Genomic DNA, 55,918 nt, shown 5'->3' on the forward strand with positions numbered 1-55,918 from the left:
CGCTCCTGCTCAGCGCCGCCTCTCGCCGCATCCCTGCGGCTCGCCCTGGAATCCCTCACTCGCTCAGCGGGCTGGGATGTCGCCTCAACACCCGCGCTGCAGCATGCATGCGTTTTTCTAAATCACCATCGCGGTAACGCCTGTAGGGTCGCCATTCATGGCGACCAGGTAACCCATGCAGAGCAAGGGCGCTGCTTAACTGACGAGCATTACGCCATTTATGGCGACCGTATCGACCTCAGCTGCGACTGAACACCAACTTCAAACCCGCAACGGTAAAGCAACAGGCCAGCAGCGCATCTAATCCACGGCGGATGCGGCGATAGAAGGCCGCCATCACTGCGGTGGAAAACAGCAGCGCATATCCCCCAAACACCAGCACGCAAATTGCCGCACAGCCAGCGATAATCATCGGTAAGGTTGACCCATCGGCGCCCGGTTTAAGCGCTACCGACATGATGGCTACCCAGGTCAGAATCGCCTTGGGATTGCCGACGTGCATTAAAATCCCCTGACGGAACATTGTGCCAAAACGCGCTTTTTCGTTGCCCGGCGCTAATTCCCCGACATCCGACTTACGCAGTGCCGATTTTCCAGCCTTATAGGCCAGCCACAGCAGATATAAACCACCGCCAATCTTCAGCACAATCAGCAGTTGCGCGAAGGTAGCCAACACGGTGAGTACGCCGCAGGCCGCCAACAGCGCCCACATCATCGAACCGCCAATCACGCCACTGGCTAAGGCTAACGCCGCGCCGCGTCCCTGTTTCATGGCCGTGCCCATAATCGCCATGTTGCTGGGACCCGGACTGGCGGTGGCGACGAAATAAGTGGTGTAGATCAAAATCAATTCATGTGAAAGCGCCATAGGTTCCTCTGCGATGGCTTTGTTAACATTCTGTTATATCGGCCAGACGGCTGCTTTCCTAATGAATATGCTTCATGCCGCCAGAATGTGTTGAATCGCCAGAAACATCGGGATTGCGCCAAATACATTTGGCGGCTCATGCAATGTTACAAACCCCAGACGGGTGTAAAAATTCACGGCTTGCGGTTCGGCATCCAGATAAACGCCTTTTACAGGCAATGCATCATGAATTATTTTGACGTGGTCGAAGAATGCCCCCAACAGATCCTGGCCATAACCTCTCTTTTGTTCACGGATTGCCACTCCCAGCATGACTAAGCGCACAACGCCTACTTCAGCTGGCATTGAACCTGACAACACACCAGTAAGTTTCTGCTTCAATAGGGAATAAGCGCTGAACGTACATATTCCTAACAGCTCGCCTGTGTTAGCGTCGATCAACGCTTTAGCTGCGCAGTTTCCATCTTTTACGCTTTTTTTAAGCGAGTTGCGTACAAAGGAATTAATGATTGCATTGCCGCAATCGAAGTGTTTATTGCCGGGATAGGTGATGTCTGCCTGGTAAGCGCACACCATAACGTCGGTGCTATTTGTCGACTTTTCCATCTGCTCTTTTCCTTCGCATCAACGCTTGTAATGCCAGCGTCGGAGCTGCAGGTTCAGACATGAGCTGATTCACTTGCTGCCAACTCTCTTCAGAAAGCTGACGACGTCGCTGATTATCCAAAACGGTTTCTGCACGCTCAAGCGCCGCATTTAAGATAAAGGCACTCAAATCTAATCCTGCAGCGGTAGCTGCTTCCTTAAGAACTTCTTTAAGATTTGAACTGGTTTTTAATTCGACGCGCGCATCTTTAACAGCGCGCGTATCGGTACTAAGTGCGGGTACTTTTGGCATAGCGAGAGCCTCGTAGAGTAAAAACGCCTCCTGTTGACGTCAGTCCTTAAACTTATGCAGCGTTGCATTATGAGTGATGTCTTTCAATTCAGTTAGCCTTGTACGGCTGATAACCGTATGTGGACAAATTACCCTTACCGCATAATCATGTCAATGCGTACGGCTAATAGCCGTATTAAATTCATCCTCCATTTGGATTTTTGCTGTTTTAACTTCAGTGACCTTGCAACTCCTTACGCAACAGCACTAACTCGCCCGCCAGGTCGCGGCAGAGCATCGCCGTCATTAGATGATCCTGTGCATGCACCATAATCAGCGTGACCGGCACTTTGCCGCTGCCTTCATCGGCGCCAATTAACGCAGTCTGGATCTTATGCGCCGCCTTTGCCGCTTCGTCCGACGCCGCTAACGCGTCATCCGCCCCTTGCCAGTCGCCTTTGCGGGCTTGCTGAATCGCCATCATGGCTTGCGATCTCGCCTCACCGGCATTAATCAGCAACTCCATCATCGTTTGTTCAAAATCCATAGCCGCCTCACTTATTGGTATGCCAAATTAACGTTAACGATGCTACCGGAATACCAAAAAGAGGTTCCGCGAGCAGGATCACAGAAATTAATCACGATAATCGCCATTTTGGTATGCCACGAACCATCAAGCTCACGCATAACACTTAAAACCGCTGAGGGTTGACCAATGTCTCTACAGGAACGTCTTATCGATTCACTGGGTAGCTTTGCCACGCGATTCAACAGCTACCGCTACATCATGGCGATCAAAGCCTCGTTTATTACCTTGATGCCGGTGATTATTGTCGGTGCTTTTTCGGTGCTGATTTCTAACATGGTGCTCGACCCGAAAAATGGCCTCGCCAGTTTCGCGTCACTGTCGTTTCTCGCCGATTTAAAACCGATCACCAGCAGTATTAATTACGCGACGCTGAGCTTTCTGAATATTGGTGCAGTGTTCCTGATTGGTATTGAACTCGGCCGCATCAACGGCATTAAAACGCTGTTTCCGGGCTTATTGGCGATCATCTGTTTTATCTCCGTCACGCCCACCACGCTGCAAATGCTGGTGGACGGGCAGATGCATGTGGTCACCGATGTGTTGGCGAAACAGTTCTCCGATACCAAAAGTCTGTTCCTCGGCATGTTTATTGCCATTCTCTCGGTGGAGATTTATTGCCGGCTGGAGCAGGTTGAGCGGCTGAAAATCAAGATGCCGGATACCGTGCCGCCGAACGTGGCCGCATCATTTTCCGCGCTGATTCCGTCGATCATCACCGTCACGCTGGTGGCTACCTTCGGCTTTATCTTCCATCAGATCACCGGCATGTACCTGTATGACGCCGTATATAAAGTGGTGCAGCAGCCGCTGGAGTCAGTGGTGCAGAGCCTGTGGGGCATTATGCTGTTGATGTTTGTTGCCCAGTTGTTTTGGGTGATTGGTATTCACGGCAACCAAATGGTGAAACCGATTCGCGAGCCGCTGCTGCTGGGGGCAATTCTGGTCAACATGAACGCCTTCGAGCAGGGTAAGGAAGCGCCAAACATCATCACCATGCCGTTCTGGGATGTGTATATGAGCATTGGCGGTTCAGGCCTGACGATTGGTTTGTTAACCGCGGTGATGATTGCTACCAAACGTAAAGAGATGCGTGAAATCGCCAAACTGTCGTTTGGACCGGGCCTGTTTAATATTAATGAGCCGGTGATTTTTGGTATGCCGATCATGCTCAATCCCATTCTTGCCATTCCCTTCATCATTACGCCGCTGGTTACCGGTTCGATTGGCTATTTCGCCACGGTGATGGGCTTTGCCGGTAAAGCGGTGGTGATGGTTCCCTGGACCACGCCGCCGATCATCAACGCGTGGCTCTCTACCGCCGGTTCGATGGGCGCGGTGGTGACACAAATTATCTGCATCGTGGTTTCGGTATTGATTTATCTGCCCTTTGTCAAAGTGGCTGCGCGTCGAGCTGAAGCGGCGGAAGCGAAAAATTTGCAGGCAGAGCTGGCACAAAATTAAGGAGAACCTATGAGTAAGCACACCATTAGGCTGCCGGAAGGCTTTATTCTCGGCGCGGCGGCGTCGGCCTGGCAAACCGAAGGCTGGAGTGGCAAAAAAGCGGGACAGGACTCTTACCTCGATGCCTGGTATCAGCAGGATCGTCATGTCTGGCATAACGGTTACGGACCGGCGGTGGCGACGGATTTTATCAACCGGTTTCGCGAAGATGTGGCGTTAATGAAAGCGGCGGGGCTGACGCACTATCGCACCTCCATCAACTGGTCACGTTTTCTCACCGATTATGAAAACGCGATTGTTGATGAAGAGTACGCGGCCTATTACGACCAGTTGATTGATGAGATGCAGCGCCAGGGCATTGAACTGATGTTATGCCTCGAACATTACGAACTGCCGCTGCAATTGCTGGAGGCGTATGGCGGCTGGCAGTCAAAGCATGTGGTCGAGCTATTTACGCGCTATGTCGAAAAGGTGTTTGCCCGCTACGCCGGAAAAGTGACGCGCTGGTTTGTTTTTAATGAGCCGATTGTGGTGCAGACCCGCGTCTATCTTGATGCGATACGCTGGCCTTATGAGCAGAACACGCATAAGTGGATGCAGTGGAATCACCATAAAAATCTTGCCACGGCGAAGGTGGTGAAACTGTTCCGCCAGCAGGGATACGCCGGCACGATTGGCACCATTCTTAATCCTGAGGTGACTTATCCGCGATCGTCTGCCGCGCACGATGTTCAAGCCGCGCAACGTTACGATCTGTTTTATAACCGGGTATTTCTCGACCCGGCGATCAAAGGCACCTATCCCGCTGAACTGCTGCAGCTGCTGGCTAAACATGACGTGCAGTGGGACGCGACGGAGGAGGAGCTGGCGATCATCGCCGCCAATACCGTCGATGAAGTGGGGCTCAATCTTTACTATCCGCATCGCGTGAAAGCGCCTTCTCGTGCCTGGCATCCGGAGACGCCGTTTCACCCCGCTTTTTATTACGAGCATTTTGAGCTACCGGGCCGCCGCATGAACAGTTCGCGCGGTTGGGAAATTCAGCCGCGCATTATTTTCGACATGGCGCAGCGTATGAAAGAGGAGTACGGCAATCTGCCGTGGTTTGTGGCGGAGAGCGGCATGGGCATCGAAAACGAAGCGCAATTTAAGAATGCGCAGGGGGAAATTCAGGACGACTACCGCATTAACTTTATTGCTGAACATCTTTACCAGGCGGTGCGCGCGCGTGAAGCGGGCAGCAACTGTCTGGGCTATATGCTGTGGGCGTTCACCGACAATGTTTCACCGATGAATGCGTTCAAAAACCGCTACGGACTGATCGAGATTGATCTCGACAATCAACGCCAGCGGCGGATGAAGAAATCGGCGCACTGGTTCCGTCAGTTGCGTGACTCGCAGCAATTGACCCTCAATATTGACGATGAAGCCAAATAAGGACGACCTATGAAACGTATTATTCTTGCCTGCGCGGCCGGCATGTCGACTTCGCTGCTGGTCACCCGCATTGAAAAAGAGGCGATAGCACGTGGCCTTGCGTATCAAATTTATGCCATCCCCGAGCAAAACCTGCGTGAAGAGTTACAAAATTACGGCCAGGAGGTGGTCGTGGTGCTGCTGGGGCCGCAGGTACGCTTTAAGCTGGAGGAGAATAAAAAGTTGACCGATAGCTATCAGCTGCCGATTGCGGTGATTGATAGCGTGGCGTACGGCACGTTGAATGGTGCAAAGGTACTCGATCAGGCGCTGGCTTTGGTACACTAGCGCCCAGATAGCAGTAGGGTTCCGGCTCGCAGAGGATGCGACCGGACCTGGTGCACCATGATGGAAAAGGGTGAGAGCGTGGAAAAAGCCGAAGCGCCACAAGAGAAAAAGCAGTATCAGGAAATTGGTCAACATCTGCGTCAGCAAATCCTTGATGGCCATTATCCCGTTGGCTCACGACTGCCGCCTGAGCGCCAGTTAGCTGAAACCTGGGGCGTGAGCCGCACCATTGTGCGTGAAGCGTTGCTGATGCTGGAGCTGGAAGGCACCGTAGATATTCGCCAGAGCTCCGGTGTTTACGTGATGCGCATTCCTTCCGCCAGTGAAGATGCGGAAGAGGCCTTTTTCCGCAGCGATGTTGGCCCGTTCGAGATGTTGCAGGCGCGTCAGCTGCTGGAGAGCAACATTGCGGCCTTCGCCGCCAAAATGGCCACCAAAGCCGATATCGAAAACCTGCGTCGTACGCTGGAGCAGGAGCAGCGCGCTATCGCACTCAATGACAGCAGCCAGGATAACGACAAGTTATTTCATTTGCTGTTAGCAGGCGCAACGCAAAATCAGATGCTGCTCGACACGGTCACCAGCGTCTGGCGTCATCACGAGGCCAGCCCGCTTTGGCAGCAACTGCGACCGCAGTATGAAACCCGCGCCTATCGCCTGAAGTGGTTGGGCGATCATCAAACGATTCTGGCGGCGCTGCGACGTCGTGATGTGATGGGATCCTGGCAGGCGATGTGGCAGCACCTGGAAAACGTTAAGAACACGCTGCTAGAGTTGTCCGATGCGGATGCACCTGATTTCGACGGTTATCTGTTCGAATCAGTGCCGATTTTCCAGGGAAAGTTGATGTGATGATGGTGAGTTAATCCAGGAAAACCGGCATAGCCATTCGTAGATACCGTACAGGGCAGTCATAAATTCGCGATTTATGGCTATTAAGCAGGCTAATTTCACCGGTAATAAAACGTAATTAATTCAACGGCTGCCAGGTGCCAACCGCCTGGGCATTAATCGGTTTCGGCAGCAGTTTGGCGTTATAAAAGGCATCAGCAATGTTCTGTTGTTCGGCGAGATCGGTTTTTTGTACCGGTTCGATATCGTAGCTGCGCTGCTGGTTGGCTTGCTCGATGGTGGCCAACGGCAAATTCCCCCACAGCGGTGACAGAATTTTCGCCGCGTCGGTGGGGTGGGCTTTCAACCAGGCTGATTCCTGCTCCAGCGCGTGATAGACAATGTTCAGCACCTCGTTATGTTTCTGCGCATACGGCGTCGAAACCAGGTAGTAACGCTGATAGCTGGCCAAACCGTTACCGCTAACTAACACGCGTGAATGCTGTTCGACTTTCGAGCTGGTGACAAAGGGTTCCCAGGTTACCCACGCATCCACGCTGCCATGTTCGAGTGCCGCGCGGCCGTCGGCCGGCGTGAGCCAGGCTGGCGTAATATCGCTGAACTTCAATCCCGCCTTTTGCAGCGCGGCAATCAGTAGATAATGGCTACCGGCCGCTTTGGTGACGGCAATTTTCTTACCCTTTAAATCCTGCAGCGTTTTGATGCTCGAATTAGCCGGCACCAGAATCGCTTGCGCAGCAGGCGATGGCGTTTCACGCGCGTAATAGGTCAAATCGGCACCGGCGGCCTGCGCAAATACCGGGACGGTATCCGCCACATCCGCAGACAAATCCACATTGTTTAAATTCAGCGCCTCCAGCAGCGGCAGACCGCTGGTAAATTCGTGCCAGCTCACTTTAATGCCGCGAGCGGCCAGCGACTTATCCAGTTCACCGCGCTGCTTGATGAGCGTTAATAAGGTGGAGGATTTTTGGTAACCGATACGCAGCGTCTCTTCTGCATGAACCGAGAAAGAGAGTGCAGCAGCAAGAGTGAGTGACGCGATTATTCGCGAGGTCAGCGCGCGCATGGAAAATCCTTGAAAGTTTATGATTTCAAAATCATAAAGCGCGGCTCTGGCTAAACCAAAACGCATGTTTGCATAAGCTATGCGCAATTGCGCATTACAACTTTGCATCGACGCTCACAGAGTTGGCGCAAGGTACGAGAATAGTCTCAATGACTTAAGCGTTTCCTTCTATATTGACTGAGTGACCCGCGTAAACTTTTGCTCATCAATCAACTGATTCGGAGTGGAAATGCCTGCCAATGATGCCTTTATCGTCAGCCGCATGAATAAAATGGTTTTCACCATGGCGATAGCTTTACTGGCAACACTCCCGCTTTGGAGCAGTAAAATTTATTACCGCGATGATCTCTATCGGGTGCTGAATGGCAGTACGGAAACCTGGTTAACCAACGGCAGACCGGCGACCTGGATTATGCAATCCATACTCTCATTCGGGCAGAGCGTCAGTGATATCTCGCCGCTAAACCTTATTATAGGATTGCTGGCGTTAAGTATTGCCAGCGTTGTGTTTACCGAGAGGCTGCAAATTCGGCTCGATGGCTATTGGGCATTAATTCCTCCGCTGTTCATTGTTCTGAATCCTTTTTTAACGCAGGTGATGCTCTACTCTTATGACAGCCTAACGATGCTGGTCTCTATTTCCTGCGCGATGATGGCAAGTCAAATAGAGGGAACCCGCCGCTATAAATCGATTACCTGCTGTGTGCTGTTATTATTGCTGGTTCAAACGCTCTATCAATCCGGCCTGAATATCTATATAGCCTGCATAGCGTTAATTATTTTCTTTCGCGTTTATCACCATCAACCGGTATGGCAATGGCTGATGAGTAAAGTTGCGGCTTTGCTGATTGGGGTCCTGGCCTATAAATTATTTATCAGCTATTTATTACCGGTAAAAATGGATTGGTATACCCTCAAACACTTCAGGTTATTGCCATTAAATCTCGAATCATTGGCGGTGATTCAGACCAGCATAAAACGCTACAGTGAATTCTTTCTTAACGCCTATCCTGCGGCTGCGCTGGTGTTTGTAGTGCTACCGATTGTAATAGCGTTGATCAGTACACTGATTATCAGCTTTAAAATCCGTTCTGAGCAACGTCATGCAAGGTCGGGTAAATGGCTATTGTTGCCTGCGTTTTTTATCGCTGTGTTGGCGGTGCCAGGTTTATCACTGGCGCTAGCGATGCCTCTGTTTGCGCCGCGCATGTTAATGGCGTGGAGTATTACATTATTATTCTGTTTTTATGTGGGCACGCTGGCATTTCCTCGCGGCATAAAACTGTTAGCAGGTTCGAGCCTTATTCTGCTGTGCTACCATTTGGTGTTAATGCTGGTGTGTTTCAATACGGTGGTCAACGACCAGCGATATCAAATGAGTGTGATGAACCAAATTAAAATGGATTTCTCCTCTTTCCCTGCGCAGACCATTGACTCAGTCGCTTTTATTGGACAGTTAAATGATGCACCTGACGTAAGAATTAATATTCGTAATTTCCCGATCATCAACCATATTCGGATGAAAATGCTGGGTGAGTCAGAACCCTGGATTTGGCAGGCAATGATGTGGCAAGTCAACTTATCACTAAAAACCGTGGAGGCCAGCGATGAAATGAGAATGATTAAGCCGCGGGAATACCATTCTCAGGGGCCTGATTATGACGCGTTTAAAGATAATAACGTGCTGGTTATCGATTTCAGAAAATCAGGTGGGGTAGTGACAAAGTATATTCAATAGGCGATCTCATCGGTGATGTACGGATGATGAGAGGACGAGTCAACTCATAGCTTCGCCGTTAAGGCACGGAGAGGCTGGCGCAACACCTCATGCAGCGCGCGGATCGCTGGAGAAAACTGTTTACGGTGTGGGCAGATCAGATGCAGCGGGGTACTTTCACCCGGCATCTCCGGCATGACAATCTCCAACCTTCCTGCCAGTACATCCTCACATACATCAATCCAGGATTTATAGGCGATACCCATGCCCGCCATTGCCCAGCGGCGAGCCACTTCGGCGTCATCACACTGCATGCGGCTTTTCACCGTGATCTGTCGGCGCATGCCCTCCTGCGGAAAGGTCCATTTGTCATAAACATGGCCGCCCATGATGAACAGCAAACAGTGATGGTATTGCGCGATATCTTCCAATTTTTCTGGGCGTCCATGGCGATCGAGATAATCCGGCGATGCCACCATCACGCGGCGATTGTCCTCGGCCAGCGGCAGCGCGACGTAACTGCTGTCCTCCAGCTTGCCGTAGCGAATAGCAATATCCACCGGATCGCGAAACACATCGCTGATTTGGTCGGAGAAAGAGAGACGCACCGCGAGCGCAGGGTGTAGGCGACAAAAGTCGGTGATCAGCGGCAGCAAGATGTTGCGACCAATATCGGATGGCAGGGCGATTTTCAGTTCGCCGCTCAGGGCGTCCTCATCGTTTTGCAGGCTGTCGGCGCCCGCATGCATCAGCGCCAGCATCTCCTGCGCATAGGGCAGGTATTTTTCTCCTTCCGCGGTCAGGCGCAGGCTGCGCGTGGAACGGGCAAACAAGCGACGATCTAACTCCCGCTCCAGGCGCTGAATTGCCGCACTGACCTGTCCGGGTAACAAATTCACCTCACGCGCCGCGCGCGAGAAGCTGCCTAACGCAGCAGAACGCACAAATAGGGTGACATCTTCCAGTCGGATCATCTTCTTTCTAGCCAGGGTAGTCAGCAGGGATTTTCACTCTAAGAGTGAAAGTGTTCACCTGCAACTGGCATTTTTCAATCCGCTGCAGCCCGCTATGCTGAGTTCAATTAACGAAACCTGCTGATGAATAAGGATCTGTCCGATGAAAGCCATCGTCTATAGCCAAAACGGTTTACCGATTTCTGATGAAAATGCGCTGTATGAACTCGATGTAGAGAAGCCGGTACCCGGCGCACGCGATCTGCTGGTAAAAATTCACGCGATTGCGGTGAATCCAGTGGATACCAAAGTGCGCGCCGGTGCGCCCACCGATAAGCCGCGCATTCTGGGCTGGGATGCGGTGGGTGTGGTGGAGGCGATTGGCAGCGACGTCACGCTGTTCCAGTCGGGCGATGCCGTGTTTTACGCTGGTGATATCACGCGCGCGGGCAGCTATGCCGAATATGGGCTGGTGGATGAACGCATCGCCGGGCACAAACCACGTTCGCTGAACGAAGCGGATGCGGCTGCGCTGCCGCTGACCTCGCTTACGGCCTGGGAGTTGCTGTTTGATCGTCTGGAAGTGCAGGCCGAAGACAACGCGGCACTGCTGATTATCGGCGCAGGCGGCGGCGTCGGTTCGATGCTGACTCAGCTCGCCAGCAAACTCACCAAACTGACGGTGATCGGCACCGCCTCGCGCCCGGAAACCGCCGATTGGGTACGTTCACTGGGCGCGCATCATGTGATTGATCATCACCGTCCACTGGGCGAGCAGCTGGCAGCGATTGGCCACCCGGAGGTGCGCTATGTCGCCTCGCTCACCCATACCGACAGCTATTACCCGCAGCTGATTGATGCTATCGCCCCGCAGGGCAAACTGGCGTTAATTGACGATCCAGAAACGCTGGATGCGGTACCGCTGAAGCGTAAAGCCATTTCGCTGCACTGGGAGTTGATGTTTACCCGCTCGCTGTTCCACACCGCCGATATGCAGCGTCAGCATGAAATTCTGCAGCGCATCAGCCAGTTGATTGATGACAAAACCCTGCAAACCACGGCGGGAGAACATCACGGCACGATTAATGCCGCTAATTTGCGTAAAGCCCACGCGCTGATCGAGAGCGGACGCGCGCGCGGCAAGATTGTGCTGAGCGGGTTTTAAGCTTTAACCATGCGCAATAAATTGCGCCGCTACAGATAACTGCACGCTGCTGTAGCGGCGCGATTTATCGCGCAATGTCGACACCAGAATTTTATTGATCCGAAAACAAGGAATCTGACATGACACTCAATGATGCCGTCGCCCGTCGTCACACCGTAAAAGCCTTTGCGGGCGGCAAAAATTTACCGCAGGACGAAATTGATACCTTGCTGAACGTCCTGCGCAACAGCCCGTCTTCGGTAAATTCGCAGCCGTGGCACTTTGTCGTGGCCTCAACGGCTGCTGGTCGCGAGCAGATGGCAAAATCCACTGACGGCGCGTTCGTCTATAACAGCCCGAAAGTGCTGAACGCGTCGCACGTTATCGCGCTGTGCATGCGTACCGATCTGGATGAAGCGCATCTGCAAAATGTGCTGGCGCAGGAAGAGGCTGACGGTCGATTCGCTAAGCCGGAAGGCAAAGCGGGGCAGGATAAGAGCCGCCGCAGCTACGTGGATATGCATCGTTACGAGCAGCGCGATGTGCCGCAGTGGATGGAAAAACAGGTTTACCTGGCGCTGGGTGGTTTGCTGCTGGGCGCGGCGATGTTGGGCATTGATGCCACGCCAATGGAAGGATTTGATCCGCGCGCGTTAGATCAGGCGCTCGGCCTGCGCGAGAAGGGCTTTACCAGCGTGGTGCTGGTGTCGCTGGGTTACCGCAGCGAAGATGATTTCAACGCCGCGTTACCAAAATCACGCTTGCCGCGTGAAGAGATTTTTACCTTTATTTGACGCCGGATTGCCTGTCGTAGGGTGCGCATTACTGCGCCCCCTTTCGATGGTCGCTCTTACGCTAAGGAAATCGCAGCGTAAAGCGGTTCACGCCATGCTCGCTGTGCACCTCGCAGCTTCCCTGATGCAGGCGCATAATGCTGCGCACAATCGATAATCCCAATCCGCTGCTGCCCTGATGACGCGATGTATCGGCACGCCAGAAACGATCAAAGATGCGCGCCTGCTGTTCGGCACTGAGCGCTGGACCGTGATTTTCCACCATCAGGCTGCTGCCGTGATTAAAAATCCGGATGGTGCTATCGCCATCGCCATAGCGCAGCGCGTTGGCCATCAGGTTCGCCAGCGCGCGCTGCAACAGCTGGGGATCGGCGCGCAGTTCGCCGCACAGCGTCATCTCCAGCCGCATTGCCTGCTCTTCCGCCATGCCGTCAAAGTACGCCTGCAACTTCTCACCCAGCAGTGCCAAATCGATGTTTTGCACATCCATCGCCTGGCTGGCATCTTCCGCCTTCGCCAGAAACAGCATGTTGTCGATCATCTTCGCCAGACGTTCCAGCTCCTCATAATTGGAGCCGAGCAGCGCCTGATAGTCGCTGACGCTGCGCGTCTGGCTGAGCGCCACTTCGGTTTGGCCGATCAAGGTGCCGATGGGCGTGCGCAGGTCGTGCGCCATATCCGCTGAGACCTGGCTTAACTGCTGATAGCCGCTTTCGAGGCGGCTAAGCATCTGGTTAAAGGCGGCGACCAACGGCTGCAGTTCTGCAGGCGCCCGCTCGGGCATGCGCTGTGACAAGTGGCGCACATCAATCGCATCCGCCTGCGCCGCCAAACGCCGCAGCGGAATTAGGCCGCGCCGCACCAGCCAAATGCTGATCGCTGCCACCAGCAATGCCGCCAGCGCGGTGGTGAGGATGATTTGATCGCGATAGCTGTTCAGCGTTTGCGTACGATCGCTCATCAGGCGGCCGGTGATGATCTCAATCTCTCCGCTGCCATCGCGCGTGGGCGTTAGCGCCGCAGCCGAGATAAACGGCGTACCGTCAGCGGCGGCGAGATGATGCACCGACGCAAGCGATAAGGGTTGAACGGCCGCTACCGGCGTAATCGAGGGGATCGGGCGTTGGCCGGGATTGACCACGATCAGCGGCGGCTGGCCAGGAAAGCGCAGCACCAATAGCGACTCGGTATTGCCGAGCATGTTGGCAAACAAGCGCGGCTTCTGCTGAATCAGCGTCACGGCATCTTCATCGCGCAGCAGGGTTCGAATCTGATCGATACGATTGAGCAGCGCCGCATCGTCGCGCACGCCAATTTGCGTCGCCAGCGAGTGATAGAGCGCGAGGCCGCTGAGGGAAAAAATCACTATCACCGTCGCACTCAGCAGCAGCGACAGGCGTGCGGCGAGCGAACGTTGCTTCATGATTCGGCTTCGCAGCGATAACCCACGCCGTGCACGGTATGAATCAGCGGCTGAGCAAACGGGCCATCAATTTTCTGCCGCAGGCGTTTCACCGCCACATCCACCACGTTGGTGTCGCTATCAAAATTCATGTCCCACACGCGTGAAGCAATTAAAGTGCGCGTCAGCACTTCGCCTGGATGCAGCATGAACAGGTGCAGCAGGTTGAACTCTTTATTGGTGAGATCGATGCGCTGGCCACCACGCTCGACGCGCCGCTTTAAGAAATCGAGCTGCAAATCGGCAAGCCGCAGAATATCCGGCAGCTTCTGCTGACCGCCGCGCCGCAGCTGCGTGCGCACGCGCGCCAGCAGCTCGGCAAACGAGAAGGGTTTAACCAGATAATCATCCGCGCCCAGCTCCAGCCCTTTGATCCGATCTTCCAGCGTGCTTTTGGCGGTGAGGAAAATCACCGGCGTATGCGTCTGTTTATCCAGCGCCGCCATCACCTGCCAGCCATCCATACCGGGCATCATTACGTCGAGTAAAATCAAATCGTAATGATGCTCCTGCGCATAGAACAAGCCATCCTGACCGTTATCCGCCACATCGACGATAAATCCCGCTTCCGTCAATCCTTTGCGCATGTAATCGCGCGCTTTGGCTTCATCTTCAATCACCAAAATTTTCATGCGCTGCTCCGCGGGACAAAGTTTCAGGGCTGTGCGTGCAGCGCGGCTTGTTCTATCAATTTCGCGACATCATCAGGATGCGATTGATAGACCGAGTGGCTGGCACCGGCAATTTCCACCGTGTGGCTGTGCGCACGTTTGGCGTACATGCGCTCCAGATCGGGACTGATGATTTTGTCAGCTTTCGCCACCATGTACCAGCTAGGCTTGGTCTTCCACGCCGGATCAGGAATGTTGGCGGTGAACACCGCCGCGTTAGTTGGCATCTGTGCGTGGGCTTCAAAATCGGCCTGGGCAGCCGGTAAATCGGCAGCGAAATCGCCGTGGTAATTTTCGGGGGCGATAGTCAGATAACCATCACTCGATTTCGCGAACGGATGCGCACTGTTATGGAATTTTTTGCCATTACTGGCTTCCGTCTCGCCGTTGTCCAGCGCGTGGGCAGCGATATAAACCAGGCCCGCAACTTTATTGTCGTTACCGGCTTCGCTGATGATGGCGCCGCCGTAGCTGTGGCCGACCAAAATCACTGGCCCGTTTTGCTGATCGATAATGCGTCGCGTCGCCGTCACATCTTGCGGAAAGCCCGTCAGCGGCTCCTGCACCAGCGTCACTTTGTAGCCATCATGCGTTAAACGATCGTACACCGGACGCCAGCCGGCACCGCCGACAAACGCGCCGTGCACCAGCACAATGTTGTTCACCGGCTGCGCCTGAGCCTGAGCCGCGCCGCCTGCGATAGCCAGCAGCATGCTCGCTGCGAGAGTCAGTTTGTTCATTTTCATTTGGTTAATCCTGATTGTGAAGGTTGGCCTACAGGATAGGGAACAGGCGCTGACAGCAGGGTGAGCGAGTTATGACAAAAGAATGACATCGACCGAAACGCATGTGTCGATCCCGCGCAATCGATCAAAAATTTCGTGAACATCCTCGCATTTTGAATAGTTCCAGAGCGTCACTGCTTGCCAAAAGACAAACTGAGTGTAATTTATCCCATAACTTCACAAATAATCGTGAAGACGGAAAGTACATTACAACCGTCATCAAGGATCCTTCCTCATGTCCGAATTAAAGTTTGCTACACGTTTGAACTCTTTCGCCTCTGGGGCGCACCTTTACTGGCCAGATCTTCAGGGAAAACCTTCTGTTTTACAGATGATTGCGCGTGCAGGAAAAGTGCAGGGGCTCACGCATTTGGACCTCAACTATCCGCAGCACATCACCACGGATATCCACAACATGCGCCAGGCGATTGACGATGCCGGTTTAGCCGTCAACGGCATGCAGATGCGTTGGGATGCGCCGCAGTTCAAAATCGGTGCCTTTACCAACCCGGATGCGAAGATTCGTCGCGAAGCTATCGAACTGACTAAGCGTGGTATCGACGCCGGTCGCGAATTCGGTTCACGTTTAATGACATTGTGGATGGGGCAGGACGGCTTCGATTACTGCTTCCAGGCTGACTATAAAAAGATGTGGGAAGACGCGGTGAGCGCGGTACGCGAAGTTGCGGAATATGCGCCAGATATCGACGTCAGCATCGAATACAAACCCAACGAACCACGCGCCTACAGCATCTTCCCGAACGCCACTACGTGTCTGCTGGCGGTAGAAGAGGCCGGTTGCGCCAACCTCGGCATTACGCTGGATTTCGCCCACGTGTTGTTTGCTAACGAAATCCCCGCCTTTGCCGCCGCGATGGTTGCGCGCCGTTCGCGCCTGCTGGGTCTGGATCTTAACGACGGCTGGGGCAAACGCGATGACGGTTTGATGGCCGGTTCGGTGAATCCGCGCGCCACGCTGGAATTCCTCTGGCAGATGCAGCGCGACGGTTATCAGGGCGCGTACTACTTCGATACCTTCCCGGATGCCAGCGGTCTGGATCCGATTCGTGAAGCGGAAATCAATATCGCGACGGTGACTCGGCTGCTGAAACTGTGCGAGAAACTCAATAATAATCCGGCGCTGGATGAAGCCATCAGCCGTCAGGATGCGGTGGCATCGCAACAAATTGTCAATGACATCATGCTTGCCCGTTAAGCAAACCAACAACACCAACGTTCCGCGAAAACTATAAAAAGGCTAACACCATGAAAAAACTCTTACTCTCTGCCCTGACCTCAGCGTTGTTGTGCTCCAGCGTTTACGCCGCCACATTAGCGCCGTTGAAATCCGATTCCGAGCCGGATCGCACCGACTGGACGCAACTGGAAAGCAAGTACGGCCCGATGCCTAAAGTCGATGCCAAACTGAAAATTGGTGGCGTGTCGAAAACGTTGACCAACGAATACTGGCGTTCTCTCGGCGAAGGCTATCAAAACGTCGCGAAGAAATATGGTTTCACCGTGGCGTACCAGGCGGCGGCCAATGAGGACGATCAGCTCGGTCAGCTGTCGATTGCCGAAACGCTGATTGCGCAGGGCTTTAATGGCCTGCTGGTCTCGCCGCAAACGGATATCAACCTCGAACCGGCGCTGGAGAGCGCCAGCAGCAAAGGTATTCCGGTGGTGAACGTTAACGATGCGGTGGTACCAAGCGCGCGATATTACGTGGGCAACGTGCAGAAAGATAACGGGGCACGCGTGGCGAAATGGTTTATCCAGCACCATCCGCAAGGCGGCAAAGTGGCGGTGATTGAAGGGCAGCCGGGCGTTTATGCGGCAGGCCAGCGCACCGCCGGTTTCAAAGAAACGCTGCAGGCTAATGGCAAGTTCAACATCGTGGCCAGCGTGCCGGCCAACTGGAGCCGTGAGCAGGCATTCAACGCCGCGTCGACCATTTTGCAGCAGCATCCTGATTTGATCGGTTTCTACGCCAATAACGACACCATGGCGTTGGGCGTAGTTGAAGCGGTGAGCGCGCAGAATAAAGCCAAACAAACTGCGGTATTTGGCACCGACGGTATTTCAGATGCCTATGCCTCAATCAAGCGCGGTGAATTAACCGGTACGGTGGATAGCTTCCCGGTGCTGACTGGGGAAGTGGCGACAGAAGTGATCCTGCGTCTGATCGGTGGCCAGAAACTGTCGCGCGTGGTCACCACGCCGCAGGCGCTGATCACCAAAGATAACGCCGAGGCGTTTTCAACCAAAGACAACAACAAACTGCGTCAGTTGCTGGCACAGCAGTAAAACAGGCGGAGAGCGTATGGAACAGTATCGCTTAATGATGCGCAGCATCACAAAAACCTACGGCAGCGCTGCGGCGCTGCAAGAGGTGGACTTTATGGTGCGGCCAGGTGAAGTACACGCGCTCATCGGTGAGAACGGCGCGGGTAAATCGACGCTGCTGAACATTCTTTCCGGCGTGCGTCCGGCTGACAGCGGTGAGATTTATGTCAACGGTCAGCAGGTGCAGATGAAGAATCCGTTGAGCGCACGCCATGCCGGCATCGCGATGATTCACCAGGAATTACAGCATGTTCCCGAGCTCTCCGTAGCGCAGAATATGTTTCTCGGTCGCCCGCTGACCACCATGAACGGTTTGTTTGTCGATAAGCGCGCACAGCTGGCCCGAGCGGTGCACATTCTTAAGCAGCTTGACCCGAGCATTAATCCGGCCGAGCCGATTAAGAATCTCAAGGTGTCGCAGCAGCAGATCGTCGAAATTGCCCGCGCGCTGCTGGATGAGGCCAAAATCATTGCCATGGATGAGCCCACCTCGAGCCTGACGCCGCGCGAGTTTGACCGTCTGGCTGAACTGATTGCGGATTTGAAATCCACCGGTGTGTCGTTGATTTACGTGTCGCACAAGATGAACGAGATTTTTCAGGTGTGCGATCGCGCCACCATCATGCGTGATGGTCGCCAGGTTGGCGTGGTGAACATCTGCGATGAAACCGAAGAGAGCATCGTCGCCAAAATGGTCGGGCGTAAAATCGAAAAGCTGGAACACCACTCCTGGGCCAGCGATCGTCAGGTGCTGCAGGTGGAAAATGTTGCACGCGGCAACGAGATTAAACCGGCCAGCTTCACTGTTTGCGCGGGAGAAGTGCTGGGCATTGCCGGGTTGGTGGGCGCCGGTCGAACCGAGTTACTGAAGCTGATTGCGGGCATCGACAAACGCAGCGCGGGTGAAGTGCGCGTTAACGGCAAAGCAGTGCGCAATCACAATGTCAGCGCCGCCATTCGTGCCGGTATTGGTTTAGTGCCGGAAGATCGTAAGAAAGAGGGCATCATCAAGGCGCGCGCCGTGAAAATGAACATGGCGCTGCCGTCGATGCGCAACTTCACGCTGGGCGGATTGATCCGTAAAGCCAAACTCAACCAGGTGGCGCAGGAGGTGATGTCAGATCTGAAACTGCGCCCGCTGAATATCGAAAAACCGATCGGCACGCTCAGCGGCGGTAATCAGCAGAAAGTGATTATTGGTCGCTGGGTAGCGGCAGATGCAGACGTATTTTTATTTGATGAACCGACCCGGGGAATTGATATCGGTGCCAAGTCAGAAATTTATAATCTGATTGAGAAACTGGCACAACAAGGCAAAGCTATTGTGGTGGTCTCTTCGGAAATGACGGAAATACTGCGGGTATCCGATCGCGTATTAGTGATGCGCGAAGGAAAAATTACCCGCGAGCTGCAGGGTGCGGAAATTACCGAAGAGAATATCGCGAGCTTTGCGATTAAAGAAATTAAAGAAGCCGTTTAACGCTTATTCTATCAAGGCTAAATTATGATGACGCAAAGTACCACTCAGTCTACGACTGCGCCGTCGGCGCTGCTCAAATTTAATCTGCGCGACGCGGGCACGTTAATCGGTCTGATCATTATCGTCGTAACCTTTTCATTCTTATCGCCGGTATTTTTTACCGTACCAAACCTGCTGAATATTCTGCAGCAGTCATCGATTAACGCCTTAATTGCGTTAGGTATGACGCTGGTGATTATTTCAGGCGGCATTGACCTTTCCGTGGGGCCTACGGCAGCGCTGTCTGCGGTATTAGGTGCCACCATGATGGTAGCGGGCGTACCGGTACCGGTAGCGATTATGGCCACCCTGGGTATTGGCGCACTGTGCGGCGTATTTAGCGGCACATTAATTGCCTACGCGGGATTGCAGCCGTTTATTGTTACGCTCGGCGGTTTATCATTATTCCGTGCCATTGCGCTAATCTATACTGGCGGTAATCCGGTGTTTGGTATTCCGATGGAATTCCGCAGTATTATTAATAGTACGGTATTCGGTGTTCCGACGCCGATTGTGATTGTGGCGGTGATTGCGCTGCTGTTATGGGTAGTAATGAATAAAACCCCGCTGGGCGAATACATTCTTGCGGTGGGCGGTAATGAAGAAGCGGCGCGCGTGGCTGGCGTACCGGTTAAGCGCACTAAAGTCACGGTGTATATTATTTCCGGCACGCTGGCATCTCTGGCATCGTTAATTCTGATTGGTCGCTTAGGGGCAGCTGAACCCACCATCGGTAATTTGTGGGAACTCGATGCCATTGCGGCGGCGGCCATTGGTGGCGCCTCGCTGATGGGCGGCAAAGGCAGCATTATCGGCACGTTAATTGGCGCCATTATTCTCGGTGCCTTGCGTAATGGCTTGACTCTGCTAAATATTCAGGCCTTTTATCAATTGCTTGCTACAGGCCTAATCATTATCATAGCGATGTTGATTGACCGGGCGACAAGAGGCAGGTAATGAAGCAAGATCCGCGAGCCATTGGCGCTCAAATTCGCATGCGCTTACCGCAACTGACGCCGCTAGAAAGACGCGTAGCAGAAGCGATTATTGCCAGAGCCGACATTAATGAACAAACATCGCTGCAAGAGATCGCTGAGGAAAATGGTGTCTCGCAGGCGATGATTGTGAAAATTACCAAGAAGCTTAACTTTACCGGCTTTCGTAATTTTCGTACCGGGCTGATCTATTATAATCAGTCGGAAGTGGCCGGTTTGCATGCGGAAATTGAGCCGGATGATTCGTCGGAACAATTGCTGGCGAAAGTATTCAGAACCTCGATTCAGGCGATAGAAGAGACCTTATCAATTCTGGATATTGCGCAGTTTAACCGCGCGGCAGATATATTATTTAAAGCACGTCATATTGATCTTTATGCTGTGGGTGGCTCTGCCACAGTAGCGCGCGATTTATCGCATAAGCTACTCAAGATTGGTATTAAATCGACGGCTTATGATGATGCCCATATTATGCTGATGTCAGCAGCGGTATTGTCTGATGATGATGTGGTTATTGCCATCAGCCACTCCGGTGCCACACGCGCGGTAAATGATCCTATTAAGCTGGCGGCACGTAACGGCGCAAAAATTATTGCGATTACGAATTATGCCGAGTCGCCTATTGCGCAAATTGCGCATGTGGTTCTTACATCAACTTCTCAGGGATCGCATCTGCTTGGCGAAAATGCCGCTTCACGTATCGCGCAGTTAAATATTCTCGATGCGTTATTCGTCGCGATTGCCAAAAAAGATCTTAAGCTGGCAGAAACTAATCTGATGAAAACCCAGCGTGCGGTTCAGGACCTGCGGGACTTTTAAACCATGAACAAAATCATTGTTGCCGGAAGCTTGCATTACGACATTATGCTGGCGGCTCACCATCGCCCGGAAAAAGGCGAAACGGTTATCGGGAACGGCTGCAGTTATAAATTTGGTGGTAAAGGCGGTAATCAAGCGGTTGCGGCGGCGCGTGCCGGTGTGCCGGTGAGTTTTGTCGGCGCCGTGGGCGATGATACGCAGGGCGAATTTCTCATCAGCGCGCTGCAGGCAGCGGGTGTGGATACCCAGGCGGTGGCGATTTTGGCCGGCACGCCTTCCGGTATGAGCGTGGCAATTAGCGATGCCGAGGGGGATTACGGCGCGGTGGTGGTGTCGAATGCCAATCTGCATATTGATGTCGCGACGTTGAACGCTGAGTTGTGGCGCGATGCCGGTATGCTGGTGCTGCAAAATGAGGTGCCGGCCAGCGTGAATGTGCAACTGGCGCAGCAGGCGCAGCAGCGGGGTATTCCAGTGTGCATCAACGCGGCTCCGGCACGTGACATCGCGCCGGAACTGGCGGAGTGCGTACAGCTGCTGATCGTCAACGCGGTGGAAGCGCGTGATATGTGTCAGATCGCGGTAACCGACCTGGCGTCGGCCTGTGAAGCGGCGCAAGCGTTGGCGCAGCGTTTCCCGCAGGTGATCGTTACGGCGGGGGAACACGGGCTGGCGCTGTGTGAAGCGGGCGGTACGGCGTTTAGCATCGCAGCCATTCCGGTCAAGCTGGTGAGTACGCATGGCGCGGGCGATTGCTTCGTTGGGGTGCTGAGTCAGGCGCTGCTGGCGGGCCTCAGTTTGGCGGATGCAGCAGACAAAGCCAATCAGGCGGCAGCTGAACACGTTTCTCGTCCCGTTGCGGCCTGATGCGCGCTATCTCCGGCATTAAGTTTCTCTTACTGCCGGAGATAAAATCACTTAACTCCTTCTGTTTAATAAGAAATTCATCTGCACACTAACCCTCTTTTTAGTGGTGACATTGTTTCCATCATGTTATTAACTCTGCATGCTGTTGTGAATTTACCTGCCTGCCGGAGATAACAATGAACAAAAAGCTGTCCTTCGCGTTACTGCTTTCCCTGAGCGCTTTCAGCCATGTGGCGTTTGCCGAGCAAACCTTGCGCTTCGGTGTTGATCCCACTTTCCCACCGTTTGAATCCAAAGCCAGCGACGGTTCGCTGCAGGGCTTTGATATCGATCTCGGCAACGCGATTTGCGCCCAGGCCAAGGTAAAATGCCAGTGGGTGCAGATTGGCTTTGATGGCAGCATTCCGGCGCTGCAAGCGAGGAAATTTGATGCCATTCTCTCGGCGATGTCGATGACCGAGAAGCGCCGCGAGCAGGTGGCTTTTAGTGACATGCTCTACATCACGCCGAGTGCGCTGCTGACACCGGCAAAAAGTCCGCTGACTGGCGACATCAAAGCGTTACGCGGTAAAAAGATTGGCGTGGCACAGGGCACCATTCAGGAAACCTATGCTAAAGGGAAGTGGGCGACGCAAGGGGTGAACGTGGTCTCATACCCGAACCAGATGGAGATCTATCCGGACCTGGTCGCCGGTCGTCTTGATGCCAGCCTGGCGAATGCGGTCTCGGCTGAGCAGGGTTTCCTCAGCACGCCGGAAGGCAAAGATTACGTCATCAGCGCCACGCTGGTGGATAAAGAGATCCTCGGCAACGGTGTGGGCATTGGACTACGCAAAGGCGATGAGGCCAACCTTAAATTGATCAATAGCGCATTGGCCGAACTGCACAGCAACGGCACCTACGATCAACTGGCTCAGAAGTATTTTAAATTCAAGGTCTACCCGTAATCAGAAGGCGCGGCCATTGGAACGGTGCGCATTAATGCGCACCCTACAATTCCCGTTGGCTCGCTATTTATGGCGACCTCGCGGCAAACCGCACCATGCTGGTCAGATCAATCCCGGCCGCCATTAATTAGAGCAAGATCAATCATGCCTGACTTACCTCACTACACTACCCAGCGCGCGCGTTTTCTTGCCGCCGTCAGACGCCATAACGGCGCATTAACCTCTTACCCCCATCCATTACCCGGCCCGCAAGGTGAAGAGTTGTTTACCGACGTTGCCGTCATCGGTGCTGCTGACGCTGCAAAGCTGATGCTGGTGATCTCCGGCACCCACGGCGTGGAAGGGTATTACGGCTCCGATTGTCAGATTGCCTGGCTGGATCTGTTCAATCTCACCTTGCTGCCCGCTGATACCGCGATTGTGCTGCTGCATCTGCTGAATCCCTGGGGTGCCGCGCACCTGCGGCGCGTCAATGAAGACAACATCGACCTTAACCGTAACTTCATCGATTTCTTGCATCCTGCGCCGGCGAATCCTGATTACGCTGCGTGGCACGGCATCTATCACGGCGAGCGCAGTCACGCCGATCAACTGCTTGCGGAGACGCTAAACCATGCCGGTTGGCAGGCCGTCAAACGCGTGGTGGAGGCGGGACAATATGTCGCGGCGGACGGCTTCTTTTACGGCGGTCAGCAAGCCAGTTGGTCATACCGCACCCTGCAAAGCATTATCGCTAACCATTTGTCGCAAGCGAAAACCGTTATTAGTTTCGATTTGCACACCGGCGCGGGCGCGTGGGGACATCCGATGCTGCTGTCGATTGCCGAGCAGCGTTTCGCTGCGCACGACTGGGGCAAAGAAATATACGGCGAATGGCTAACGCTGCTGTTTACCGGCGCAGGTCGCGATAGTGAAACCGGCGTGACCGCCACCGCCACCGGTTATCTGTCGCAATTTTTACTCACCGCGTTACCTGAGGTGCAGATTTTGCCGCTGGTGGTGGAGTGCGGAACCTATCCCGGCGAAGAGATGCATCGCCGCGTGCGCGACGATCACTGGCTGCATCTGCAAGGCGATCCCGCCAGCGAGCCAGGGCGGGTGATCAAGCAGGCGTTAGTGGAGGGATTCTGGCCCGCCGATGCCGACTGGCGGGCGCTGGTGGCGTTTCGCACTCAGCAGATCTTTGTGCGCGGCTGGCGTGCGTTGCTGGCGACGTTATAACCGGCCATAAAACGTCATACGTGCGGTTTCCGATAGCGCAATACCCGGCGCGGTGTTATAGGCCAGCACCGCCAACATGCGGGTGATATCACCTTCGGTAGGCGTGACGCGATGCAGTGAATTTCGTCCGCGGAACAGCACCAGATCCCCGGCGTCAATCGCCAGCGCCTCAACCGGATGGCGCTGATCCAGCACCGCCGCCACACCGTCAAAGTTCATCTCACCGGCATCGGCGTTGCGCAAATCCTTCACATACTGGAACACCGCCCCCGCGCGTGGTTTTTGCAGCAGCAGGGTGATGGCGAACGAGGAGTTATCGAAGTGCCAGCCCAGTTCCTGGCCGTCGGGCGCGTAGTGCAGATTGATCGACGAGAGCGGATCGGCATACGGATAAAGCGCCTCTTCACCGAGCACATCGCACAGGAAGCTTTTGAACAAGGCGTCATTGTAGAGCTGACGCAGCGGCGAATCGCTGCCAATCACATCATCGGTGATGCAGCCTTTGGTGCTGATGACATCGCGGTTGCGCGGATGCTCGTCACTGAAGCTTTCATCCTTTTTCAGCAAATAGACGTTGTGTTTGCTGGCGGTGTGATAAGCCAGATGGCGCTGCGCATCGCCTTCGGCAATGATAGTTTGCAGTGCAGCGGGCTGTAAGAACTGGCGCAACACGAGCGCGCCGTGCTGGTTAAGTTGCTCGCGGCAGGTGCGGCGCCAGTCGGCGTCGGCCAGCGGATGCAGATCGAAACGAATCAAGGCAGACATAGCAGCAGTTCTCATTGTTTACGGGTGGGTAATCACTGTAACTCGCTGATATGTTAGTGCGTAACGATAAATATTTAACACCCTGCTAAGGAAACCTTAATGCCTGCGCAATCACCGCGTTTGCCAAAAATCAGCGTCATTCATTCGTTTAAAGTGGCGGCGGAGTTAGGCAGCCTGGCGAAAGCGGCGGCGCAGCTGGCGTTAACGCCTGCCGCCGTCAGCCAGCAGATTCGTCAGTTGGAAGAGCAGTTGGGCAGCGTGCTGTTTGTGCGCACCCAAAGCGGCGTGATGCTGACCGATATCGGCAAAGAGTATTTGCGCTACGTCACCGAGGCGTTCGACATTCTGCATCTCGGCCAGCAAAACCTGCGCCATGCGGCAGCGGCGCCAAAGCTGACGCTCTATTCATTGCCGGCTTTAGCATCGAAATGGTTGCTGCCCAACATTGCCCAGTGGCGCCAGCAGTGCCCCGGGATCGATTTATCCCTGCACGGCACGCATACGCAGGTAGATTTCAACGCCACGCCGGCTGATTTTGTCATCTGTTTTGGGGAAGATCGTTATCCACAACTCGATAAGCAGCGGCTGTTCCGCGACGAGGTCGTGCCGGTCGCCAGTCCGGCGCTGCTGCAACGCTTTGCCGGGCAGGACGTTCTGCAGCAGGCGCCGCTGATTCATCTTGATTGGGGCAACGAAGGGCGTTTCTTGCCTGACTGGCGCAGCTGGTTTCAGGCTAAAGGGATTGACGATCCGCAGCCGCAGCCGTCGTTCAGCTTTAATCTGACTTCGCTGGCGATTGATGCCGCCGTGGCAGGCGCGGGCTTGCTGCTCGGTCAGCGCCGATTAATTTCTGCCGAACTGGCGCGCGGTGATCTGGTGATGGTCGATCCACTCAGCCTGCCGCTCAGCAAACCCTATTTCCTTGCCTGGCCACAGCGCTCGCTCAGCCAGCCCGGCAGCGATGCGCTGATCAACTGGCTCACGGCGCTTTCAAGTTAAAAAACTGTTAACAAATTCATCTTTCTCTGCATAGGTTTGCAGTAAGCTGTTGCGCTTTGCAGTAATGGCTCGAGGAAAGGGAGTTCAGTCGTGACCTCAGATCTCAATTTTTGGCTCACCGCGCTGGTGGTTGCTATCACCATTGTGCTGTGGGCCAGCGCGCGTTTGCCGGAATACGTTACCGCGCTGCTGTTTTTTGCCGCGGCGATGCTGTTAAAACTGGCGCCTGCCAGCAGCGTGTTCAGCGGTTTTGCATCGTCGGCATTTTGGCTGGTACTGAGCGGTTTTGTGCTGGGTGCGGCGATCCGCAAAGTCGGCCTCGCGCAGCGTTGGGCCAACTATTTAGTGGTGCCGTTGAGCCAAAGCTGGCCGCGCATGGTGGCGGGAACGGTACTGCTCACGTATTTACTGGCGTTTGTCATGCCCTCGAATATGGGCCGTATCGCGCTGCTGATGCCGGTGGTACTGGCGATGGGCGAACGCGCGGGGATCAAAGCGGGCAGCCGCGGCAGCATCGGTCTGGCGCTGGCCGTCGGATTTGGCACCTTTCAGCTCTCCGCCAGTATTCTGCCCGCCAACGTGCCGAATCTGGTGCTGAGCGGGGCGGCAGAAAGCGCGTATCAGCTACATCTGCAGTGGTTGCCGTGGTGGCTGCTGCACATGCCGGTGGTCGGCATCGGCAAAGGGTTGATGTTGATTGGCTGCCTGCTGTTGCTGTTTCGTGCCAAACCTCTGGCGGTGCTGCAGCGCGATCGATTAACCGCGTTAAGCCGCAGCGAATGGCGATTAATCGGCCTGCTCACGATCACCTTGTTGCTATGGATGACCGACAGCGTGCACGGCCTGCCAGCCGCCTGGGTCGGATTGGCGGCGGCCTGTATTTGTCTGCTGCCGCGCGTCGGCTTTATCTCCGGCGAGGATTTCGCCAGCGGCGTGAACTTCCGCACCTGTATTTACATCGCCGGGATACTTGGCGTTGCCACGCTGGTAGTGGATTCCGGTTTGGGGCGCATGATTGCCAATGCGTTGCTCAGCGTGCTGCCGTTGCAGGATCACCCCTCGTTGGGCAATTTTGCCGTGCTGAATGCGCTGGTGTCGCTGATGAATTTTGTACTTACCGCCAATGGCGTACCGGCGATGGTGACGCCGATGGCGCAAGAGCTGGCGCATGCATCCGGCTTTCCGCTGCTCACCATCATCATGCTGCAGGTGTTTGCTTACGCCACGCCTTTGCTGCCTTACCAGGCATCGCCGGTGGTGGTGGCGATGGGCTTAGGTAACGTGCCGGCCAAAGCCGGTTTGCAGCTGTGCGCGTTGATCTTCCTGTTCAGCGTGCTGCTGCTGTTACCGCTGGATTACCTGTGGTTTCGGCTGCTAGGCTATGTCTGAACTTTCTCGCTGAGATGCTGTATGCCAGCCAATAACGATTGGGTTGATTTTCGTCGTGACGACGAGACCGGAATTGAGAGCGTGAACGCGCATTTTCGCGGGCATGCTTACGATCCGCACGATCACGATGAACTGCTGGTGGGCGTTACGCAGCAGGGGTTACAACGTTTCAACTGCCACCGCGCGCTGCACACCAGCACGCCGGGCCGGGCGATATTGATTGAGCCGGGCGCGGTGCATGATGGGCACGCGCCGGACGCTGAAGGTTTTACCTATGTAATGCTCTATCTGCCGCAGCGTTGGGTTGCGGAGATGATGCAGCGTCGCGGCTTGGGCGATGTGTCGCAGATTGAAGGCGCTTTCCGCCACACGCTCACCGACGACGCGCTGCTGGCGAGTGCGATTCAGCAAGCGTGGTTTGCGGTGCATCAGGGCGAAGGGCGGCTGGCGCGCGATCAAAGCCTCGATCATCTACTTACCCTGCTGTCGCGCCATCTGGACACCAAGCCCAGCGTGCAGCACAGCGAAGCCATGCGCCAGATGCAGCTGCTTCGCGACTATCTGCACGATTTTATGGCGCAGGATATTGGCCTGGATTATCTCTCGCGCCTCTCCGGCATCGATCGTTTTCGTCTCACACGTCAGTTCAAACAGGCATTTGGCCAATCCCCGCACGCCTATCTGGTACGCCTGCGTTTGCGCAGCGCGCGCGCGTTACTGGCGCAGGGTATTGAACCGGTGCAGGTGGCGGCGCAGGTGGGATTTGCCGATCAAAGCCATCTTGGCCGCTGGTTTCAGCGTGCCTATCGCATGACGCCCGCCGCCTATCAACGCCAGTGCACAAACGTTCTATACGCTTCCCTGCCAGCTCTTAGATGATAAGGTTTTTGTTGTCATCGGAGAGTTGTTACAGATGTTTGATACCAAAATCGCCCTGATCGTACGTGATGATTTAGCCACCTGGCAGCGCCTGAACGTGGTGGCATTTCTCGCCACCGGCGTGGCCTCCGCTGCACCTGAAATGATGGGCGCACCCTATGTTGATGCCAAAGATCGTCAGTACGGCAATATGGCTGGTCAGCCGATGCTGGTGTTTGCCGGTGATTTAGCGGGATTACAGCGCGCGCATCGCCAGGGGCTGGAGCGTGAATTAACCCTCATTCCGTATGTGGAAGCGATGTTTTCCACCGGGCACGACGCGGCCAACCGCGCAGTGTTTAAGGCGGAGGACGCCGATAATCTGAATCTGGTGGGTATCGCACTACGCGGCCCGAAGAAGGCGGTGGATAAGGCGATTAAAGGACTAGCGTTGCACGGTTAGTGCGGGGTTTCCCTCACCCTAACCCTCTCCCGCAGGCGGGAGAGGGAATCGCAAGTGCGGTTTTAACGTTCATCACTCGCTCCACCTAATTATTCCCTCTCCCACTTGTGGGAGAGGGCTAAGGTGAGGGCGCTTTCTACCTTCTCCGCCGCGCTGAGCAACAAATCTTCCCGCCCCCGTAACGCCAGCAACTCCAGCCCAATCGGCAAACCCTCCTGACTAAATCCGGCTGGAATGCTGATGGCTGGCGCGCCGGTCACCGCTGAAACTAACGCATTGCTGCCTTCCTGCATCTCACCGTGCTTAACCGGCGGATGACGCACCACCGGATAGGCCAACAGATTGATCTGCTGCGCAGCGAAGAACTGCGCGAGTTGCTGATAGAGATCGTACTGGCGCTGTTGCACCACCCGATAATCCTCGCTGTCGGTTCCCGCATGCTGCGCACGCGAAGTAAATACCGTTTCCAGCTGCGGATGGTAGCGCCGGGAGGCCACCACATCCGCAAGCGTTCGGCACCTGGCCTGTGGTTTATCTGCCAGCCAGGCCGCCAGCGCTGCAGCAAATTCATAGCCGATGATATTGGCCTCAGCGGCCAGCGTTGCCAGCTGCGGATAACTCACCTCTCGCGGTGCAAAATCGGCCAGCGCGGCACGCACTGCCTGATTAATCTCATCTTCATCCTGCGCAAAACCTTGCTGCCAGATACCGATGCGCAGCGGTTCATCGCTTACTGCTAACGGTTGTTCGCCTAAAATCTCCAACGCTAAACGCAAATCTGCCGCCGAACGCACCAGCGGGCCGGGAATATCCTGGGTTGGCGACAGCGGCACAATGCCTTGGGTGCTGATGCCGCCGCGCGTCATGCGCAGTCCGAACAGATGATTAAACGCCGCCGGAATGCGCACCGATCCAGCGGTATCGCTGCCCATCGCCAGCGGTACATAGCCAGCCGCCACCGCCACGGCGGAACCGCTGCTCGATCCGCCCGGTGAACGCCCCGCAACCCACGCGTTGTGGGTGAAGCCGCTCAGTGACGACGCGCCGGTGATACCCGCTGCCAGCTCATGCATGGCGGTTTTGCCGATCAGAATCGCACCTGCATCGCGCAGCCGGGTGACAAGTGGCGCATCTTCGCTGGCAATCACTTCTCGCAGCAGCACCGAACCGGCGCTGGTTGGCCAGCCTTTAACGTCGATATTGTCTTTAATCAGCACCGGAATACCTTCCAGCCGTCGCACTCGCTCACCGCGCTGGCGACGCGTATCACTGGCGTCCGCCGCTGCTAACGCTTCATCGGCAAACAGCCAGGTAATGGCGTTGTAGCGCGGTTGATCCACGTCGGCAATGCGCTGCAGCGCAAAGGCAGTTAACTGGCGAGCGCTCACCGTGCGTTGCGCTAGCGCCTGCAGTAAGTCGTTGATTGAAGCGGTGAGATAATCGGCGTATTGCATCAGGTTAAACCTCCAGCGGAATCCATTGCCCGTCGCGCGTGACGCGTCCACACGAGCTGCCAGTAAAGTGGGTGCTGAACCAGATTGCCTGATGTTGTGCGCACCAGTCCATCACGTGTTGACGCGAAGTAACGGCCAGCGCTTTATCTTCACAAAACAGCGAGTTCCAGTGCGGATACTGGAACTGAATCGGATTGTGCATCACATCGCCAGCAAAAATGGCGCACTCACCGGCACTCTCCAGCTCAATCGACGCATGATCGCCGCTGTGCCCCGGCGTGGAGAGATAACGCAGCACGCCAGCAAACTGCGGCGAATCCTGCACGTCGATGCTCTCCAGTTGCCCGCTCTCGATCAGCGGCAGAATGCTGTCGCGATAAAGTTCCTGAGTTGCCGGATGCTGCTGGCAATGCGCCAGTTCGCGTGCCGAGCAGATATAGCGCGCATTGGGAAACATCGGAGTCCATTGGCCGTCTTTTAGATGCGTATTCCAGCCGACATGATCGGTATGAATATGCGTCATCAGCACCAGCGTCACTTCTGCCGGATCGACACCCGCCTGCGCCAGGTTTTCTGCATACGGCGTATCGAGCTGATGAAACAGCGGCTTATTATCGCGATGGCGTCCGTTGCCGGTCGCGGTGTCGATAATGATGGTCTGTTCAGCGCGGCGCACCACCCAGCTGTGGATCGATATTTCCGCTGGCTGCTGAGCCAGTTCATCACGCATTTCCGCCCGATGCGGCGTAAAAAGCACGCCCATTGGCAAGGACGCGGTTTGTTCGCTCACTTTGGTAATCAGGCAATCGCCAACGCGAATCGTCATCAGGTGCTCCTTATGGCTTGGTATCAGCGAAGAAGCCTCACTATACTGACGGTACTAACATTATTTAAATCGATTAAAATCATGCAAAGCATCAATGAAAATGATTTCATCCGCATCGACCTGAATTTGCTGGTGGTATTGCTGGTGATGTTTGAAGTGCGCAGCGTCACGCAGGCGGCACATCGGCTCTATCTGGGACAGCCAGCGGTCAGCGCGGCACTGAAAAGACTGCGTGAAATGTTTGACGATCCGCTGTTTGTGCGCGCTTCAAATGGCATGACGCCGACGCCGCGAGCTGAGCAACTGGTGCAGCAGTTTGCGCCGTTGATGCAGGATCTGCATCGCGTGATCTTCACCCAGCAGCCGTTTAATGCCGCGCAGGATAGCCACAGTTTTCGTATCGGCATGAGCGATTGGCTGGAGCATTGGCTGATGCCGGATCTGCTGGCTGAGCTGGCGCGCATAGCGCCGAATATTGAGGTGAAAGTGATAGCCGCCGATCCGTGGCAGGCGGTGCCGTTAATGGAGCAGCAGCAGGCCGATGTGGCGATCGCGGTAGGTAATGAAACCAGCCGCGATCTCACGCGAGAGAAGATCCTGCGTGCCGGTTTCAGCACCCTGTGGGATCGCCAGCAAATTTCCTTAAATGCACCGCTGACGCTAGAGCAGTTTGTTCGCTACCAGCATGCGCTGGTGTCGTATCGTGGCGTGAGCGAAAGCGCGCTGGATCGCCAGTTGCAGCAGCAGGGTTTAACGCGACGCGTGCGCTATGTCACACCGAATTTTTCCTCGTTACCACTGCTGTTAAAACGCCTGCCGCTGTTTGTCACGGTGCCGCAAGGATTGGTGGAATCCTGGCGTGAGCTGTATGATCTGAACGCTGCGCCGGTGCCGGTCAGCATGCCGGATTATGAGGTTTCGCTGCTGTGGCACAACGCGCGCAGCGAAGATGCCGCCAATTGCTGGCTGCGGGACATGCTGCGCAGATTGATACAGCGTAAAACACCGCACCTAACGTAGCGGCGCCATTCATGGCGACCAGCTGATCACCACGGCACCACGCGGCCCAGATAATCCAGATAATGAATCCCGCGCCGCCCGGCGTAGCTTTCCATGGTATTCAGCAGATTTGGGATGCTCTCCTCAATCGTCAAGCGTGCTTCCGGTCCGCCCATGTCGGTGCGTACCCAACCCGGCGCCATCAGCAACAGCGTACGATCGTCGGCGCTCCGCGCGGCGAAGCTGCGCATCAGCATATTCAGCGCCGCTTTACTGCCGCGATACACTTCGTAATTGCCGTTAGTGTTGTTGGTCAAACTGCCCTGGCCGGATGACATCACCGCGATGGTGCCAGTGGCGCTGACGCGATCTTTAAAGGTCTCAATCACGCGCAGTGGACTCAGCGCGTTAGTCACCATGACGCGGATGAACTCCTCGGTTGACACATCAGCGATGGTTTCGCGGTCGTCATTTTTTACCCCGGCGTTGACGAACAGCATATCGAACTGCCGATTCGCCAGCCGCGTGTGCAGCGCTTGCACCTGTTCAGGTTGATTGATGTCCACGCTTTCCACCGTCAACAGCTGCGGGAAGCGCTGCGCCAGGTGTTGCAGCTTTGCAGTTGAGTTTTCACGTCCGGTGGCGACCACCTGATACCCGCGCTGGAGCAGGGTTTCCGCCAGCGCCAAACCCAGTCCGCGTGAAGCGCCAATCAGTAATACGCGTGTTGCTTCGCTCATCGAGATCTCCTTTGTGTAGATGCGATGCAAAGAGTGTAGCGTCGGGTGAGGGCAGGCGGAATACGCAGCATCTGCATTGATAACCTGCAGCAAACGCCTTGTCACCTGGCCATGAATCAGCGAGGATAGCGCGCATGAATAATGCCGATTTAAACCTGTTAATTGCCCTGGATGCGCTGTTGATTGAAGGCAGCGTGATTGGCGCAGCGCGTCGTCTGGGCCTGAGCGAATCGGCGATGAGCCGCACGCTTGGGCGCTTACGCGCCACCACAGGCGATGCACTATTAGTGCGTGCCGGGCGTCAGATGGTGCTGACGCCTTATGCCGAAGCCATTCGTGAGCGTACCCATCACACGGTAGGTGAAGCGCGGGCAGTGTTGAGCCCGTCGACGCAGTCGCTGGATTTGCGCCAGTTACATCGTTGTTTCACCCTGCGCACCAATGAAGGATTTGTCGAAGCCTTCGGCGGCGCGCTGATCGCCGCCGTGGCCGAACAAGCGCCGCAGGCGTGGCTCAGTTTTGTGCCGAAGCCGAAAAAAAGCGCGCGCGACTTGCGTGAAGGCAATATCGATCTGGAGATTGGTGTGCTGGGCAATATGGGTCCGGAGATTCGCTTGCAGGCGCTGTTTCGCGATGGCTTTGTTGGCGTGGTGCGTGCCGGACATGCGCTCACGCAACAGCTGGATATCGCGCAGTTTGCGGCCTTTGGTCATATTGTGGCGTCACGCCGGGGTGAGCTGGGCGGGCCGATTCATGATGCGCTGCTGCAGGCCGGCTTAACGCGCAAGGTGGCGACGGTGGTGCCCGCATTTTCAACGGCGGTGGCGCTGGCGCTGGAATCGGATCTTGTCGCGCTGGTGCCGCGTTCACTGTTTCTTCATCATCCATTAATCAAAAACAGTCACAGGTTAGCGATGTTTGAACTGCCGTTCCCGACGCCAGAAATGACGGTGTCACAACTGTGGCATCCCAGGCTGGAAAATGACGCCGCACATCGCTGGCTGCGCGGCGTAGTAAAACGTGTTTGTCAGCCGCCGCGCACCGAACCGCGCCACACCACATCGGCCTGATACAGCAGGCTGTCGTGCTGCTGTTCACCTTGTGGCGTGAAGCCGGTGTCGTCCTGCTCGGTTTGTATCAACCATTTCACCGCGTCCTGGGCGAACTGCTCTACCGGCTGGGCAAAGGTGGTGAGATTATAAGATGACCAGCCAGCCTGGGCGATGTTGTCATAGCCGATCAAACAGAGGTCTTGCGGCACGCGCAGCGCAAAGCGGTGCCGCGCTTCATCCATAAATCCGCAGGCCACCAAATCAGTCACGCAGAACACGCCATCTGGACGTTGATGACGCGTCAGTAAGCGGTGCGCCAGAATTTGCCCGCTCTCGTAGGAGGTGGTGCCAAAGCGCTCCACCGTCACGCTTAAACCAGCGCGTTCCGCCGCCGTGACAAAGGTGGCTTCACGTTTTTTCAGGCTCGGCGTGCCCGCCAGCGAGTTGGCGAACGCCAGATGCTGACAACCGGCGCGCTGAAACGCCATCACCGCGGTTTGTGCGGCACTCTCAGCATCAAGATTGATGCTGAGCGAGCCGGGTAACGCTTCGTCACGGTTGATAAGAATGATGCGCTGGCCATGTTTGTAGCACTGGCGCGTGATGGTGCGATCCGGCATGCCAGAAAGGATGATCGAAGCATCGGCGCGGAAATTAATCGCCTGCTGCAGCGCCGCTGAAACGCTGTTATCCGAGCGGTCGGTGTTGATCAGCATCGCCACTTTGCCCGCTTCTTGTAAAAATTGCGTCAGCCAGCGCACCAGACTGGCGCGATACGGCGTGGCGATTTCCGAGACGATCAGGCAGACAATACTGCTGCGGTTACGCACCAGCCCGCGCGCCAGATGATTGACGTGATAGCCCAACTCTTCCGCCGCCTTCATCACGCGTTCACGCGTCGCCGGCGACACGCTGGCACCCGGCGTAAACGCGCGCGATACCGCCGAGCGCGAAACGCCGGCACGATCGGCCACATCCTGCGCACTCACCACCGCTTTCTCATACTGCATGCTCCACACCTCTTCACATTCTGGCTGAACAGAGTCTGCCTGAGATTGCAAAGCTGTGCAAACAGCTTGAGATCTCATTTGTTGCATTTTTGTGACATTGCCTGACATTTGCGCACTGTGGTGTTTGACAGGACAATTCTTGTTCATTACTACTCTGCACACACGTGCAAGAAAAGGTGCCAATGAAGCACCAACCCTACAATCCAGGAGAACACTATGCGAGTCACCTCAATGGCCATCGCGCTATCCCTCTGCTGCAGTGCACTGCCGTTTGCCGCCTCGGCAGCGGGCAACTTGAATATGGTCTGTTCCGCCGACGTGGTGGTGTGCGAACACATGACCAACATCTTCAGCAAGGCGCATCCGGATATTAAAGTCAGCATGGTGCGACTCTCAGCAGGCGAAGCCTATGCACGTCTACGCAGTGAAGCGCGCAATCCACGCACCGATATCTGGTGGGCCGGTACCGGCGATCCGCATATGCAGGCAGCGGAAGAGGGGCTGACGCAGGTGTACAAATCGCCGTTGCTCAATCAGCAGCAGGATTGGGCGCAGAAGCAGGCGGAAAACTCCGGCTATCGCACGGTAGGCATCTACGCCGGTGCGCTCGGTTGGGGTTACAACACCAAGCTGCTGGCATCGAAAAAGCTGAAAGAACCTAAATGCTGGGCCGATCTGCTGGATCCCAGCTTCAAAGGTGAAATCCAGATCGCTAACCCGAACTCCTCCGGCACGGCCTACAATACGCTGGCCACGCTGGTGCAGATCATGGGCGAAGATAAAGCCTTCGATTACCTGAAAAAGCTCAATGCCAACATTTCGCAGTACACCAAATCCGGTTCCGCCCCGGTGAAATCCGCCGCGCGTGGTGAAACCACCGTCGGCATCGTGTTTATGCATGATGCGGTGGCGATGGAGGTGGATGGTTTCCCGATCAAGACCGTCGCGCCGTGCGAAGGCACCGGCTATGAAATTGGCTCGATGTCGATTGTGAAAGGGGCACGCAACCTGGCGAATGCCAAAGTCTGGTATGACTGGGCGCTGAGCGCCGAAGCGCAATCGCACATGAAAGAGGCCAAATCCTTCCAGCTGCCGTCGAACCGCAACGCGGAAATTTCAGAGTACGCGCCGCGTTTCGAGAACATCAAACTGATCGATTACGACTTCAAAACCTACGGCGATTCGGCAAAACGCAAAGCGCTGCTGGGACGTTGGGATAAAGAGATCGGCGCTAGCGCGCAATGATGATTTGCAGACATCGTAGCGGCGCAATTCATTGCGCGCCGTTAAAACCGCGCGATAAATCGCGCCGCTACGGATACGTGCACGCAATGACACTTTGGGGGAATGCATGAATGCACATAATCGCCGTCTGACAGGCGCGCTGGCTATCGGCGCAGTGGCATTGCTGCTGCTGCCGTGGTTTAGCCTGGAAGCCGGTTTCTTCAGCAGCGGCTGGCTAACCAGCCTGTGGAGCGACAGCGCCAGCGCGCCTGCACTTTGGCAACTGGGTGAACATCCGTGGCTGATGGTCGCCATCGCGCTGTGGGTGTTATGCGGCGCCTGTGGCGTCTTGCCCAGCGCCGCGCGCAGCCGTTTGCTGCTGCTGTTTAGCGCGCTCGGCGTGCTGTTCCTGATCGTTGAAGGCCACGCCATCGGTTACAGCGGCTGGAGCTGGCTGTGGCTGGAAAACCGCTTCGGCGCGCTGGCGTCCGGTCAACCGGCTATGGGGGCAGGCGCACTGTTGTTGCTGACTACCTTCCTGCTGCTGTTCTCCTTCGCGCTGGCCGAACGCGGCGTGATGAAAGGCGATGCGTTTGTGGTGGCATCGTTGGTGCTGCTCACCGCGCTGGTGAGCATCTTTGTGCTCTATCCGGTGCTGAGCATGTTCGTGGTGTCCGTACAGGATGTGGACGGCAGCTTTAAGCCGGATGGCTTGATCAGCAACCTTCAGGATCCCTCCATCTGGAGCCTCTCCTGTTTGTCGGGCGGCACCTGTGGCACCGCGTGGCGCACGCTGTGGCTGGCGCTGATGACCGCCGCCGGTTCCACGCTGCTCGGCCTGGCCTTTGCGCTGGCGGCAACCCGCACGCCGCTGCCGTGCAAAAAGGCGCTGCGCATGCTGACCATTTTGCCCATCATCACCCCGCCGTTTGTGATTGGTCTGGCGCTGATTCTGCTGTTTGGCCGTTCCGGTGTGGTCACTGAACATCTGGCGGCGCTGTTTGGCATCGAACCAGGTCGCTGGCTGTATGGCTTAACCGGTATCTGGATCGCGCAGGTGCTGTCGTTTACGCCCATTGCGTTTCTGGTGCTGATTGGCGTGGTGGAAGGCGTCAGTCCCTCACTGGAAGAGGCTTCACAAACGCTGCGTGCCAATCGCTGGCGCACCTTTACTCGCGTCTCATTGCCGTTGATGGCGCCGGGTTTAGCCAACGCGTTTTTAATTAGCTTTATTGAAAGCATGGCTGACTTCGGTAACCCGATGGTGCTGGGCGGCAGTCACGGCGTGCTCTCCACCGAAATCTTCTTCTCGGTGGTGGGCGCGCAAAACGATCCCAGCCGCGCTGCGGTGCTGGCGATGATTCTGCTGTGCTTCACGCTCACCGCTTTTGTGCTGCAACGCTGGTGGCTGGGCGGCAAAAACTTCGCCACCGTCACCGGTAAAGGCGACGGCGGTAAACACGTGCAGCTGCCGCGCGTGCTGCGTTACGGCGTCTACGGCATGGTGATTCCGTGGGGCCTGTTCACGCTGGTGATCTACGGCATGATTGTGGTGGGCGGCTTTGTGCAGTCGTGGGGCTTAAATGATGCGCTAACTATCGAGCACTACGTGCGTGCCTTTGGCGTCAGCTTCAGCAATGGACATCTGCTGTGGAGCGGCGTGGCGTGGAACTCCTTCTGGACCACGCTGGAGATTGCGCTGATTGCTGCGCCGCTAACGGCAATCGTCGGCCTGCTAACCGCCTGGCTGATCGTGCGGCAGAAGTTTGCCGGTCGTCAGACCTTCGAATTCCTGCTGATGCTCAGCTTCGCCATTCCCGGCACGGTCATCGGCGTGAGCTACGTGATGGCGTATAACCTGCCGCCGCTGGAGATCACCGGCACGGCGATGATCCTCGTAGCCTGCTTTGTGTTCCGCAATATGCCGGTTGGCGTACGCGGCGGCATCGCGGCGATGAGCCAGCTGGATAAAAGCCTCGATGAAGCGTCATTAACGCTGGGCGCCAATAGCTTCCGCACGCTGCGCAAAGTGGTGCTGCCACTGTTGAAACCGGCAATCAGCGCTGCGCTGGTGTACGCCTTTGTGCGTGCCATTACCTCAATCAGTGCGGTGATCTTCCTCGTCAGTGCGCAGTACAACATGGCCACGTCTTACATCGTCGGGCTGGTAGAAAACGGCGAATACGGCGTAGCGATTGCCTACTCCACGGTGCTGATTGTGGTGATGCTGCTGATTATCGGCATGTTCCAGTGGCTGGTGGGGGAACGGCGTCTACGCCGCGTAGCCCGTCCGGTCGATCTCGTTGTGCCGCCTGCTTCAACTTCATTAACTCAGGAGAGTGCCGTATGACACGCGTAACCGCCGGTTCTGTGGTGTTTGAACATGTCTCGAAACGCTTTGCCGGTTTTGATGCCATTCCCGATCTCTCATTGACGGTCGAGCCCGGCACGCTGGTCACGCTGCTGGGTCCGTCCGGCTGCGGTAAAACCACCACGCTGCGTTTGCTGGCCGGGTTGGAGCATCCCACCGCCGGGCGCATTTTGATTGGTGGCAAAGATGTCACCAACTTGCCGGCCAACGAGCGCGATGTGGCGATGGTGTTTCAGTCTTACGCGCTGTTCCCGCATATGAGCGCGCTCGACAACATCATGTATGGCTTGCAATCGTCCGGCATGAATAAGCGAGAAGCGCAGGACCGTGCGCGCGAAGGGTTGAAGCTGGTGGGGTTGGAACATCAGGGCCAGCGGCTGCCGTCGGAGCTTTCCGGTGGGCAGCAGCAGCGTATTGCGGTGGCGCGCGCGCTGGTGCTGGAGCCGCAGGTGCTGCTGCTGGATGAACCGCTCTCTAATCTTGATGAACGTTTACGGCGGCGCGTGCGCACCGATATCCGCGATCTACAGCAGCGACTCGGTTTCACCGCTGTGTATGTCACGCACGATCAGGAAGAGGCGTTGGCGGTGTCCGATAAGATTATTGTCATGAAAGAGGGGGATATTGCCCAGCAGGGCGCGCCGGAAAGCTTGTATCACGCGCCAAACTCGGTGTTTATCGCCGATTTTATGGGCGAAGCGAATATTCTGCCGTGCGAAGTGGAGCAACTGGAAGGCAGCGAAGCGCTGGTGCGCTTAGGCAGCCAGCGTTATCGCGTGCGCGGTAATGGCCTGAAAACCGGTGCAGCACAGCTGTCGGTGCGGCCACAGTTCATTACGCTGCGCGGTGAGGGCGCGGGAGCACTACGCGGGGAAGTGACGCACAGCACGTGGCTCGGCGACCATATCGAATATGAGGTGGCTACCGAATTGGGTTCGCTGTTCATTGTCGATGCGGAGATGGAGCAGCAGCTGCCGCTGGCATCGAACGTCGCCATCGATTTTAAACCTCAGGGTTTGGCCCTGATTGCCCGTTAATGTAAGGATGGATGATGAGTGAATTAGACAACGATCCGCTGTTATCACGCCTGATTCTGGCGGAAAAAGTCGCGCGCGCCGGCGGTGCCAAAGCGCTCGAGTATTTCCATCAGCGCGAGACCTTAGTGGTGGAAACCAAATACGATTTGCAGGATGTGGTGTCGCGCGCTGACCGTGAAGTGGAACAGATGATCGATCAGCAAATTCGCGCGCAGTTTGTGGATGACGGTTTCCTCGGCGAAGAGTACGGGCTGCAGCAGGGTTCATCGGGTTATACGTGGGTGGTCGATCCCATCGATGGCACCAGTCCGTTCCTGAACGGCATGCCAAACTGGTGCGTGTCAGTGGCGGTGTTACATGACGGCGTGCCGGTGATTGGCGTGATTTTCGCGCCTTATTATCAAGAGTGCTACGTGGCAGCGATCGGTCAGGGCGCGACGCTCAACGGCAAGCGCTTGCAGGTGGACGCGACGCGCACGCTGCAAAACCACGTCACCGGATTTGGTGCCAACAGCCACGTCAGCCCGGATGAAGTGGGCAAAATTCTCGCCTCGCTGCTGGCGGCGGGCGGCAACTTTATCCGCATCGGCTCGGGCGCATTGATGCTGGCATGGGTCGCCGCCGGCCGCGTGGTCGGTTATTACGAGCCTTACATGCATGCGTGGGATTGTCTGGCGGGTTATTGCCTGGTGAAAGAGGCGGGCGGCTGGTATCACCCGTTCAACACTGAAGGCGAACGTCTGCTGAAAGGCGCGCAGGTACTGGCCGTGGCGCCGGGTGCAGAAGCCGATTTGAAGCGCATTGCTGGGTTGTGATCTTGGTTGTGGTCGCCATCAATGGCGACCTTACGACGATTCTCCACGCTTTTGTAGGGGCGCCATTTATGGCGACCTCCCATCAAACCAGAATAAATTCCCGATAACCCGACCAAATCACATAGATCGCAAAATAGACAAAGATCAACGCCGAGGCGAGGTAGGAGTACTTCAGCAAGCGCTGCCCGAGCAACTTACCGCCCATGCTGCCCACCAGGCAGAGTACGCAGGTCCACACCACGCCCGCAATAAAGAAGCCGCCGAGGAAGGATGAGGTGGCGGCGGCGCTGCCGTGTCCCATACGCGAAATCAAGGCACCGCCCACGCTGGCGAACCACAGAATTGCAGTAGGTGACGACATCGCCAGCATCACGCCACGGCTAAACTCGCGCAGTAGCGATCGGTACGGCTGCTGTTCCGCTTCCGGCAATTCTGTCTGTTTACGCAGTGCGGCATACAGCATCTTCCCGGCAAACCACAGCAACAGCACGCCGCCACCAATCCATAGCACCCAACGTACGGCGGTAAATTGCAACACCACGGCCATTCCTGCTAGCGCCAGCAGCGCATAGACCAGGTCGCCAATGCAGGTGCCAATCCCCAGCCAGAAACCGTGAAAATAGCCGCGCTGCATCGCCAGCGTAATCATGGCGATATTGGCGAGACCAATATCCAGGCACAACGATAAACTCAGCAGAAAACCATTTGAAAACTGCAACATAGCAATGTCAGCATCCCTGGCATGTAAATGGAGTGTTATTAAATCACAACGTGATGTCACAAGTCGCACTATTCGTAGCGGGCAATTTATCGCGCTGCATGCAGGCATTAATGCTGCACTCACACAATTCATTCTTATTATGCTAATTCAGCCGTAAGTAACTCCACGTTCTTATCACAATGTTTAATCTCCTTTTAGCTTGCTCATAAATCTTGATATTGTGCGTGATAATTTATCCGGCAACTTTACGAGGGATGAATATGGTCGCTATCAGAATGGAATTGTTATACCCGATTGGAATAAATGTTAATAACGAGGTGCTTGATCAATGAAGAAAATTAAACACCTCTATCTCTCTATTTTTATCGTCGCGCTCCTGACTTATCTGCTCTCAGCAGAATATGCCAATATTAACGCCAATGCGTTATTGTGGAGTTTACGGCAGAATACGGTATTTCTGGCAGGTTTATTAGCATGGTTTGGCATGTCGTTTACCATTATTCTTAGCATTCGCCATCCGTTACTTTCTCGCTGGTGCGGCGGTCTGGATAAAGCGTATAAGCTGCATAAGTGGTGTGCTATTTCATCGGTAGTGTTTGCGCTTATTCACTGGCTGGCAGAGAAAGTGCCGCATTGGTTAGTTGATGCCGGGGTGGCTGCTCATCCCGGTGAATTGGGCCATATAGTCATGACGTCATGGCAGGAGAGTTTATTAGAGTTTGGACTGATACTGGCAGAGTATGGTTTATATATTTTAATCGCGCTTTCACTGGTTTCCGTTACTAAAAAGATTCCATATCATATTTTCTATTATCTGCATAAAGCTTTCCCGGTGGTGTATATTGCCTGTGCGTATCATGTAATGACCTCTCTTTTTAAAACCGAATGGTGGCAAACACCGGCGGCTTACCTGCTGGCGCTGGTAACGTTGGTTGCAGTTGGCTGTGCATTAATCTCGCTGTTTCAACGCACCGGGCGCCGTCATTCCGCTCAGGGCGAGATTCTACAAGTCGTTGCGGCACCGCAAGATATTGTAGAAGTTAAACTGCGCAACCCTGCCAATATCGCCATGTTACCCGGGCAGTTTGCTTTCGTTCAGTTTGAACACTCAACCGAGCGTCATCCCTTTACGCTGTCTGATATTAATCCGCAACAGCAATCGCTGACCTTATCGATAAAAAAACTCGGCGATTATACCCGGCAGCTGGCTCACCATCTGCAGCCCGGCCAGCGCGTAAACATGGAGGGGCCTTATGGTAATTTCACCTTCAAGGCGACAAGTCATCAGCAATTGTGGGTTGCCGGCGGAATAGGTATTACGCCATTTATGGCGAAACTTAAAGACGCCGCCAGAAGAGGCGAAAAACTTTCTGGCGTAGAATTGTGGTATTTCACCCGAGTCGAGAGTGGAATTAGCTATCCCGACTATTTACCAGCGCTGTGTCAGCAAACAGAGGTGGTGCTGCACTATTTTACCGCCAACGCTATACAAACTCTGGAACAACGTGTGAGCACAATCAAAGATGATCTGCACTCGGCAGCCTTGGATATTTGGTTCTGTGGTCCTGAAGGTCTGAAAAAATCGCTCATTCAGGCTGTAAATCAACACGAAATTAACCTTAAGGATTTCCATGCAGATTGCTTCTCCTGGCGCTAATAAACTTATCGCAGAATAACGTGGCGGGTTTAATTAGCGTCTTTACTTCAATAATGTGAAGGCGGTCACCTTCAGTGGGCGTGCTGTCATCTGACGCACGCTATATTCGCTTAACAGTCGGTAAATCTATTATTTAGGCGGAGTGTTAAGTTGAATAATTCAAATAATTTTAACAGGCAGGGTTTAGCATCCAACCTATCCATGGCATTATCTGCGGTTGTTTTCATCTTAGCGGGAAGTGCAATGGCAACTGCAGCGGAACACCACAACCAAACGGCGTTAGTCGGCACATGGACCAGCATTCCGGATGCGCCGTTAGTGCAAAATCCGGGACATCCTAGCGAAGGCTTGTACCGATTGAAGGTCAATAGCGACGGCACCTTAACGCCACTTGATTTCATCAAAATGAAAAGCCCCTCATGGATCGTGAAATCCCACGACGGCCGCTTTGCTTATACCACCAATGAAGAAAATGCCGGCGCTGTTACCGCGCTCGCCATCGATAACAGCGGCAAGGTGCGGGTGATCAATGCGGTGGATAGCCACGGCCAACAACCCACTCATGCCACCATCAGCCCGGATGGCAAATTCCTGTTTGCTGCCAACTACTCGGTGGCAAAAGGTGGTGCCAGCGTTGCGGTATTCCCGATTCATCATGATGGTTCACTCGGTGAACAGGTGCAGAACTTCCCATTTGCCGATGGAAGCGGCGCGGTGAAAGATCGTCAGGATGGCGGTCACGCGCATTCAACGACCTTCACCCACGACGGCAAATATCTTTACGCCGCCGATCTCGGCGGCGATAAACTTCACGCTTACGCCTATCACGCGGGGAAAACCCAGCCGCTGCAGGCGGATACCGCGCGTGACGTCACTTTCCCGCCCGGATCGGGCCCGCGTCATATGGTGTTTTCACCCGATGGCAAACACGCTTATGTCACCACCGAAATGGCCGCTGAAGTCGTGGTGTTTGCCGTGCAGGACGATCGTTTGGAGCGACAAGCGGCGGTCAAACTGAATACAGAAAACAGCAGCGCCGAGTACAGAAGCGGTGGCGGCATCATCCTTAGCCCGAACGGCAAGTATCTGATTGCCGCTAACCGAGGTTCCGACAACAGTTTAGTGGTGTTCAGGATTGAGCAGGATGGCTCATTGGGTTCACCGGTGCGCTATAAGGCGGACGGTATCGAGCCACGCGCCTTCGCCTTTGATGCTAGCGGCAAATATTTGTACGTGGCAAACGTGTTCACTAACAACATCACCCTGTTCCATTTTGATGCGGAAAGCGGTGCGTTAAAAGCCGCGGGCGAGGTGGCGAAGATCGCGACGCCGACGGATATCAAGTTCTTTAATTAAGGGTTGTATTGCGGTCGCCATTTATAGCGACCGTTAATAACCGCTTGGTTAGTCGTGCCATCCATTATATTCAAACGGACAGTCTGCATTAAATCTATATTTAATCTTTCGCACCTTATTGGTGCCCATTGCCATTTAACAGTGCGCACATTGCCGTAGCGGCGCAATTTATTGCGCATTTAATCACGCTATTACGTCAATGCGCGGGGATTATGTTATTTGGCCCACTTCTTGCTTTATAAAATAACGCCCCAACGCTGTGGCAACCCTCTGGTTAATGTAGACAACGCCGTCTGCCGATCTCTCTTATTCTCTCCGGCCTCCCGGAAACCTCCCAATTATTTTTCTTTACTTCCTTAAGGGGATGTTATGGCTATTAGTCGTCGTTCATTTATCCAGGGTTCAGCGGTATCGGCATTGGGATTAGCTGCAGGCGTGGCGCCTAAATTCACTTTCGCCGCCGATAGCAAGGACGCCATTAAAGTCGCCAGTATTCTCGACCTCTCCGGCGGCCTCGATATCTACGGTAAACCGATGTCGAATGCGGTTAATCTGGCCGCGGAAGAGATCAATGCCGCAGGTGGATTATTAGGGCGTCCACTGCAGGTCATTAATTACGATGCGCAGTCCAACATGCAGCTTTATGCGCAATATGCGCAGCAGGCGGCGCTAAAAGACAAAGTGGCAGTGGTGCACGGTGGAATAACCTCAGCCTCACGCGAAGTAATTCGTCCGGTATTGGATCGTTTTCGCTCGCTCTATTTTTATCCGGCGCAGTATGAAGGTGGAGTGTGTGACCGCAACTATTTCTCCTCCGGTTCTACTCCGGCACAAACCGTGGAAAAGCTGGTGCCTTATGCGGTGAAAAAGTGGGGTAAAAAAGTTTACGTGCTGGCAGCGGATTATAACTACGGTCAGATCGTCTCTGCCTGGGTGAAAAAATCGGTGCGTGATAACGGTGGCGAAGTGATGACCGTGGAATTCTTCCCGCTGGATATCACCGATTTTGGTGCCGCAATTTCTAAAATCCAGAGCGCAAAACCCGACATGGTGTGGTCGGCGCTGGTGGGCGGCGCGCACATCTCGTTCTACCGCCAGTGGCATGCCGCCGGTATGAGCGGCAAGATCCCGATTGCCTCGACGGTGTTTGGCGGCGGCAACGAACACATCATTCTATCGCCGGAAGAGAGCAACGGCATTCTGGTGGCGGCCAACTATATGCAGGAAATTCCCTCGCCAGAGAACCAGGCCTTTGTCGAAAAATTCCATGCACGCTACGGTGCCAATACGCCGTATATCAGCGATTTAGCCATGGGCGCCTATCAGGGCATGCTGATTTGGGCAGAAGGGGTACGCAAAGCGGGCGATATCGATCGCATGAAGGTGATTGAGGCGCTGGAATCCGGCATCACGCTAACGTCGCCCAGCGGCAAGCTCAGCGTCGATCCGGCTACCCATCACTGTTCGCTGGATGTGCACATCGCCGAAGTGGAAAACCATCAGATGAAAATCCTGGAAACCTTCCCCAATCAAGCGCCGGTGGATACCGCGATGGTGTGCGATCTGAAGAAAAATCCGCGCGATACCAAACAGTATCAAATTGAGCTGTAACAGGAGCCGCTATGGATCTGTTCATTATCTACGGCATTGAAGTGCTCAATGCCATTGCCGTACTGATCATCATGAGCGTTGGGCTGGCGGTCGTATTCGGCATGATGAAAATCGTCAATATGGCGCACGGCGAATTCATGATGCTGGGCGGCTACAGCGCGATTCTGGCAACCAACCAGTGGGGCGTGCCGATTTGGATCGCCATGCTGGTGATCGCACCGCTCACCGTGGGCGTCTTCGGCGCGGTGGTGGAGCGCGTGATCATTCGTCATCTGTATGGGCGGATGATCGACACCATGTTGGCCACCTGGGGCTTGAGCCTGGCCTTGATTGGTGCCGCCACCATGCTGTTCGGCAACACCACTTTAGGCATCAGCTCACCACTGCCGAGCGTTAACGTGGGCAGCTACAGCACCAGCGGCTATTCGCTGTTCATGATTGTGTTTGCGCTGGGCTTGATCGGGGCGCTGTGGCTGCTGCTGCGCTTTACCACCTTAGGGTTGTGCGCTCGCGCCACCATGCAAAACGCCCGCATGGCCGCGGCGCTTGGCAGCAATCCGGGCAAAATCTACAGCCTGACGTTTGGACTCGGCGCGGCGCTTTCCGGTTTAGGCGGCGCGCTGTTAGCGCCGATTACCGGCGTCATCCCAACCATTGGCGTCAGCTTTATTGCCAAAGCCTTTATCACGGTGATCGGCGGCGGCAGCGCGATTATCGCCGGCACGCTCTCCTCATCCACGCTGTTCGGCACCATTTCCCAGCTGGTGACCTATGCCTCCACGCCGGTGTTCGGGGCGGTGGCGCTGCTGCTGAGTGCGATTGTGTTGCTCCGCCTGATGCCGCAGGGCATCACCGGACGCTTCTTCAGGAGATCGCTGTAATGAAATTTTTCTCTGAGAAAGTCCAGATTGTGCTTACCGCGCTGGTAATGGTGCTAGTGGCGCTGTGGCTCTCCGGCACGATTGAGCTCTACACCTTGCTATCACTGACGGTGTTTCTGGTGATGGGATTGCTGTCACTCAGTCTGGCGTTTATCTGGGGTTACGGCGGTATTTTGTGCTTCGGCCAGGCGGCGTTTTTCGGCCTGGGCGCTTACACCTATGCCATCTGCGCGATTAACTGGGGCGACTCCACCTGGGCGGTGGTGATGGCGGTGCTGCTGCCTACGCTGTTCTCGCTGCTGCTCGGCTATGTGATTTTTTATGGCGGCGTCAGCGATGTTTATCTCGGCGCAATAACGCTGGCGGTGAGTCTGGTGCTGTTTAACTGGATCAACTCCACTTCCGGTAGCGAGTATCACCTTGGTGAGGCGCTGCTGGGCGGCTTCAATGGGATTCCGTCGGTGCCGACGCTCAACCTGCCGTTCCAGCCCGAGGCCATTTTGTCACCGGAAGCGATCTTTATGGTCACGGCGGGCTGTCTGGCGCTCTGTTACGCCTTGCTGAAATTTGTGCTGCTGAGCCGTTTCGGCAAAACCGTGGTGGCGATCCGTGAGAACGAACAGCGCGCCGGTTTGCTCGGCTATAACGTGCCGGCACATAAGCTGGCGACCTTTGCCATCGGCGCAGCGATTGCCGGTTTAGCCGGTTGTCTGTACGTCAACTGGGGCGCGTTTGTCAGTCCTGGCGTGTTCAGCATCAGCCAGTCAGCGCAGATCATTATTTGGGTGATTGTCGGCGGGCGCGGCACGCTGCTCGGCCCGGTGATCAGCTGCGTGCTGTTGCAGTGGATGGTGACGCGGCTGGGTGCGCAGCAAACCGTGGACGTCAATTTAGTGCTGGGGGTGATTCTGGCGGTGTTTGTGTTGCTGATTCCGGGCGGCATTTTGCCCACGCTGCAGCGTTTGGTGCGGCGCAAGCGAACGATGAGCGCCACGGCCAGCCGTGCGCAGGTGAGTGAGGTGAAACCATGACGGCCAATGTGTTGCTGGAAACCCGCAAGATGGGCGTCAGCTTTGGTGGCGTTCATGCAGTAAAAGAGGTGGATTTTACTCTGCATGAAGGTGAGTTGCGCTGCCTGATCGGCCCAAACGGTGCCGGCAAAAGTACCTTTTTCAAAATGTTAAGCGGGCAGGTGACGCCAACGCGCGGCGAGTGTCGCTATCGCGATCGGGTGATCTCCGGTAAACGGCCGTGGGAGATTGCACGTCTGGGGATCGGCATTAAAACCCAGGTGCCGAGCGTGTTCGAGGGCTTAAGCATCCGGGAAAACCTGTGGCAGGCGGCGGCGAATAAGCTGGCAAAAGCCGCGCTGCCAGCGGCGATTGATCGGGTGCTGGAGGATATTGGGCTCGCCGAACTGCAGCATGCGGTGCTTTCGGAGCTGGCACACGGTCAGCGGCAGTGGGTGGAGTTGGGCATGATTCTAATCTCAAAACCGCAGCTGGTGCTGCTGGACGAACCGGCGGCAGGCATGACGCATCAGGAGGTGCGCAAAACGGCGCAGCTGATCAAAACCATTAACCAGCAGAGCACGGTGGTGGTGGTGGAGCACGACATGGAGTTCATCAGCATGATTGCGCAGCGAGTAACGGTGTTTAATCAGGGCGCGCTGCTGGCGGAGGGCAGTTTCCGCGAAGTGACGCAAAATCCGCTGGTGAAAGAGGCGTATCTCGGCAATCTGGAGATTAAACATGCTTGAAATAAAAGAGATGGTCTCGGGCTACAACAAAATACCGGTGCTGAACCTATCCGAGCTGTTTGTCGGTGCTAAATCCTTTACCGGAGTGCTGGGCCGCAACGGCATGGGCAAAACCACGCTACTGCGCACCATTATGGGCGAACTACCTGCCTGGCAGGGCAGCATTGCGCTGAACGGCATCGATATTACGCGTTATCAGGCGCATCAGCGCGCGGCGGCGGGGATTGGATTTGTGCCGCAGGGGCGCCAGATTTTTCCGTTGCTAACGGTAGAAGAGAATTTGCGCATGGGCTGCGTGAAACACTTTTCACGCGCCGGGCAGATTATCGAGCAGATGCTGGAGATCTTTCCGCGCCTGAAACGCCTGCTGGCACAGCCCGGCGGCGCGCTTTCGGGTGGCGAGCAGCAACTGCTGGCGCTGGCGCGCTGCTTGTGCGGACAACCGCAGCTGGTGCTGCTGGATGAGCCGACGGAGGGGATTCAACCGAATATCTGCGAGGAGATTATTGCGACGTTACAGCGGCTGCGCCATGAGATGGATATTTCAATCATTCTGGTGGAGCAGGATATTGAGTTTCTGTATGCGCTTTCCGACCAGATTCATGTGATCGAGAAGGGGCAGATTGTGCAGAAAATCGATCCGAAAACCCAGTCGAGCGCCAGCGTGGCGGAGCAGTTTTTGGGGTTTCACGTGTGAGGTAGATTGCCCTTACCCCAGCCATCTCTCGCTTGCGGGAGAGGGTGGGAAAGCGCGCCGAACGGTTCCCTCTCCTGCTTGCGGGAGAGGGTTAGGGTGAGGGATTGGCGGCACGTTTGTCCTCCTTGACACAGCACCCGGCAGCATCAGCAAAGCGTTAACTCATCCGCTCGCTTACTGTGAAGCTTCCTTTTTCGGGATGCGCATAGGATGAATCATGATTGAACAATCATTACTGGCAACGCTTTCTGGTGTTCGGCTGCATATTTTCCATCCTGACTCACAAAGCGTGCGCGCGTTTTGCGCCTCGCTGGCGCAGCTGGGCTGTCACGCGCAACACAGTTGGCCGCCCGCGGCGTCATTCCCTGCGGAAACACAACTGCTGCTGGTGGCGATTGACGCCCATCAGCAGCAAGCGCTGCCTGGCCTCTTCAGCAGCGCCCAGCAGCGGGACATTCCCCTTGTTGCGCTGGCCGATTGCCACAATGCGCGGCTGTTTCCGCTGCTGCTGCAACTTCAGCCCAGCGCCATCGCCGAGCGAGAAATCAATCCCTTTGCCTTAATTGTGCAGATCATCGGCACGTTAAAAACCGTGCGCCAGCGCGAGCGGCTACAGGTGCGCAGAGCGCGTGGTGAAAGGTTAGCGCAGGCCAAGGGCGTGTTAATGCAAACCTTTGGCCTTGATGAGTCCGGCGCGTATCGTTTAATGCGCAGTGAAGCGATGAACACGCGCAGCAGCCTGGAATTTACCGCGCAACGCGTGATTAATACTCTGCAAAAGTAGTTACTCCTGCGCCTGAGCGTCCGGCAGTCGCAGCAGGCTGCTGGGCGTATAACCAAAGGCTTTGCGAAACGCCAGGCTGAAGTGCGACATGTCGCTAAAACCATGATCCAGCGCCACCTGCGTAATATTGCGCGCTTTGCCTTCCGCCAGAATGCGGCGGCAGGCGTGCAGGCGCTCCTGCCAGAGGAAGTTCATCGGGGTGGTGCCGTGGGCGGCGAACACCCGGCTGATGGTGCGCGGAGAAACGTGATGCGCATTGGCTATCTGCGCCACTGATAACTCCGGCTCCTGCAGATTCTGGCGCAAAAAAAGTACTACGCGCGAATAGAGATCGGGTTTCAACGCCTGCTCGCTGTGCTGCAAATTAACGCTGACCGAAATCATATTCAGCAGCGTATTAGCAAACTGCGCGGCCAGAAACGCATTCTCCCGCTCGGCGTTAAACACAAAGGCTTCCTGCAGCAGTTGTTTAAGCGAGGTCATGCCGGGCCGCGTAAGGTCCAGCGTTTTACCCGCCAGTTTTGCCGTGGCAGGTGCCTCTTTCTCCATGATGTGACGCGGCAGATGCACGATATTGATGGCGACATTGTCCATCGCAAAATCAAACGGCGTGGCTGCATCGTAAATCACCACGTCGCCAGCGCTAACGCGTGACTGGTGACCATTCTGACGCAGCGTACCGCTGCCCGCACTGATGTAACCCAGATAGAAATCGTGATTAGGATGGCGGCGAATGCACTCCGGCGTGCGTTGCCACATCAGCGCGGTATGCGATACGTGATTAGCGATATCCAGTTGGCCTAACATCGAATAGGCGAAGCTGCCGGAAAACGCACCGGCGTGCATTTGCCGCGCTTCGGCCTTGATCAAACGTGAGCACACCGCATCGCGCCAGGCATCGAAGCGATGACGATTATCGAGATCATCGGTGGTGAACAGCTCTTTCATATCAGCATCCCCTAAACATGGCGAAAAAGGGCGGAAGTAGAGGAGTTAAAGCAAGTTTCAGGCCATCAGCGGGTGAAAGGGCCGCCCCGATGCTGTGGAGGCGGCAAAGGCGAAAGATTTACAGCGCAGGATGCTGTTTATGCCAATCGGTAACCTGCTGGAAGGCCCACGCGCCCTGAATCATGGTGGTTTCAGCGAAATGCGCCGCGACCAGCTGGAAGCCAATAGGCGCGCCGGTTGCCGTCATGCCGCACGGCAAGGTAATGGTGGGATGTCCGCTGGCATCGAATGCACTGGTATAGCGCAGCACGCCGTTAAACAGTGCCTGATCGGTACCAAAACGGGTCATGGTGTCCCAGGTTAATCCGGCATAGGCGGTCGCGGGAGCGAGAATCAAATCGACCTGAGTAAAGAGTGCGGAAATATCGCCGCGCAGCGCCGCACGATTGAGCAGCAGCCGCTGATACTCGAGTGCGGTGACGCTGTGGCCGAGATCCAGCAGACCCGCCAAACCCGGGCCGTATTGATCTTTCTGCGCTGGATAGGTCTTTTCATGCGCCAGTGCGGTTTCCACGGCGCACAGCGCGCTCCACTCGGTGGCGGCTTGTTCGGTATCCGGCAGCGTAATATCCACCAATGTGGCACCGAGCGAACTCAACGTGGCGATAGCCGCTTGCAGCGCCGCCCGCGTCTCTTCATCCACTTTCTCCAGCGCCCAGCTTTTATCGACACCGATGCGCATTTTGCTAATACCGCGCGTCATTAGCGCCAGATAATCAGGTACCGGTTCGCTGCTGGAAGTGGAATCTTTGTCATCGCGACCGGCAATGGCTTGCAGCATGGCAGCGGCGTCAGCGGCGTTGCGCGCCATAGGGCCGATGTGGTCGAGGGATGCCGCCAGTTCACAGGCGCCGTGACGTGTCACGCGGCCCCAGGTTGGTTTAATCCCGGTCAGGCCGTTGGCGTTAGACGGGAAGCGAATGGAACCGCCGGTATCGGTGCCAATCGAGCCAAAGCACAAGCCCGCTGCGGTAGCGACGCCGGATCCGCTGGAGGAGACGCCGGTCCACAACGCGCTGCCCCACGGATTATTGGGGCGGGTGATTTCGGGATGGTGATCGGCGAAGGCGCTTTCGGTTTGCGTCAGCTTGCCGAGAATCACCGCACCCGCCGCGCGGAAGCGTTCCACCACGGTGGAGTTTTCGTCTGGATAGTGATCCTTGTGGATGATCATGCCGTGGCTGGTGGGGGCATCTTTGGTCCAGATCAGATCTTTCAACGCAATCGGCACACCGTGCAGCGGGCCACGCATTTTGCCCTGGGCAATCTCTGCATCGGCTTCGGCCGCCTGCCTCAGCGCGCTGTCACGCATGATGTAGAAGTAGCTGTGTAAGTCACGATCCAACGTATCGATACGCGCCAGCAGCGTTTGCGTGACCTCAAGCGAGGAGATGTCGCCCGACTGAATTAGACGGCCAATTTCCAGCAAGCTTTTGTAATGCAGATTATTCATCCTGACCTTTCCTCGTGAGTGAGAGATGTGCTGATGAATAACCTAAGTCAGGCGCGTGGTGCGGGCTGTGTTTAACCAGACAGATGCTGTGCCAGAAATGCCAACTCGTGGTGTGGTGCGGGTGACAAAACACTAAAGCTGCCGAAATTCTCGCCGATAACATAGCGGAATAGTACATAACGAGGATTATTTTCATGCTAAATGGGATTGGCAGCAGCGTACTGAGAAATTTAATCGCTTCTAACGCGGTGGTTACACCGACGGTCAACAACAAAACCGTGCAAAATGCCTTAACGACAGACGCCTCCACCAAAGTGACCTTCAGCGAGGCGAGTGACGCCATCGCAGCGATCTACAAAATCGTGCCTGCACAGGTACAAAGCTCCGTGGATGTCTCCAGCAGCCTGCAATCAGCAGACGCCGATTTCCGGTAATCCGTATAAGCCGGAAGAGGAAGATAGCTTCTCACTCAATGTGGCGCAAAAAACCACCACGCAGCAGCATGACGATAGCCAGGATTTGAGCCAGCAGACGCTGTTTAAACTGAAAGCCAGTTTCCATACCGCGCTGGATTCCGCCTCAGCGGTGAAACTTACCGAACAGAAATCGTCGCAGAACTACAAATATCATCTGATTGATGATGAAGAGCGCAGCCAGACGTCGGTGACGCAGAATAAGAAAGGGGATTTGACTGCAAACTATTCGCAGCAGCTGACGCAAAATGAGACGGTGAAACCCTATCAGCAGGCGCAGTTGATCGACAGCGTAGAGATCCCGCACAGCGTGAAAAGCGAATCGAGCCGTTTATTCGCCGCCGCGCAGTTTGATGCGCAAATATAAATGCCTAATCCGTTGCATTGTCGTCGTAAGGTCGCCATTAATGGCGACCCTACAAAATAACCATATGCATTAATTAAAATTCAATTGCGTTATTTGATCTTAAGAATTACTCGCCGCTTTTTTATACTCAGCTACTCCTCGCAGCGCCGCCTGTAGCCCTTTGTTGTGTCTAAATAAATCGATAGCTTAATAATGGAAACTCATTGCCAGATATAGCATAACCGCGCTATTTACTTGCTTAAACTCTGCTGATTATCATCGCTTTCAACCCGTTATTAATTCCAACGCCTGCTGGCTTATTCAGTGCAGGCTTACTATTCGCTGTGCAGTAAAAGTGAAATCAGCTATGACGCAAAACAGTGACGAGATTATTAACCGCGCCGCGGTATTAAGCAGCGATGCACAGGCGATTGCCGCCGCACGCCATTTAGCCGAACAGGCGAAAAGCGGTGCAGTCGAGCGCGATCAACAACGTCTATACCCGATTGAGCTGCTGAACCAATTCACCTTATTGGGCCTTGGTAGCATCAGCGTGCCGCGTGAATTTGGCGGCGCAGGCTTGTCGTTCCAGACGGTAGCTGAGGTATTTCGACTGATCTCCGCCAGCGATCCGTCGCTCGGGCAAATCCCACAAAACCACTTTGGCCTGATTCAGTTCATCCTCGGTGAAGGTTCTGCAGCGCAACAACAGCAGTTGTTACGTGCGGTGGTCGACGGCAAGCGCCTTGGCAATGGAGGGCCAGAGAAAAACACCAAACACACGCGCGATGTGCAAGCGCAATTGGTGACAACGTCACAAGGTGTGCAGCTTACTGGGGAGAAGTTCTACTCTACCGGCGCGCTATTCGCCGACATTCTGGTCACCACCGCCATGTATGACCAGCAGCCGACCATGGCGTTTATTCCGTTGCCAGCGCAGGGCGTAGAAATTGTCGATGACTGGTCCGGCATCGGACAGCGCACTACTGCCAGTGGCACGGTGAAACTGCAGCAGGTGGTGGTGGATCCGGCACTGCTGATGTCGCTGCCTGCGTCGGAAAAGCCGACGCTGCGCGGCGCGGTTTCACAGCTGATTCAGGCTGCGATTGATGCCGGGATTGCTCAGGGCGCGCTGGATGAGGCACTGGAGTTTGTGCGCAGCAGCTCGCGACCGTGGGTGTATGCCAATGTCAGCCGCAATGCCGACGATCCCTATATTCTCGCCGACGTGGGCCGCATCAGCACCGATCTGAGCGCCGCCAATGCGCTGCTGGCGCGTGCCGCCCGCGTACTGGACAGCATCGATCGGCAAGCGCTGACCGCTGAAAATTGCGCGCGCGCGTCGATTGCGGTGGCGGAAGCCAAAGTGCTCACCACCGAGGTTGCGCTGCGTGCCAGTGAGAAATTGCTGGAATGGGGCGGCAGTCGCGGCACGCTGCTGCGCCACGGGCTCGATCGCCACTGGCGCAATGCGCGCACCCACACTTTGCACGATCCGGTGCGCTGGAAAACCCACGCTATCGGCAACTATTACCTCAATGATGCGCTGCCTGCGCGTCATGCGTGGATTTAAGGAGCAACCATGACGCAGGTATTGCCTAAACAGCGCGCGACGCGCATCGCGACAGCCCAGCAAGCGTTACAGGTGGCGCAGGAATTAGCAGCACGTTTTCGTGCCGGTTCGTCCCAGCGCGACCGCGAACGTGAGCTGCCGCACACCGAGTTGCAGCAGCTGTTTCAATCCGGGCTCGGCGCCATCACCGTGCCGCGCGCCTTCGGTGGCATTGAAATTTCTAGCGCTGAATTGGCTGAGATTTTCGTGATGTTAAGCGCTGCCGACGGTTCGATTGGTCAGGTGCCGCAGAACCATTTTTACGCGCTGGAAGTGCTGCGCATCAACGGCAGCGAGGCGCAGAAAAAACGGCTGTATGCCGAGGTGCTGGACGGCGTGCATCACGGCAATGCGCTGGCGGAGTTCAGCTCGCCGGCCGCGCATCAGCGATCGACTGCAGTTTCGCAGCAGGCTGAGGGATTGCGTCTCAACGGCAACAAGTTTTACTGCACCGGCGCGTTATACGCCGATCGTATTCCGACGCTGGCGATTGCCGATGACGGTAAAGAACAGCTGGTGTTTGTGCCGCGCCAGCAGCCAGGCGTCAACGTGATCGATGACTGGAGCGGCTTTGGTCAGCGCACCACCGGCAGCGGCAGCGTGCAGTTCCGCGATGTGGCGATTGCGCCGGAAGATGTGGTGCCATTCCAGACGGCGTTTGAACGGCCGAGCACCGTTGGGCCGTTTGCGCAGATTATGCATGCCGCCATCGATCAAGGCATCGCGCGTGCAGCCTTTAATGACATGCTTGATTTTCTGCGCCAGCGTGCACGTCCGTGGCCGGACAGCGGTGTGGAACGCGCCAGCGATGACCCATTGACGCTCGATCGTACCGGTCGCCTTGCCGCGCGACTTAGCGCAGGTGATGCGCTGCTGGCAATTGCCGGTGACGCCGTTGACGTGGCGCAGCGCGAACCCAGTGCGGAAAACGTGGCGCTAGCTTCAGTCGACGTGGCGAAGGCGCGCGCCTGGACCACTGAAGTGTCGCTGGAGGCCAGTAATCTGCTGTTTGAACTGGGCGGATCGCGTTCCAGCCTGCGCGAACACAACTTTGACCGCCACTGGCGCAATGCGCGCACCCACACCCTGCACGATCCGGTGCGCTGGAAATATCCGGCGATTGGCAATTACCTGCTGAATGGCGTGCTGCCACCGCGTCGGGGAACGATATGAGTCAAAAACAGATTCTGCTTAACGCCTTCAATATGAACTGCGTTGGGCACATTCATCACGGCATGTGGACACATCCGCAGGATCGTTCAGTGGATTTCAATTCGCTCGATTACTGGCTGGATCTGGCGCGTTTGCTGGAGCGCGGGCTATTTGATGGGCTGTTTATCGCCGATATTCTCGGTGTGTACGACGTCTATCAGCAGGGCATTGGCCTGACCGCCAAAGAGTCGATTCAGCTGCCGGTTAACGATCCGCTAATGCTGATTTCCGGCATGGCGAGCGTTACGCAGCATCTGGGCTTTGGCGTCACCGCCAACCTGAGTTATGAAGCGCCGTATCCGTTCGCGCGCCGACTTTCCACGCTCGATCACCTGACCAATGGGCGCATCGGCTGGAACATCGTCACCGGTTATCTTGATAGCGCCGCGCGCGCCATGGGCCAGCAACAACTGCTGGCGCACGATCGCCGCTACGATCAGGCCGATGAGTTTCTGGATGTCACCTACAAATTGTGGGAAGGCAGCTGGCAGGACGATGCGTTGGTGCAGGATAAGGCCAATCATCTGTACGCCGATGCCAGCAAGATCAAGCAAATCAATCATCAGGGCGAGTTTTATCAGGTGCAGGGCTATCACCTCAGCAGTCCATCACCGCAGCGCACGCCG

At 55.5% G+C, this 55,918-nt stretch carries 55 protein-coding genes and 1 pseudogene (1 of these 56 cut by a window edge); 39 read left to right on the forward strand and 17 right to left on the reverse strand.

Features of this window, described 5'->3' with window-relative positions:
• A pseudogene (locus PMI17_RS25745) lies at positions 1–252 on the forward strand (hypothetical protein); the annotation flags it as partial.
• On the opposite strand, the gene PMI17_RS14615 reads toward PMI17_RS25745, so the two are convergent.
• The 4 genes from PMI17_RS14615 to PMI17_RS14630 all read right to left on the reverse strand — a co-directional run bounded on the left by PMI17_RS14615 (position 239) and on the right by PMI17_RS14630 (position 2,292).
• Entirely contained in the window at positions 239–868 is a 630-nt protein-coding gene (locus PMI17_RS14615) for a LysE family translocator (protein ID WP_009128265.1), read from the reverse strand. The pseudogene PMI17_RS25745 and the gene PMI17_RS14615 sit on opposite strands and share 14 nt — an antisense overlap.
• Positions 869–940: 72 nt before the next feature.
• Positions 941–1,474, reverse strand: coding sequence for an N-acetyltransferase (locus PMI17_RS14620; protein ID WP_009128267.1), 534 nt, complete (start codon positions 1,472–1,474; stop codon positions 941–943).
• Positions 1,455–1,766 carry a DUF1778 domain-containing protein gene (locus PMI17_RS14625; RefSeq protein WP_009128269.1) on the reverse strand — a complete coding sequence of 104 codons (312 nt, stop codon included), beginning with the start codon at positions 1,764–1,766 and terminating at the stop codon, positions 1,455–1,457. The genes PMI17_RS14620 and PMI17_RS14625 overlap by 20 nt, the downstream gene beginning before the upstream one ends.
• 214 nt (positions 1,767–1,980) lie before the next feature.
• Positions 1,981–2,292, reverse strand: a complete 312-nt coding sequence (locus PMI17_RS14630; RefSeq protein ID WP_009128272.1) for a PTS lactose/cellobiose transporter subunit IIA — start codon at positions 2,290–2,292, stop codon at positions 1,981–1,983.
• 168 nt (positions 2,293–2,460) lie between these two features.
• Between PMI17_RS14630 and PMI17_RS14635 the strand changes: the two genes are divergently transcribed.
• From PMI17_RS14635 to PMI17_RS14650, 4 genes are all read left to right on the forward strand, one after another.
• A complete protein-coding gene (locus tag PMI17_RS14635) occupies positions 2,461–3,795 on the forward strand; it encodes a PTS sugar transporter subunit IIC (RefSeq protein WP_009128273.1) in 1,335 nt (444 codons plus the stop codon).
• A gap of 9 nt (positions 3,796–3,804) precedes the next feature.
• Positions 3,805–5,232 carry a glycoside hydrolase family 1 protein gene (locus tag PMI17_RS14640; protein WP_009128275.1) on the forward strand — a complete coding sequence of 476 codons (1,428 nt, stop codon included), beginning with the start codon at positions 3,805–3,807 and terminating at the stop codon, positions 5,230–5,232.
• Positions 5,233–5,241: 9 nt separating this feature from the next.
• A complete protein-coding gene (locus PMI17_RS14645) occupies positions 5,242–5,559 on the forward strand; it encodes a PTS sugar transporter subunit IIB (RefSeq protein WP_009128277.1) in 318 nt (105 codons plus the stop codon).
• 78 nt (positions 5,560–5,637) lie between these two features.
• Positions 5,638–6,411: an FCD domain-containing protein gene (locus PMI17_RS14650; protein WP_036621357.1), complete on the forward strand. Its 774-nt coding sequence runs from the start codon at positions 5,638–5,640 to the stop codon at positions 6,409–6,411.
• A gap of 118 nt (positions 6,412–6,529) precedes the next feature.
• On the opposite strand, the gene PMI17_RS14655 is transcribed toward PMI17_RS14650, so the two are convergent.
• Positions 6,530–7,480, reverse strand: coding sequence for an aliphatic sulfonate ABC transporter substrate-binding protein (locus tag PMI17_RS14655; RefSeq protein ID WP_009128290.1), 951 nt, complete (start codon positions 7,478–7,480; stop codon positions 6,530–6,532).
• A gap of 229 nt (positions 7,481–7,709) precedes the next feature.
• Between PMI17_RS14655 and PMI17_RS14660 the strand changes: the two genes are divergently transcribed.
• The gene (locus PMI17_RS14660; protein WP_009128292.1) at positions 7,710–9,218 is read left to right on the forward strand and encodes a glucosyltransferase domain-containing protein; all 1,509 of its coding nucleotides are present in this window, start codon (positions 7,710–7,712) and stop codon (positions 9,216–9,218) included.
• Between the two features lie 44 nt (positions 9,219–9,262).
• On the opposite strand, the gene PMI17_RS14665 is transcribed toward PMI17_RS14660, so the two are convergent.
• Positions 9,263–10,171 (reverse strand): LysR family transcriptional regulator, encoded by a 909-nt coding sequence (locus PMI17_RS14665; protein ID WP_009128294.1) that lies wholly within the window; start codon positions 10,169–10,171, stop codon positions 9,263–9,265.
• 142 nt (positions 10,172–10,313) lie between these two features.
• Here PMI17_RS14665 and PMI17_RS14670 point away from each other — a divergent pair, with 142 nt between their 5' ends.
• Both PMI17_RS14670 and PMI17_RS14675 read left to right on the forward strand, forming a co-directional pair.
• Complete coding sequence (locus tag PMI17_RS14670) at positions 10,314–11,315, forward strand: zinc-binding alcohol dehydrogenase family protein (RefSeq protein ID WP_009128296.1); 1,002 nt, start codon at positions 10,314–10,316, stop codon at positions 11,313–11,315.
• A 119-nt stretch (positions 11,316–11,434) separates the two neighbouring features.
• Positions 11,435–12,088: an oxygen-insensitive NAD(P)H-dependent nitroreductase NfsB gene (locus PMI17_RS14675; protein ID WP_009128298.1), complete on the forward strand. Its 654-nt coding sequence runs from the start codon at positions 11,435–11,437 to the stop codon at positions 12,086–12,088.
• A 61-nt stretch (positions 12,089–12,149) separates the two neighbouring features.
• Here the strand turns inward: PMI17_RS14675 and PMI17_RS14680 are convergent, their stop codons facing one another.
• Genes PMI17_RS14680 through PMI17_RS14690 form a run of 3 tightly spaced genes read right to left on the reverse strand, consistent with a single transcriptional unit; the run spans position 12,150 to position 14,967 of the window.
• The gene (locus PMI17_RS14680; protein WP_009128300.1) at positions 12,150–13,511 is read right to left on the reverse strand and encodes a heavy metal sensor histidine kinase; all 1,362 of its coding nucleotides are present in this window, start codon (positions 13,509–13,511) and stop codon (positions 12,150–12,152) included.
• Positions 13,508–14,182 (reverse strand): heavy metal response regulator transcription factor, encoded by a 675-nt coding sequence (locus tag PMI17_RS14685; RefSeq protein ID WP_009128303.1) that lies wholly within the window; start codon positions 14,180–14,182, stop codon positions 13,508–13,510. The genes PMI17_RS14680 and PMI17_RS14685 overlap by 4 nt, the downstream gene beginning before the upstream one ends.
• 23 nt (positions 14,183–14,205) lie before the next feature.
• Positions 14,206–14,967, reverse strand: a complete 762-nt coding sequence (locus PMI17_RS14690; RefSeq protein WP_009128305.1) for an alpha/beta hydrolase — start codon at positions 14,965–14,967, stop codon at positions 14,206–14,208.
• A 274-nt stretch (positions 14,968–15,241) separates the two neighbouring features.
• Between PMI17_RS14690 and PMI17_RS14695 the strand changes: the two genes are divergently transcribed.
• From PMI17_RS14695 to PMI17_RS14730, 8 genes are all read left to right on the forward strand, one after another.
• The gene (locus tag PMI17_RS14695) at positions 15,242–16,222 is read left to right on the forward strand and encodes a TIM barrel protein (protein ID WP_009128307.1); all 981 of its coding nucleotides are present in this window, start codon (positions 15,242–15,244) and stop codon (positions 16,220–16,222) included.
• A 50-nt stretch (positions 16,223–16,272) separates the two neighbouring features.
• On the forward strand, positions 16,273–17,313 hold the full coding sequence (locus tag PMI17_RS14700) for a substrate-binding domain-containing protein (RefSeq protein WP_009128323.1): 1,041 nt from the start codon (positions 16,273–16,275) through the stop codon (positions 17,311–17,313).
• Between the two features lie 16 nt (positions 17,314–17,329).
• On the forward strand, positions 17,330–18,832 hold the full coding sequence (locus PMI17_RS14705; protein WP_009128325.1) for a sugar ABC transporter ATP-binding protein: 1,503 nt from the start codon (positions 17,330–17,332) through the stop codon (positions 18,830–18,832).
• Between the two features lie 24 nt (positions 18,833–18,856).
• Positions 18,857–19,828, forward strand: a complete 972-nt coding sequence (locus PMI17_RS14710) for an ABC transporter permease (RefSeq protein ID WP_009128327.1) — start codon at positions 18,857–18,859, stop codon at positions 19,826–19,828.
• Entirely contained in the window at positions 19,828–20,685 is an 858-nt protein-coding gene (locus tag PMI17_RS14715) for a MurR/RpiR family transcriptional regulator (RefSeq protein WP_009128328.1), read from the forward strand. Before PMI17_RS14710 ends, PMI17_RS14715 begins: the two co-directional genes overlap by 1 nt.
• A gap of 3 nt (positions 20,686–20,688) precedes the next feature.
• Positions 20,689–21,552, forward strand: coding sequence for a ribokinase (locus tag PMI17_RS14720; protein WP_009128329.1), 864 nt, complete (start codon positions 20,689–20,691; stop codon positions 21,550–21,552).
• A 176-nt stretch (positions 21,553–21,728) separates the two neighbouring features.
• Positions 21,729–22,499, forward strand: coding sequence for a transporter substrate-binding domain-containing protein (locus tag PMI17_RS14725; protein WP_009128330.1), 771 nt, complete (start codon positions 21,729–21,731; stop codon positions 22,497–22,499).
• 144 nt (positions 22,500–22,643) lie between these two features.
• The gene (locus PMI17_RS14730) at positions 22,644–23,720 is read left to right on the forward strand and encodes a DUF2817 domain-containing protein (RefSeq protein ID WP_009128331.1); all 1,077 of its coding nucleotides are present in this window, start codon (positions 22,644–22,646) and stop codon (positions 23,718–23,720) included.
• Here PMI17_RS14730 and PMI17_RS14735 read toward each other — a convergent pair.
• A complete protein-coding gene (locus PMI17_RS14735) occupies positions 23,715–24,485 on the reverse strand; it encodes a 2OG-Fe(II) oxygenase (RefSeq protein WP_009128333.1) in 771 nt (256 codons plus the stop codon). The two genes, PMI17_RS14730 and PMI17_RS14735, sit on opposite strands and share 6 nt — an antisense overlap.
• A gap of 99 nt (positions 24,486–24,584) precedes the next feature.
• Here PMI17_RS14735 and PMI17_RS14740 point away from each other — a divergent pair, with 99 nt between their 5' ends.
• The 4 genes from PMI17_RS14740 to PMI17_RS14755 all read left to right on the forward strand — a co-directional run bounded on the left by PMI17_RS14740 (position 24,585) and on the right by PMI17_RS14755 (position 28,194).
• Positions 24,585–25,484, forward strand: a complete 900-nt coding sequence (locus PMI17_RS14740) for a LysR substrate-binding domain-containing protein (protein ID WP_009128335.1) — start codon at positions 24,585–24,587, stop codon at positions 25,482–25,484.
• A gap of 90 nt (positions 25,485–25,574) precedes the next feature.
• The gene (locus PMI17_RS14745) at positions 25,575–26,873 is read left to right on the forward strand and encodes an SLC13 family permease (protein ID WP_009128337.1); all 1,299 of its coding nucleotides are present in this window, start codon (positions 25,575–25,577) and stop codon (positions 26,871–26,873) included.
• A 21-nt stretch (positions 26,874–26,894) separates the two neighbouring features.
• A complete protein-coding gene (locus tag PMI17_RS14750; protein WP_009128339.1) occupies positions 26,895–27,752 on the forward strand; it encodes an AraC family transcriptional regulator in 858 nt (285 codons plus the stop codon).
• A gap of 34 nt (positions 27,753–27,786) precedes the next feature.
• Positions 27,787–28,194, forward strand: coding sequence for a DUF2000 family protein (locus PMI17_RS14755; protein WP_009128341.1), 408 nt, complete (start codon positions 27,787–27,789; stop codon positions 28,192–28,194).
• An 89-nt stretch (positions 28,195–28,283) separates the two neighbouring features.
• Here PMI17_RS14755 and PMI17_RS14760 read toward each other — a convergent pair whose 3' ends face one another.
• Positions 28,284–29,648, reverse strand: a complete 1,365-nt coding sequence (locus PMI17_RS14760; protein WP_009128343.1) for an amidase — start codon at positions 29,646–29,648, stop codon at positions 28,284–28,286.
• Positions 29,649–29,652: 4 nt separating this feature from the next.
• Entirely contained in the window at positions 29,653–30,474 is an 822-nt protein-coding gene (locus PMI17_RS14765; RefSeq protein ID WP_009128345.1) for an MBL fold metallo-hydrolase, read from the reverse strand.
• A gap of 81 nt (positions 30,475–30,555) precedes the next feature.
• Here PMI17_RS14765 and PMI17_RS14770 point away from each other — a divergent pair, with 81 nt between their 5' ends.
• Complete coding sequence (locus tag PMI17_RS14770; protein WP_036621348.1) at positions 30,556–31,494, forward strand: LysR family transcriptional regulator; 939 nt, start codon at positions 30,556–30,558, stop codon at positions 31,492–31,494.
• Between the two features lie 26 nt (positions 31,495–31,520).
• On the opposite strand, the gene PMI17_RS14775 is transcribed toward PMI17_RS14770, so the two are convergent.
• Complete coding sequence (locus tag PMI17_RS14775; RefSeq protein ID WP_009128356.1) at positions 31,521–32,213, reverse strand: SDR family NAD(P)-dependent oxidoreductase; 693 nt, start codon at positions 32,211–32,213, stop codon at positions 31,521–31,523.
• A 134-nt stretch (positions 32,214–32,347) separates the two neighbouring features.
• On the opposite strand from PMI17_RS14775, the gene PMI17_RS14780 reads away from it, so the two are divergent.
• Positions 32,348–33,283, forward strand: coding sequence for a LysR family transcriptional regulator (locus PMI17_RS14780; RefSeq protein ID WP_009128359.1), 936 nt, complete (start codon positions 32,348–32,350; stop codon positions 33,281–33,283).
• Here PMI17_RS14780 and PMI17_RS14785 read toward each other — a convergent pair.
• Positions 33,241–34,275: a LacI family DNA-binding transcriptional regulator gene (locus tag PMI17_RS14785; RefSeq protein WP_009128361.1), complete on the reverse strand. Its 1,035-nt coding sequence runs from the start codon at positions 34,273–34,275 to the stop codon at positions 33,241–33,243. The two genes, PMI17_RS14780 and PMI17_RS14785, sit on opposite strands and share 43 nt — an antisense overlap.
• 216 nt (positions 34,276–34,491) lie before the next feature.
• Here PMI17_RS14785 and PMI17_RS14790 point away from each other — a divergent pair, with 216 nt between their 5' ends.
• From PMI17_RS14790 to PMI17_RS14805, 4 genes are all read left to right on the forward strand, one after another.
• Positions 34,492–35,520 (forward strand): ABC transporter substrate-binding protein, encoded by a 1,029-nt coding sequence (locus PMI17_RS14790; protein WP_009128362.1) that lies wholly within the window; start codon positions 34,492–34,494, stop codon positions 35,518–35,520.
• Between the two features lie 106 nt (positions 35,521–35,626).
• Positions 35,627–37,849 carry an iron ABC transporter permease gene (locus tag PMI17_RS14795; RefSeq protein ID WP_009128364.1) on the forward strand — a complete coding sequence of 741 codons (2,223 nt, stop codon included), beginning with the start codon at positions 35,627–35,629 and terminating at the stop codon, positions 37,847–37,849.
• Entirely contained in the window at positions 37,846–38,907 is a 1,062-nt protein-coding gene (locus PMI17_RS14800) for an ABC transporter ATP-binding protein (RefSeq protein WP_009128366.1), read from the forward strand. The genes PMI17_RS14795 and PMI17_RS14800 overlap by 4 nt, the downstream gene beginning before the upstream one ends.
• Before the next feature lie 14 nt (positions 38,908–38,921).
• On the forward strand, positions 38,922–39,722 hold the full coding sequence (locus PMI17_RS14805) for an inositol monophosphatase family protein (RefSeq protein ID WP_009128368.1): 801 nt from the start codon (positions 38,922–38,924) through the stop codon (positions 39,720–39,722).
• A gap of 82 nt (positions 39,723–39,804) precedes the next feature.
• Here PMI17_RS14805 and PMI17_RS14810 read toward each other — a convergent pair whose 3' ends face one another.
• On the reverse strand, positions 39,805–40,443 hold the full coding sequence (locus tag PMI17_RS14810; protein ID WP_009128369.1) for a LysE family translocator: 639 nt from the start codon (positions 40,441–40,443) through the stop codon (positions 39,805–39,807).
• Positions 40,444–40,771: 328 nt separating this feature from the next.
• On the opposite strand from PMI17_RS14810, the gene PMI17_RS14815 reads away from it, so the two are divergent.
• The 8 genes from PMI17_RS14815 (at position 40,772) to PMI17_RS14850 (ending at position 49,188) form a co-directional block, all read left to right on the forward strand.
• Positions 40,772–42,100 carry a ferric reductase-like transmembrane domain-containing protein gene (locus tag PMI17_RS14815; RefSeq protein WP_009128371.1) on the forward strand — a complete coding sequence of 443 codons (1,329 nt, stop codon included), beginning with the start codon at positions 40,772–40,774 and terminating at the stop codon, positions 42,098–42,100.
• A gap of 243 nt (positions 42,101–42,343) precedes the next feature.
• Positions 42,344–43,456: a lactonase family protein gene (locus PMI17_RS14820; protein ID WP_009128372.1), complete on the forward strand. Its 1,113-nt coding sequence runs from the start codon at positions 42,344–42,346 to the stop codon at positions 43,454–43,456.
• Between the two features lie 369 nt (positions 43,457–43,825).
• Positions 43,826–45,067: an ABC transporter substrate-binding protein gene (locus PMI17_RS14825; protein WP_009128375.1), complete on the forward strand. Its 1,242-nt coding sequence runs from the start codon at positions 43,826–43,828 to the stop codon at positions 45,065–45,067.
• Between the two features lie 11 nt (positions 45,068–45,078).
• Complete coding sequence (locus PMI17_RS14830; protein ID WP_009128382.1) at positions 45,079–45,948, forward strand: branched-chain amino acid ABC transporter permease; 870 nt, start codon at positions 45,079–45,081, stop codon at positions 45,946–45,948.
• Entirely contained in the window at positions 45,948–46,979 is a 1,032-nt protein-coding gene (locus PMI17_RS14835) for a branched-chain amino acid ABC transporter permease (protein WP_009128384.1), read from the forward strand. The genes PMI17_RS14830 and PMI17_RS14835 overlap by 1 nt, the downstream gene beginning before the upstream one ends.
• Positions 46,976–47,707 (forward strand): ATP-binding cassette domain-containing protein, encoded by a 732-nt coding sequence (locus PMI17_RS14840; RefSeq protein WP_009128386.1) that lies wholly within the window; start codon positions 46,976–46,978, stop codon positions 47,705–47,707. Before PMI17_RS14835 ends, PMI17_RS14840 begins: the two co-directional genes overlap by 4 nt.
• The gene (locus PMI17_RS14845) at positions 47,700–48,404 is read left to right on the forward strand and encodes an ABC transporter ATP-binding protein (RefSeq protein WP_009128387.1); all 705 of its coding nucleotides are present in this window, start codon (positions 47,700–47,702) and stop codon (positions 48,402–48,404) included. Before PMI17_RS14840 ends, PMI17_RS14845 begins: the two co-directional genes overlap by 8 nt.
• A 217-nt stretch (positions 48,405–48,621) precedes the next feature.
• The gene (locus PMI17_RS14850; RefSeq protein WP_009128388.1) at positions 48,622–49,188 is read left to right on the forward strand and encodes an ANTAR domain-containing response regulator; all 567 of its coding nucleotides are present in this window, start codon (positions 48,622–48,624) and stop codon (positions 49,186–49,188) included.
• Here PMI17_RS14850 and PMI17_RS14855 read toward each other — a convergent pair whose 3' ends face one another.
• Positions 49,189–50,136, reverse strand: a complete 948-nt coding sequence (locus PMI17_RS14855; protein ID WP_009128389.1) for a helix-turn-helix domain-containing protein — start codon at positions 50,134–50,136, stop codon at positions 49,189–49,191.
• Positions 50,137–50,254: 118 nt separating this feature from the next.
• Positions 50,255–51,649: an amidase gene (locus PMI17_RS14860; RefSeq protein ID WP_009128390.1), complete on the reverse strand. Its 1,395-nt coding sequence runs from the start codon at positions 51,647–51,649 to the stop codon at positions 50,255–50,257.
• A gap of 194 nt (positions 51,650–51,843) precedes the next feature.
• Between PMI17_RS14860 and PMI17_RS14865 the strand changes: the two genes are divergently transcribed.
• The 5 genes from PMI17_RS14865 to PMI17_RS14885 all read left to right on the forward strand — a co-directional run.
• On the forward strand, positions 51,844–52,083 hold the full coding sequence (locus PMI17_RS14865) for a hypothetical protein (protein ID WP_009128391.1): 240 nt from the start codon (positions 51,844–51,846) through the stop codon (positions 52,081–52,083).
• A complete protein-coding gene (locus PMI17_RS14870; RefSeq protein ID WP_009128393.1) occupies positions 52,040–52,489 on the forward strand; it encodes a hypothetical protein in 450 nt (149 codons plus the stop codon). The genes PMI17_RS14865 and PMI17_RS14870 overlap by 44 nt, the downstream gene beginning before the upstream one ends.
• 346 nt (positions 52,490–52,835) lie before the next feature.
• Positions 52,836–54,041, forward strand: coding sequence for an SfnB family sulfur acquisition oxidoreductase (locus PMI17_RS14875; RefSeq protein WP_009128395.1), 1,206 nt, complete (start codon positions 52,836–52,838; stop codon positions 54,039–54,041).
• Positions 54,042–54,050: 9 nt separating this feature from the next.
• Positions 54,051–55,253 (forward strand): SfnB family sulfur acquisition oxidoreductase, encoded by a 1,203-nt coding sequence (locus PMI17_RS14880; RefSeq protein WP_009128397.1) that lies wholly within the window; start codon positions 54,051–54,053, stop codon positions 55,251–55,253.
• Positions 55,250–55,918, forward strand: the start of a protein-coding gene (locus PMI17_RS14885; RefSeq protein ID WP_009128398.1) for an LLM class flavin-dependent oxidoreductase. Its footprint extends 693 nt past the window's final position; the window shows 669 of its 1,362 coding nt (coding positions 1–669); the start codon lies at positions 55,250–55,252; the stop codon falls past the right edge of the window. The genes PMI17_RS14880 and PMI17_RS14885 overlap by 4 nt, the downstream gene beginning before the upstream one ends.

The sequence above is a fragment of the Pantoea sp. GM01 genome (genome assembly GCF_000282675.1).
Taxonomy (GTDB): Bacteria; Pseudomonadota; Gammaproteobacteria; order Enterobacterales; family Enterobacteriaceae; genus Pantoea; species Pantoea nemavictus.

What these genes read in the sequence shown, in the direction of transcription:
- PMI17_RS14875 (WP_009128395.1), top strand. Translation starts at nt 52,836, where the DNA reads ATGACGCAAAACAGTGACGAGATTATTAACCGCGCCGCGGTATTAAGC.
- PMI17_RS14645 (WP_009128277.1), top strand. Translation starts at nt 5,242, where the DNA reads ATGAAACGTATTATTCTTGCCTGCGCGGCCGGCATGTCGACTTCGCTG.
- PMI17_RS14665 (WP_009128294.1), bottom strand. Translation starts at nt 10,171, where the DNA reads ATGATCCGACTGGAAGATGTCACCCTATTTGTGCGTTCTGCTGCGTTA.
- PMI17_RS14835 (WP_009128384.1), top strand. Translation starts at nt 45,948, where the DNA reads ATGAAATTTTTCTCTGAGAAAGTCCAGATTGTGCTTACCGCGCTGGTA.
- PMI17_RS14870 (WP_009128393.1), top strand. Translation starts at nt 52,040, where the DNA reads ATGTCTCCAGCAGCCTGCAATCAGCAGACGCCGATTTCCGGTAATCCG.
- PMI17_RS14680 (WP_009128300.1), bottom strand. Translation starts at nt 13,511, where the DNA reads ATGAAGCAACGTTCGCTCGCCGCACGCCTGTCGCTGCTGCTGAGTGCG.
- PMI17_RS14810 (WP_009128369.1), bottom strand. Translation starts at nt 40,443, where the DNA reads ATGTTGCAGTTTTCAAATGGTTTTCTGCTGAGTTTATCGTTGTGCCTG.
- PMI17_RS14750 (WP_009128339.1), top strand. Translation starts at nt 26,895, where the DNA reads ATGCCAGCCAATAACGATTGGGTTGATTTTCGTCGTGACGACGAGACC.
- PMI17_RS14640 (WP_009128275.1), top strand. Translation starts at nt 3,805, where the DNA reads ATGAGTAAGCACACCATTAGGCTGCCGGAAGGCTTTATTCTCGGCGCG.
- PMI17_RS14735 (WP_009128333.1), bottom strand. Translation starts at nt 24,485, where the DNA reads ATGTCTGCCTTGATTCGTTTCGATCTGCATCCGCTGGCCGACGCCGAC.
- PMI17_RS14760 (WP_009128343.1), bottom strand. Translation starts at nt 29,648, where the DNA reads ATGCAATACGCCGATTATCTCACCGCTTCAATCAACGACTTACTGCAG.
- PMI17_RS14690 (WP_009128305.1), bottom strand. Translation starts at nt 14,967, where the DNA reads ATGAAAATGAACAAACTGACTCTCGCAGCGAGCATGCTGCTGGCTATC.
- PMI17_RS14660 (WP_009128292.1), top strand. Translation starts at nt 7,710, where the DNA reads ATGCCTGCCAATGATGCCTTTATCGTCAGCCGCATGAATAAAATGGTT.
- PMI17_RS14790 (WP_009128362.1), top strand. Translation starts at nt 34,492, where the DNA reads ATGCGAGTCACCTCAATGGCCATCGCGCTATCCCTCTGCTGCAGTGCA.
- PMI17_RS14825 (WP_009128375.1), top strand. Translation starts at nt 43,826, where the DNA reads ATGGCTATTAGTCGTCGTTCATTTATCCAGGGTTCAGCGGTATCGGCA.
- PMI17_RS14865 (WP_009128391.1), top strand. Translation starts at nt 51,844, where the DNA reads ATGCTAAATGGGATTGGCAGCAGCGTACTGAGAAATTTAATCGCTTCT.
- PMI17_RS14795 (WP_009128364.1), top strand. Translation starts at nt 35,627, where the DNA reads ATGAATGCACATAATCGCCGTCTGACAGGCGCGCTGGCTATCGGCGCA.
- PMI17_RS14625 (WP_009128269.1), bottom strand. Translation starts at nt 1,766, where the DNA reads ATGCCAAAAGTACCCGCACTTAGTACCGATACGCGCGCTGTTAAAGAT.
- PMI17_RS14635 (WP_009128273.1), top strand. Translation starts at nt 2,461, where the DNA reads ATGTCTCTACAGGAACGTCTTATCGATTCACTGGGTAGCTTTGCCACG.
- PMI17_RS14805 (WP_009128368.1), top strand. Translation starts at nt 38,922, where the DNA reads ATGAGTGAATTAGACAACGATCCGCTGTTATCACGCCTGATTCTGGCG.
- PMI17_RS14845 (WP_009128387.1), top strand. Translation starts at nt 47,700, where the DNA reads ATGCTTGAAATAAAAGAGATGGTCTCGGGCTACAACAAAATACCGGTG.
- PMI17_RS14710 (WP_009128327.1), top strand. Translation starts at nt 18,857, where the DNA reads ATGATGACGCAAAGTACCACTCAGTCTACGACTGCGCCGTCGGCGCTG.
- PMI17_RS14860 (WP_009128390.1), bottom strand. Translation starts at nt 51,649, where the DNA reads ATGAATAATCTGCATTACAAAAGCTTGCTGGAAATTGGCCGTCTAATT.
- PMI17_RS14820 (WP_009128372.1), top strand. Translation starts at nt 42,344, where the DNA reads ATGGCAACTGCAGCGGAACACCACAACCAAACGGCGTTAGTCGGCACA.
- PMI17_RS14655 (WP_009128290.1), bottom strand. Translation starts at nt 7,480, where the DNA reads ATGCGCGCGCTGACCTCGCGAATAATCGCGTCACTCACTCTTGCTGCT.
- PMI17_RS14725 (WP_009128330.1), top strand. Translation starts at nt 21,729, where the DNA reads ATGAACAAAAAGCTGTCCTTCGCGTTACTGCTTTCCCTGAGCGCTTTC.
- PMI17_RS14850 (WP_009128388.1), top strand. Translation starts at nt 48,622, where the DNA reads ATGATTGAACAATCATTACTGGCAACGCTTTCTGGTGTTCGGCTGCAT.
- PMI17_RS14780 (WP_009128359.1), top strand. Translation starts at nt 32,348, where the DNA reads ATGAATAATGCCGATTTAAACCTGTTAATTGCCCTGGATGCGCTGTTG.
- PMI17_RS14615 (WP_009128265.1), bottom strand. Translation starts at nt 868, where the DNA reads ATGGCGCTTTCACATGAATTGATTTTGATCTACACCACTTATTTCGTC.
- PMI17_RS14770 (WP_036621348.1), top strand. Translation starts at nt 30,556, where the DNA reads ATGCAAAGCATCAATGAAAATGATTTCATCCGCATCGACCTGAATTTG.
- PMI17_RS14775 (WP_009128356.1), bottom strand. Translation starts at nt 32,213, where the DNA reads ATGAGCGAAGCAACACGCGTATTACTGATTGGCGCTTCACGCGGACTG.
- PMI17_RS14630 (WP_009128272.1), bottom strand. Translation starts at nt 2,292, where the DNA reads ATGGATTTTGAACAAACGATGATGGAGTTGCTGATTAATGCCGGTGAG.
- PMI17_RS14840 (WP_009128386.1), top strand. Translation starts at nt 46,976, where the DNA reads ATGACGGCCAATGTGTTGCTGGAAACCCGCAAGATGGGCGTCAGCTTT.
- PMI17_RS14705 (WP_009128325.1), top strand. Translation starts at nt 17,330, where the DNA reads ATGGAACAGTATCGCTTAATGATGCGCAGCATCACAAAAACCTACGGC.
- PMI17_RS14700 (WP_009128323.1), top strand. Translation starts at nt 16,273, where the DNA reads ATGAAAAAACTCTTACTCTCTGCCCTGACCTCAGCGTTGTTGTGCTCC.
- PMI17_RS14675 (WP_009128298.1), top strand. Translation starts at nt 11,435, where the DNA reads ATGACACTCAATGATGCCGTCGCCCGTCGTCACACCGTAAAAGCCTTT.
- PMI17_RS14815 (WP_009128371.1), top strand. Translation starts at nt 40,772, where the DNA reads ATGAAGAAAATTAAACACCTCTATCTCTCTATTTTTATCGTCGCGCTC.
- PMI17_RS14695 (WP_009128307.1), top strand. Translation starts at nt 15,242, where the DNA reads ATGTCCGAATTAAAGTTTGCTACACGTTTGAACTCTTTCGCCTCTGGG.
- PMI17_RS14785 (WP_009128361.1), bottom strand. Translation starts at nt 34,275, where the DNA reads ATGCAGTATGAGAAAGCGGTGGTGAGTGCGCAGGATGTGGCCGATCGT.
- PMI17_RS14670 (WP_009128296.1), top strand. Translation starts at nt 10,314, where the DNA reads ATGAAAGCCATCGTCTATAGCCAAAACGGTTTACCGATTTCTGATGAA.
- PMI17_RS14855 (WP_009128389.1), bottom strand. Translation starts at nt 50,136, where the DNA reads ATGAAAGAGCTGTTCACCACCGATGATCTCGATAATCGTCATCGCTTC.
- PMI17_RS14880 (WP_009128397.1), top strand. Translation starts at nt 54,051, where the DNA reads ATGACGCAGGTATTGCCTAAACAGCGCGCGACGCGCATCGCGACAGCC.
- PMI17_RS14715 (WP_009128328.1), top strand. Translation starts at nt 19,828, where the DNA reads ATGAAGCAAGATCCGCGAGCCATTGGCGCTCAAATTCGCATGCGCTTA.
- PMI17_RS14830 (WP_009128382.1), top strand. Translation starts at nt 45,079, where the DNA reads ATGGATCTGTTCATTATCTACGGCATTGAAGTGCTCAATGCCATTGCC.
- PMI17_RS14765 (WP_009128345.1), bottom strand. Translation starts at nt 30,474, where the DNA reads ATGACGATTCGCGTTGGCGATTGCCTGATTACCAAAGTGAGCGAACAA.
- PMI17_RS14685 (WP_009128303.1), bottom strand. Translation starts at nt 14,182, where the DNA reads ATGAAAATTTTGGTGATTGAAGATGAAGCCAAAGCGCGCGATTACATG.
- PMI17_RS14620 (WP_009128267.1), bottom strand. Translation starts at nt 1,474, where the DNA reads ATGGAAAAGTCGACAAATAGCACCGACGTTATGGTGTGCGCTTACCAG.
- PMI17_RS14740 (WP_009128335.1), top strand. Translation starts at nt 24,585, where the DNA reads ATGCCTGCGCAATCACCGCGTTTGCCAAAAATCAGCGTCATTCATTCG.
- PMI17_RS14755 (WP_009128341.1), top strand. Translation starts at nt 27,787, where the DNA reads ATGTTTGATACCAAAATCGCCCTGATCGTACGTGATGATTTAGCCACC.
- PMI17_RS14800 (WP_009128366.1), top strand. Translation starts at nt 37,846, where the DNA reads ATGACACGCGTAACCGCCGGTTCTGTGGTGTTTGAACATGTCTCGAAA.
- PMI17_RS14720 (WP_009128329.1), top strand. Translation starts at nt 20,689, where the DNA reads ATGAACAAAATCATTGTTGCCGGAAGCTTGCATTACGACATTATGCTG.
- PMI17_RS14730 (WP_009128331.1), top strand. Translation starts at nt 22,644, where the DNA reads ATGCCTGACTTACCTCACTACACTACCCAGCGCGCGCGTTTTCTTGCC.